Raw genomic sequence first — 57671 nt, 5'->3', positions numbered from 1 at the left:
CCCGAGAAAAGTCCTGTGACTTGGTGAGTGTTGATCAAAGTAAAGATGTTGCTTTGACAATTGTTCAAGATGACGGTTCTAAAGTTCGAATTGAAGCGGTGGGGCGTTATTATCTTTACGAGCAGCAAAATTCATGTGAAGTGGCCTTTGTAACCCGTGAAACTAATCAAGGTAAAGGTATGGCAAGTCGCTTGTTGAGAGCCATGATAGATATTGCAGAAAAACGTGGTTTAACGAGCATGTTTGCGTTAGTAAAAAATAATAATTTACCGATGATTTCTGTCTTCGAACAATTTGGCTTTGTGCGGAAGTTTGATTCAGAGCCCGGAGAGATTGAATTGGTAAAACGTTTAAATATTGATGCTGTTGAACTTGCTCCTGACATTAAAAATGGTGACGTGTTATGACTGTGACTATTATGCGTAGTCCTAAATGCAATCTGCATAATATGGGGCCAGAACACCCTGAAGAACCAGCCAGAATGCATAAAATCAATGACCAAATTATTTCATCTGGTTTGGAGCCTGTGGTGCATTTTGTATACGCCAAAGCCGCCTCTATATCTGCATTAGAGCGGGCTCATGATAAAGACTTTATTAAAAATGTATTCGATAAAGCGCCTAAAGATCCTGATGAAAGGGTTTGGTTAGACGATGACACTATCATGATGCACAGAAGTTTAGATGCTGCTTTGCATGCGGCAGGTGCAGTGGTTGACGCCGTTGATTTAGTCATGTCAGGACAAACTAAAAGTGTATTTTGTGCGGTTCGTCCACCGGGTCATCATGCGGGACGCGCTAATTCTTCAGGTTTTTGTATATTTAACAATGTCGCAATTGGCGCTATGCATGCCCTAGAAAAGTATGACTTGGATCGAGTCGCCATTATCGATTTTGACGTGCATCATGGTGATGGTACCCAAAATATAATAGAAGATGATGAGCGCGTTCTGTTCGGCTCATCTTTTCAGCATCCTTTTTTCCCTTTTTGTGGTGATGAGCCCAGTCGAGAAGGAATTATTAATGTACCTGTGCCAGCAGGTACTAGCCCAGAAGACTACAGAGAGCTGATTAAACATTGGTTTACTGCTATTGATAATTTTAGACCCCAGTTGATATTTATATCCGCCGGATTTGATTCACATGCTGAGGATGATATGGGGCATTTGCGACTAGTTGAAAGTGATTATGCGTGGATAACCGAGCACCTCAAAAAACTAGCTGAAAAACACTGCAAAGGGCGAATTGTATCAGTGCTTGAAGGAGGATATGCTTTGAGTGCTTTAGCCAGAAGTGTAGTGGCTCATGTTAAAGTCTTATCAGGTTAAGTCTTATTTATTCGTTTGCAATCTTTGCGTTTACTTCTTTTGCCCAAATTGCGTACTGGGCTTCGTTGGGGTGAAGTAAATCTGGCATAACTGATTCTAAGAGTACGCCTTTATTGGTCAGAAAGTGGTGATTAATATTGAGCCACAATACATGTTGTCTATTGCAATAGTGACGAATAAGCGCATTTGTCTCATCTACTGCTTTACGCATGCGTTTTGTTTGGTTTCGGCTTCTAGGAAAAATAGCCATTAGAATCACTTTACTCCTAGTTAATCGCGTTGTGACTTCTTTCAGTATTGATGCAATGCCGGCAGCCGTTTGGGCTGGAGTATCATGTCTGTGACCTGGGTTGTTAGTGCCAATCAAAAGTACGACCCAATCAGGCGATAATCCGGCCAACTCACCATTTTGTATGCGCCACAATAAGTGTTCTGTTCGGTCACCCGAAAATCCAAGGTTAATAGCGTGTTTTGAGGCGAAATGTTCTTGCCAAGCTTGCTCGCCTTCTACCTCCCAAGCGTGAGTGATCGAGTCTCCTAAAAATAGTATTTTAGCTTTTTTGTTGACTGTTTTAACTTCTTGGCATTTATGCTGGTGGCGTAATTGCCACCAGTCTTCTGACCGCGCTACTGGGATAACAGAAAGGTGTTCACTCATAAGCTTTGTTGTAATGCTATCCAGTCATTTATCACGTCTTCTAATACTGCCATAGGCAATGAACCTTGACCTATCACGGTATCGTGAAAGCTGCGTATATCGAATTTAGCGCCAAGCTTTGCTTCTGCTTTTGCTCTTAACTCTCGAATCTTAATCTCACCCATTTTGTAAGATAAGGCTTGTCCGGGCCATGAAATATACCGGTCAATTTGATCAGAAACCGATTTCTCTGTTAGGGCAGTGTACTTCGATAAATAGTCATTGGCTTGTTGGCGGCTCCATCCAAAGGCGTGAATTCCCGTGTCTACAACCAAACGAACTGCACGCCACATCTCGTATCCTAAACGTCCAAAGTCACTGTAGGGATCTTCATAAAACCCTGCCTCTTTTCCTAAGCGCTCTGAATACAATCCCCATCCTTCACCAAACGCAGAGTGGCTCAAGGTGCGTCTAAAATTAGGTACGTTTAGTTCCATAGCTATCGCATTTTGTAGATGATGCCCGGGCACGGCCTCATGTAAACTTAGGGCTTCTAAATTGTATAAGGGCTGTTGTGAAGGTACTGATGTTAAAAAGTAAGTACCCGGTGAGCGATTATCTGGAGGCGGCATGTAAAAAGCCCCACGTGTGGCTGAGCCTTTTATGGCAAACGTATTACGAGGAAGGTGTCCAAAAAAGCTTGGAAGTTTTCCATACATTTTTTGGGTGATAAAGGCTGTTTTTTCTAACACGTCTTGTGGGGAAGCCCCATAGAATTGAGGATCCGTTGCCAAAAAATTTAAAAACTCAGCATAGCGATTCTCTGGAGTGCTGCCTTTGAACCCTACTTGGTCAATAATGGCCTGCATTTCAAGATAAATGCGCTTTACTTCACGTAAGCCTAGTTCGTGTATCTCCTTGGGGGTGGCATCTGTGGTTGTGTAATAGTTAGCCGCATATTTATAATAATTTACACCGCCTTTAACACTGACTATTCCTGCTTTCTGACGGCAGTTTGGCATGTACTCATTGACAAAAAAATCATAAAAATCTTGATAAGCGGGGATGACCTTCTCTGCAATTAGGCTCGCGGCTTGTTGACTATATTGGGCTTTTTGTTGTGCCGTAAATTTAGCAGGGTAGCGGGTGAAAGGTTCGTATAGGGCACTGGTTTTCGCATCTTCTACAATATGCTTACTAATGGTTTGATGATAGTTTTTAAAACTCTCGCAGTAATGAACATAGCCTGCTGCAACCCCTGCTTTCATCAAGTTGATGTTTTCTTGATTAAAACGGGGATAATCATCCAAGCTAATGAGAAAGTTGTCGTAGTCGCTGTTGTTCAAAAAGGCCATGTTAGCCGGTGCTTCGGCAAAATAGGTATGCCATCCACTTAAAAAATTAATGGGAAAATATTTATCTTGGTAGCGGTAGCTTGAGGCTTCTGTTTCTCGTTCATATTTGAATAAACGGTAATTCATTAGTTGTTCAGTGCTAAGTTTATTTGGGTCAAGTTCGTTAAGTTGCGCTAATACTTTGCTGTTGTAATCTTCTCGGCGCTTTATAGCTTTGGGACTAAACTCAGCTAACTTTCCATTGGGTTTCCAGCCGTCTGGGTCCGTTCGAAAAAATACTTTTTCTTGGGTGGCGAACTGCCAGTGTTGCTCAATTATTTCTGATAGGTCTTGGTCTGCATTGGCTGCCGATTTAGCACTCAATAAAGCCAATAAGGATAAGGTTAATATTTTTTTTAGCATAAACAGCCTTTTGTATGTACTACTTAATGCACCGAAAAGGTGTCATCTGTCGAATATTATCACTCAGATTAATACACTTTTTATCAATTTAACAAGGGGGAGGTGGGAGAAGTGCTTGCTGGTAGAAAGTGTCTAACCAGCAAGGATTGGGGTATTAGACTAAACGCGCTTTTTCGAGCCTAGTAAAAATGTCAGCAACATTCCTAATAGAGCAAACATCGCTAGGTATATAAATAGCCCTCGGGTTACGCCATAAAGGTTACAAAAAAGCGAAGCTGCAACAATATTAGTGCTTATACCAAGTATTTGATTTTTCATCTTACGGGTTAATGCGCCATGATTGTTAAGTAAGTATATTCCTAGAGTTGTTAGAATAATTGCGACAGCTAACATCTTAGGCTCCCCCTTCAATTGCTGTTGTAGAGATGGGCATACTATTTAGCGCGTGGTATTTTTGAGTCATTTTGCTATACACAACGAGTAACAATGTGCCTAAAAATAACATAGTTAAGTCGACTGACACCGACACATAGTGCTGGGTATCAAATACATTGAATACATGACTGCCTGTTAGCAGTGCGTCGAGTGGCATAATGAGTACCATCAACAGGCCACTTCCCAAGACTATGGCTTTTAAAGCCAAAGCTTGGTTGATGATAAATGGCAGTATTAGGGCCCCAAACCAGATACCAAAAAACGTAATGAATATCATATCTGTATGGTCTTTGTTGGGCATCGCTTTATCGAATAGTAATTGGGCTATGAACAAGGCTACGGTTGCTAAAACCACTCCGCCACAGCTTCCAATAAGTAGCTTATTAAAGTTCTGGTAGGTACGTTTACTATGTGTGGGGTTTTGAGCGTTTAAGCCACGCTCAATCCACAGCATTAATCCAGTAATTGGCACCAAAGCAGTAGATAACCCCAGTATTGCCCAAATACTTTTTACCAATAAGCCTCCAAAGTTTCCAAAGTGCAGTGGGAACATGGCATCCAGTATCTTACCCGTGATACCTTCTAAACGGCCAAAGTTGGCTTGTGTGCGAATATATTCAGCAGTAGCACCATGGTAAACTAAGGTTTCACCTCCTAGCTGATCACTGCCATCACCAGAAATATAAACCAGTGCATTTTGATCGCCGTATCCCATAATGGACACATTATCGAAGGTTAAGTCTGGCCTTTGTTGAATGCTAATATCTATGATGTCAGCAAGCTTTGTTGGTTGGGCAACATTGGCAATGATAGGGGCTTTTATCGCGGTGAAGGTTTCAAGTAGCTTTTCTTGATCGCCGTTGAAACCTACATAAGCCGCTGCAGGGACCAAAATAACAGTGGCTAACCCTAAAAATGCGCCGGTAAATGCGATAACAGAATGAAACAAAACAGCCCAAACACTCATGACTTTATGGCCATCGTTTAACATAAGCGAAAATGTCTTGGATATTCGAAAGGTAAATAATTGCGCTAGAATCTTTCTATGGATAAATAGCCCAGTAACAATGGATACCATTAAAGTCAGTCCAAGCAACCCAGTTAGAATAAATCCTAGCGGCCTACCTAAATGTAAATCAGCATGAAAATGAGCAAGGAAAGTAGACATGTCATATTTTTCTATATTGAAAAATGTTTCCATGTCATTTTCGGTGACTAAGCTCCAGTTGAGTGGGTGAAATTCATACACTGTCCCTTTGTGCTCTTCACCGCCGTTTGGCGTGTCAAAATGACCTTCGTAAATCACTCTTGCAGTTTCTGAATTTCGTGTGCTTGGCAGGCGAATATGTACTTCTTCTAGATAGTCAGGCCCGACCTTTTGAGCGTATTGTTCAATTGTGTTTGCTATTTTGTGGGATTGAATAGGGATTTCTGCTCTAATTTCTTCGTTCGCCCATATTTTTAATTCAGGACGAGTAAACACTGCCACTGCACCGGTAAATGCGATAACAAATAATAATATCCCGGTGATTAGTCCTACCCAAGAGTGAAGTGTATAGAGCTTTTTAATTGTGATGCTTTTCATTTTTGGGTTACTCCCCGCTTAACGCAAAGTAAATGCACGCTATGTGAATGAGAATTAAAGAAGCCATCACCAACCAAACTTTGGTGATAGATTTTGCCATATAGCTATAGATGAATAGGGCGGTCCATATAAATGGGAAAAACAGAGTTGGAAGTCCAATGGCATCGTTTTTGTGCAAGGGCAGGTAAGTCGCCATGCCTGGGATCATCACAACTGATGTGACTAAAGTGAGAACAATCGCCAAAAAAGTGCGGTTTTTAAATCCATTAAAAGTAGTATTTTTACGGTCCATAGGAGAATTACAAGTATTAACTATTAATACGGCAAAATACCTTATGTTGAAGTGTAATGCAAATAGCAATCATTACTATTGTTGTTGATAATGGTTATCATTTGGTGTTAAATTGCACCAAAATTGCCAATACAAAACTATGGAAAAGTAATGAGAATAAAGAGATTAACACTAGGGATTAATGCTGCACTTTTAGCAGTTTCCTGTAATGCTTTAGCTGATGAGCCTGTGAATTTAGAAAAAATTATAGTGACTGGGCAAAAAATTGATAGAACGCTTAAAGAAACACCAAATAGTGTAGTTGTGGTCACGACTGCGCAATTAGAAAATCAGAATGCACAAAATATTACTGATGTATTTACGGGTATGGCAAACGTTACAGGAGAGATAGGTCAAGGGTTTAATATTAGAGGCATTGATGCATTTAATGTGTCTGGTGGTGGTAATAGTTATCTTATGACTATGTATTTAGATGGTGCACCATTACCTTATCGCGTTGCAAACAGTGGTGCGGTTCCTGTTTGGGATTTGAGTCAAGTAGAAGTCTTTCGAGGTCCACAATCAACCCTTCAAGGGCGTAATGCTTTAGCGGGAGCGGTACATTTAAGAACTCAAGATCCAAGCTATGACTGGCAAGGTAAAGCTAAGTTAACGCTTGGGAATCTGGGCCAAAAAGAATATGCATTTGCTGGTGGCGGTGCGTTAATTGATGACATGTTGGCGTTTAGAGTGTCAATAGAAGATAAAACTCTAGACGGCGATATAGATAATATTACCCGAAATGAAGAGTCAAACTATGAAGAGTCTTCAACTATTCGCGGCAAGTTACTTTTTCAACCAACCGATGACATAACAGCTTTACTTACCCTGACGAATACCGAAAGTGGGTTAGGGCCGCAGTGGGCTACATTTAATTACGGGGAGTCCGTTTACGACCGAGAAACTTGGTATAACTCAGATATTTGGTCAAGAACAGACACCGATATAACTACGTTAGAAGTCACCTGGGATATCTCAGATGCACTTTCTTTAGTGACAGTGTTAACTACAAACGAATCTGAATATGGATACAACTGGGATGGCGATTTAACTGCTGAGCAATTAGTTGCAGATAATGAATATACACGTTTAGATAAAACAAATAGCCAAGAGCTACGTTTGACTTATGACGGTGATAAATTAGAAGCAGTAGTGGGGCTTTACGCATCACAGTTAGCGGTATCTGATTTAGCAACGGGTGAACGCTACATTGGGCTAGAAAACGCAGTAGGTGTGGACTTCCCAACTGCGGTAGTGGGCTTTTTAATGCAAAATGGCTTTGACCTAGCTACCTCTACAGCCCTTGCAGGGCAAGTTGTTCCACTTTACCCTGATATTGATCCTATTGTTTTATCGTTAAACGCCAGCCTTGCTCAAGATGTTGATTCCATATCTCTGTTCTCAGATGTTAAATACTCACTGACCGATTCAATCGATATACTCGCTGGACTGCGTTTTGACAATGAAGAGCAGACTAATGCATCAGATACCATTTACCTCATTAACAACGCTATGCCAGACCCAAGTGTATTTGACGCGCAAACAGGACAGCTTGTCAGTGGAATTAATGCTTATTTGACCAGCTTTGCTGACGCAGCTTCGGGGATTGAGCCTCCATCTTCAGCAGACTTCGATGCGTTTTTGCCGAAGTTAGGTGTTAGTTATCATATAAATGACAACATAACCGCGAGTTTAATTTATCAGAAGGGTTACCGCTCTGGTGGTGTAGGAACCAATACTGCTGACAATTACTTGTATACTTATGATGCAGAATATACCGATAACCTTGAGCTTTCTTACCGCTCAGTATGGCTAGAAGGGAGCTTGATGTTAAATGCCAATGCCTTCTATACAAAATGGACAGACCAACAAGTTCAGAACCAATTGTCTATCCGTCAGTATGATGTAGTGACTCAAAATGCCGGTGAGTCTGAAGTTAGAGGATTTGAGCTTGAAGCATATTATTATCCTAACAATCGTTTGTCGGTTAACGCGGGGTTAGGATACGCAGAGTCAGAATTTGTAGACTTTACTTACACTATTGCGGGAACGGGTATAGAGAGAGACTTATCTGGGCGTTCTTTTGCTGACGCGCCAAAGTGGACTGCCAACCTAGCCGTAGAATATGAATTTGAATCAGGTGTGTTTACTAACATCAATGCCAGCTATCAAGATAAATCAACAGCTTATTTAGATCCGGAGCGCTCATTAGGAGTAGAGAATTTTGATCCTACAAATGATGGCAGGATGCTAATTAACGCTCAAGCAGGGTACGACTTTGGCTCGTTTTTGGTGAGAGTAGATGTGCGAAACTTGTTAGACGAAGAATACATTAGCCAGTACTTCTCTGATGCTCAAGACTCAGATGCAGTTGACGCCTACGGAGATCATCAACTAGGCCGCTCACGCCAGATAAGCCTGAGCTTGCAGGCTAAATTCTAATTGCATTGAGGGGCACAGATAGCCCCTTTATAACAACATCATTTTAGTTAAATTAACAGTAGACAAAAAATTAGATTGGTTATAAATTGATCAATCACGATTTTTCAATTCGTGAAGAATATAGAGAGTTTATAGTTCAAAATTTTCTTTTATTTTTTCACTAATAAAGTGAACGCGGTATCTAAAAGAATGGATTTTATTTAAAAGGATATGGTAATGATTAAACGTGTTCACTTCTTAAAATTAGCTTGTGTGGTTCCCTTAGGTTTTTTAGTTGCATGTGGTGGCTCATCTAATAAGGATTCCTCAAATTCGGTGGCAACCGCCGAAGGTATATTTATTGATAGCCCTGTCGAGGGCTTAAGCTATGTATCGGGGGATATTGAAGGTACAACCGATGCTAATGGTGTTTTTACCTATGAGGTGGGGGAGGAGATCACTTTTAGTATCGGGGATATCGTAATTGGAAGTGCCACAGGGGCTGCAACAATAACTCCTCTATCATTAGTTGGTGGGGCGCTAGACGAGACAGACCCTACCGTTGTTAACATTGCTACATTTTTACAAACATTAGACGATGATGGTGATCCGGAAAATGGCATTACTATTACTGAGATGCAGCTTACTGAAGCAACTGCCCTAACCATTAACTTTGAACTCAGTACTTTTGACTTTGAATATGATGCAGCTGTGCAAACAGCTGTTAGTCTTTTGACCTCTGTAAGTAATGCTGGCCCACGGGCACTTATTTCTGCCGAAGATGCGTTGACCCACCTACAAGTTAGCCTTGGAATTGAAGTCGAAGATGATGTCGTAGAAGATGACGTCGTAGAAGATGACGTCGTAGAGGATGATGTCGTAGAGGATGATGTCGTAGAAGATGACGTCGTAGAAGATGATGTCGTAGTTGATGATGTCGTAGAAGACGATGTTGTAGAAGATGATGTAGTAGAAGATGATGGTGATTACGGAAGCATTGCCATTTCTGGTAGCGACGCAGCTACCATAGGTTCTCCATTAGTTGTTGGGTCCGCTGTTTATGGGCGCGATGACCTAACCAATTTAGAGACCTCTGTGGTCATGACAAGTATGGGTATTACACTAGGTGAAAGGGGTGATAACGTTCTCTTTGATTTCGCCACGGCTACTGATGGGTTTATAATTGTGGTGGGTGATTTATCACTATTCGGTGGCGGTATCGTTATCTCGATGACTATTGTGAAAGACTCAATAGAATACGACTATGTTTGTGATGTCTGCAACACTATTATAGATTTAGAAAACCAAACTGTGACATTTAACGATGCGGTTGTAGATTACGATAGCAATCCTTCTTTAACGCTAAATGGTACTGTCAATTGGGAATATGAGTAGAGTGTTATTGCCCATTCAAGTTTGGTTGAGTGGGCAATATCCACCTGATGAATAATTAACTTAAGCAAAGTCGATCAATCAAACCAGTACGTTAACCGCTGGTTTGATTTAATCATCTACTCTTTAAGTCCTGAAAACTAACTAGGTAAGTTCACAAGCTACCTAGGTTTCCCGCTTTTTATTTTTATTAAATGCTATGTTAATGACTTGATGCAAAGGCCAGGTGTTCATAGCCTCAAATATTTGGATGGCACTACAGCTATTAACTAGTAGTTAACATTAAACTTTAAAGTCTTGAGTTTTATTTACTGTTGTATTACAAGTGGTTGATTACTCTGCCAATATTTTTGGGCGTTGCACAATAAAAATACAATAATTATCGTGTTTTTGTTTAGGCTAAGTGGTATGTTTAATTTCTATTAGTGTAGTTAAAACCAAGCTTTATTTATCAAACTTAACTCACTATGTTGGAGTGGAGATTCGCTTGAACAAGGGATATACAAGTGGCCAAAAGTAGTAATATAAAAGAAGAAGCCGCCATTAAAAAACTGATTAGTAGAATGCCAAATTCTGTTGCTAATAGTTTTACTGAAGATCAATTACTTCATCTAAAGATTGCTTTAGGCGCTCGCAAATGGGGCAAACACAAAATAGATATTCGTGGCACCTTCCCGTTTCCTTTTGTACGCAGTAAAATTTACTATGTGTTTCTCATTGGTAAAAACCATAGAGAGCTTTCTCGTAATGAAAAAGCCGTTTCAGCATTTACCTTCACTCTACTAAGCAGCATCTTCATACTTTTTTGTATCCTATTAGGTTTACTCATTTTATATCTAATTAAATCAGCGCTAGGTATTAATTTGTTTGAAAACTTTTCTTTAGGAATTTGGAGTTGGTTTAAAAGTGTGTTTCGTTAGAGGCAAATAGAAGTTTTCTGATTGAATTAAATCAGCGTTATTAATCTGCTGTCCTAAAGCCTGACCGTGAAAATACTGTTGCGTTTTGAGTTAAATCACGCAGAAATTGAACCTTACGGAATTGTTTGTTAGGAATAGAATAAAGATACAAAGCTACTTTAATTGAGATCTTATAAAGTACATATTTAAAGCATCTTTATGAGTGACGTTTTGGTATATATGAGGTAGCTTAGAGTTAAATATTATTACTTCTTTAGTTTGTAATATCTAATCGCTATCTTGTTAATTTTTAATGAATTAAGTGCGGGTAATGTATTTCTTAGGTATTTGAAATTTGGAGAAGCTAAAGCTCAAGGTAATTTAGGATGAGTTTAGAGGGATGAAGTGATGGTATTTCAAATAACCAGAATATTTAAAAAAAACAAGTTACTCCTATTCTTCGGGAGTTGTTTAATATTGCTTAATTGTTCTGTTTTCAGTCAAGAAGTAGGGTTTGATACTAATGCAAAAGTAACTTACTTACACGATAGCAATATCTTTAAAACTAATAATAGTGTTGGCGATAGCATTTTGTCCGTAGAGCCTACAGTCGGTTATGTCAACTCAGATGGCGTATCTAAGTTACAAGCTTCATATCAAGGTAGTTACAGCTATTTTAAAGAATACAGTGATTTAAGTTTCTCCGAGCACAATATCTTTTTAAAACATTCATTAGTTCATAGTTATGCTTTCAGTAGTGAAATTAACCTTAATTATTTGAGTGAAATAGAGCTACCAGAAGAAAATAATGCGTTAGCTATACAAGTAAGCGAGTTTACCCAGCGCAGTGGTTTTGATATATCGGCAAAATTATTATATGGAACAGTCAATAGTACAGGCCAGCTCATTGCGAGTTATGTGCATCAGGAACTGGAATATGATAATAACGGCCAAGAGTTTAGAAGTTATAAAAAAGATTCATTAGATGGCACGTTTTTATATCGAATTTCACCAGTAACCCGATTACTTTTAGAAACAGGGCAATCTAAACTCAAGTCTACAAATAACTTAATTATTGATAGGTCAAGTACTGACAGTATATATTTGGCTGGCGTTGAATGGAGCTTAACTGATACGACGACTAACTCATTTAAAGTAGGTTATGAAAAGGTAAATTATGACATAGAAAGCTTGGTTGATCTGTCTGCTTTGTCTTACAACTTAGATATGAATTGGAAGCCAAGTACCTATTCTTTATTAAAGCTCGGTGCTAGTCGTTCAGTTAGAGAAAGTGCCGTTCAATCCATAGGTGGGTTTATTGGAACTGATTATAACATTGGTTTGGAATATGACTTTACTAATGATATCAAGTTTAACGTTAATTACTCTTTTGCTAAAAGTGACTTTGATGACTCTTTGGCTCGAAAAGACGAAGTACAAACCTATTCTGCACAACTAAGCTACAAGCTTAATTATTGGTTACAGCTGATTGCTGAAGGCATAGTCAATAAAAGAAGTTCTAGCTTTGAAATATATAATTATGATGCCTCTATTTTAGGTTTGAGTGTGTCTGTTTCATTTGATTAGACAAAGTATTTAAATTAGTTACAAAATAACAAAATAACAAAATAACAAAATAAGGGATTTACAGTGTATAGATATTGGTTCTCGATATTATTTTTAATCTTTAGTTTTAGCCTATTTGCGCAAGAGTCCTATGTATTAGGGGCCGGCGATAAAGTGTCAATTAAAGTGTTTGGTCAAGATGATCTTGCCATTGAAACTTTACTTAGTAACAGTGGGAATATTAATTATCCATTTTTAGGAGAAGTTACCCTTGCAGGCTTAACGATTAAACAAGTTGAACAACTTATAGAGAAGGGACTAAAAGGAGATTATTTGATTAGCCCTAACGTATCTGTTCAGGTTGTTGAGCACAGGCCTTTTTATATCCATGGAGAAGTTAAAACACCAGGTGGCTACCCTTACCAACCTGATATGACAGTTAATCAAGCAGTAGCATTAGCTGGTGGGTTAACCGAGCGAGCAGATACAGATAAAATATCTTTGTTCAAAGAAGGAGATAAAGCTAACAAGCAACAAGCAACCCTAAATTACAAGGTAAATGCTGGCGATACTGTTGTCATTGAACGACGATTTTTTTAAAAGGATTTGATTATGAATACACAAGAAAAGCTAAATAATACACATCTATCCATAGACACGGCAGCTAACATCAAAAATAGCGCTGTTAATCACTTTTCTAGTGAGATTATTGATTTATCTCAATACATAGCATCCATAAATAAATTTAAATGGCGAATTTTTTTCTTTGCCTGCTTCATTGCATTAGTTGCAGCATATGTCTCTACCACTGTAACGCCCATTTACCGGGCAACCGCTACTATATTAATTGAGGCTGACCAAGCAAAAGCGGTATCTTTTGAGGAAATCTACGGTCTAGACTCTAATCGTAAAGAGTATTACGCTACTCAATTTGAGATCTTAAAATCTAGAGGCATAGCCGAAACCGTTGTTCAAAGATTAAATTTAAAAGATCACCCTGACTTTATAGGTAAGCCTTCTTTTGTAAAAGGTTTAGTAGCAGATCTAAAGAGTTTACTGCCAGTTAATACTGGTGAAACCAAATCTACCTTGTCTATTGCTGAGCAAGAAGAAATGGCTTTACAATCACTCGTCGCAGCATTTTTGGGGCGTTTAACTGTCACGCCTGTGTATACAACTCAGTTGGTGAATATTTCTTACGAAAGTAGTGATGCAAAGTTAGCGGCATTAGTGGCTAATACGGTAGGGGAAGTTTATATTGAACAAAACCTTGCAGCTAAAATGGGTATGTCTCAAAAAGCTACTGGCTGGTTAACTACAAGGCTATCTGACTTGCGCATACAACTAGATGCCTCTGAAGAAAAGCTTCAACAATACCGCGAGCGTGAAAATCTAGTTGATGTGTCAGGTGTATTAGGGCTAGTGTCTAATGAGCTTGAACAAACATCACAACAATTAGTGGTGGCCCGTTTAGAGCGTAACAAGTTGTTAAGTATCGTAAGGGTCATTAATGAGTATGGCCGTGATAATATTGAATTGCTGAGTTCAATTAATGAAATAACCTCACACAGTGCAATTCAAAACATAAAGCAAACCTTAGTAGATGTTGAGCGTAAAGTGTCTGAGTTAAGCCAAGTGTATGGGCCTAAACACCCCAAAATGATATCTGCTCAAGCAGAATATGCAACGGTACAAGAAAACCTTACTAATCAGATCCGCCGACTTGTAACGGGAGTAGAAAAAGAGCTGACCACAAGTGAGAGAAATATAGCGGCCCTAGAGCAGGAATTAGTGCAGTTAAAGTCTAAATATCAAGAAATTACCACTAAAGAATACGAGTACAAAAAGCTGTCTCGTGAAGTAGAAACAAACAGTGAAATTTACGATACCTTTTTATCGCGATCTAAAGAAACAGAAGTAACCAGTGACTTTGATGCAGCTGTTGCTAGGTTCACAGACCGAGCCTTTAGGGCTGCTAACCCCATAAAACCAAACAAACCTTTGATTGTAATGATGGCGTTTATGGCAACCTTAGTCTTTGGGGTTGTTTGCGCTTTTGTAGTTGAGTCAGCAAATAATACTTTTAAGAGCGCAATACAGGTTGAGAACAAGTTGTCACAACCAATATTAGGCTTGTTACCTTTGGTCGCCCTAAAGAAAAAAGTGGAGTTAGCCGTGCATTATTTCTTTGATGACAGTGGCAAAATGTTCTCTGAGTCGATGCGAACAATTCGGTCAAGCTTTTTGTTGAAAAATGCAGACCAAAATATTCAAACCATTGAGGTAACATCGTCTTTACCTAGTGAAGGAAAAACAACCGTTGCAATTAATTTAGCGTTTGCTCTAGCACAGGTTGAGCGAACTATTTTAATTGATGCTGATATGCGAAAACCGAGTGTAGGGAAGAAGTTTGGTCTTCCTTCTTATCACCCAGGGTTATCCAATTTAATAGCAGGCACTGCTGATTTAACTAAATGTATATTTGAAGATGAGTTATCTGGGTTAAGTGTTATCCCTTGTGGTCAGCTTTCACCTGGGCCGTTAGAGTTACTATCTTCAAATGAGTTTTCTCAAGTGTTAAATGAATTAAAACAGTCTTTCGATAGAATTATTATTGATTCTCCTCCGGTACAGGTTGTAAGCGACCCATTAATTATTGCTCAGCAGGTTGACTCGGTTGTGTTTGTAGTAAAAGCAGAAAGCACTAAAACCAATGTCGCTCAAAAAGCATTAGGGCGATTGGTGCAGGCCAATGCAAAAGTTGCAGGTGTGGTATTGAATCAAGCTAACGTTAAAAATATGAAGTCAGATGAATATCAAGGTTACTACAATGATTATATATATGGCACATCTGAGCCAGAGAATATAGGGCGAAAACCAGAAGTCTAGTTTTTATTGGTAAAGAGTAAATTAAAAGGGGGCTTTTATGTTGACACTCTTAGACCAAGCCTCGGGCATATTTAACGCCCCAACGGCCTTTACCATACAACGCATAGCAGTACCTGCTTGTTTTGCTTTTAGTGTGTAAGTACTTTTTGATGAATAGGTGAGTGGGTAGCCATCTGAGAACCAATAGTAACGAACATCCTTGATGTTCTGTAGGTTGTCTTGACAAGTTAAAGTGCTACCAACTTGTAACTCGCCTGTGATCTCAGGTCTTGCTTGAAAGGGCGGATGAAAGCTGTTGATTTGCTCTTTTTTTTGTAAGACCTCTATAAAGTCGACAATAAATGGTTGCTCTGTAGTAGGCTCTTTATTTGCTTTTTTGAGTGCGTAATCTAATTGAATGTCTAAGCGTTCAAGATAGGTTGGAGCTGTTTTGCTCCGGCCAACTTCTACCCAATGTTCTTGGCCTGCGTCATCTTTAACGGTCACGTTGATATAGGTTAACTCATTATCAACCACAAATTCCCATGTGTGAAATTGACCGTCCCAAAAATATAAGCCCCCTTTAATATTGGACTTTTCTTCTGTTAATTCGCCGCCATATACTTTGTAAGATTTATAGCTATTACTATTTTTAGCAAAAATATTATTTTTAAAGTGGCTGTAATGTACGTGACTTGCTATTCCATTCAACCACTGGCTGTTTTTGCCATCGAACTCAAACCAGTCTACTTCTATTCGGTTTGATGTTCTCCAAAACAGCCATTCGGTTCCATAAGACCAAAATGCTGGCCATAAACCAGGTGATAGCTGACTTTGTGGGATTTTAGGAAATTTTGCGCGAATTCTAAAAACTTTAGGCCCTTCCCAGCTGTACCCATGCCCCATGTCGTTCACCGAATAAAAGGCACTGGCTAGCCAGCTTCTCCCCTTTTTAGCCAAAGATAGTGTTTGCTGTTTAATTTCTGCTTCATGCTTATAAACATTGGGGAAGGTGTTAGGGAGGGCCAGTTTAGCAGATGCCCCTACAGCCGTGTTAAAGCCCGGGGCTTGCCACAAATTACCTTCGTTAGTGAAACTCCGAGTTATACGGTTATTTCTAAAGTCGTCGTAAAACACCCTTTCAAAGCTATCTGTATTTATTGGTTTTTTACCGGCATTACTTAACTTAAAGCCTGTATCTTTGAGGGATTTTCCCCAATCGCTCCAAGTTTTGTCGTCATGGGTGTAACGGTGAGGGTGATCTTCTGCATCAATTACTGGGGCTTGAGCATAGTAGGGGTGGTTTTTAGGCAGTTTAGATTGAAAACCTAATCTCTGGGCGGCCCAGCCTGTTAGTTTTTTAACCATGGTTTCTGAAGGCTCAGTTGTGCCTATCAATAAAGCATCTAGTGCCCATTTACTGTTTCTACTGCTGTTACTACCAATAAAGGTTCGGCTTTTGGGTGAGCGAGGTGATGCGTAATAGTCACCTTGCTCAATAGGAATATTAACACCGTTTAGCGAAGCGTAAACCCTGCCATATCTTGTGCCCAACACCACTACATTCCATTGAATGCCGTCAGTAAAAAGGTGTTTAGAGGTGATTAGGCGTTTGTCTAAACCATGTTTAGCTTGCCCTAAGTATTGAATATTTAAACCTGTCTTTTTATTAAACCAAATTTTAGGAGATGATTGCCCAGCTGAATTACCTTGGTTGACGTCTAGTAATACTGTGGTATTTGAGGATCCAGTATTACTATCTATGCGAAATGTCATTAGGTACCAACGGTAATTCCAACGAGCATCCTGTTGACCATTAGATGTTAAAAATTCTCCAGAGTTGGCTAAAAACTCGATGCCATCTTTGTTGCTGATTTTTTGAGGTTGTGCCTGATTCTGATTTTGAGTGAAATCAACATCGCTTACTGTGCCACGACTACCTATATGAGCGACTTTCCCTAAACTTACATCTTCTTGAAAGTACGAGGCTGATATCCACTCTGGATAGATGTAAGGCGACCAAGGTATTTTGATGTTACTCGCAACAATTTTTTCGCTGTTGGCAATTTGAGAAAGTGGGTCTCGGCCTTTTGTTTGTTCTAAAATTGTTACTTTGCCGTCATTATTAGCATCGTAGTTAGCTTTTGTCTCAGGGCTTATCTTTTGAAGTTGCATAAGTAATTTTTTACGTTCAAATTCATCATATAGCACATCTTCATTTCTACTATTAAAGCTGGTGGAGTCTGAATTTAGACTGTTTTGTAATTCTGAAGCATATGCCTCTTTGATTGGGAAAAAATTTTGGGGAACGCTGCCAATCAATATCGCTGACATTAAACTGTATACTTTCATAATGTATCTAAAGTTCAATTTTAATATGTTAGAACAGTCTATGAATATTATAAAAGCATGCATAAACTTTTTATTTAAAAAGTATCTTCGAATATTTCGTTAAAGGTACCTCGATCAATTTATAAACAATACCGCCAATTATTAATGAGGAGACAGTTAGAAATGTTAAATAGAAATAAAGGTGGAACTGGCCTAAAAAAGTTAAAAAAATCTTATTTAGTAAAACTAAACTAAATGTGTGTGAAAGATATAGGGAGTATGAGGAGTCACCTAAAAAGCCTAAAAGATTGTTAATTATTGGACTGATATACCTATCAATTATTGGGTTTAACCAAAGTCCACATTGAAATAAAAACCACATAATTAATCCATACTCTAGTACACGTCCTCCCAAAAACACGGTAATCGATAATAAAAGCAAAACCATAATGGTTGTTTGTTTCCATAAAAGTTTATTTGCTGTGTATATTTGGAAAGAAATAACTCCCATTGCAAACTCTAAGAGAAAGGTATCAAAAAGGAAATTGTTAATTAAAGTATTACCTACAATGGGTAATATACATAAAATTATAAATAACCACTTAAGTTGCAACTTAAGTAGACAAATAATAGAAAATAGAAAATAAAAGTAAAATTCATAGGATAACGTCCACCCATTTTGGACGAGGTATTTCTCGTTGGTTGGAATGAGAAAAATAGACTGTAATATCTTAGTTTCTCCGCCGCTACTGTTAACAAGTGATGGTAGAGTAATATAGGCAATAAGTGCGAAAAAAGTAAAAAACCAATATAAAGGAATAATTCGTATAATCCTGGCTTTGATGAACTTTGGGAAGTTAAATTCCTTGTTATTACATACATAACAAATAATAAAACCAGAAATTATAAAAAATAAGTCAACTCCAGATTGCCCAAAATATAGGATTTGAGCATCACTAAAGTTATTTTGAACAGCTTTAATTGTTGAGTGATAAAACACAACTAAAATTGCTGCTAGACCACGTAAATATTGAATTGATTTAATCATTATTAATAAACAAATATGGATTTAAGAAAGAAAATAAATAGATAAGAAGTACAGCTTGTCCATCAGCCATAAATGTTATGACGAACAGGCAATAGCAATTAAATAGAATCAAGTTATTGGAGAAAGCGTTGGAGAATTTGTTGCTTAAAAAGTGTACTAAAGGAATGCCGAAAAGTATTAACGACCCTATTAACCCATATTTTACTAAGTTATCTACATAAAAATTGTGAGCTCCGTTACCTAATCGTTTGTCAAAATAAAAACGTTGCATGTACTCTGTTATGTTATCTGCTCCTATTCCCAAAAAGAAATTGTCGTTGATAATATGGTAAGAATTAATTAATAAGTTTTCTCTGTGCATGTTAGATGTGTAATAGGTTAACTTTTCATCAATGAAATAATTGCTATAAATTTTTTCAGTTAAGAATTCTCCTGCTACATTCATTAAGTATGGTAAAAACACCAAACTACTTATTAAAATAATATAGGGGACTCCTTTTAATAAGGGCTTTGATTTTATTAACTTTACGCACCACAAGATAATTATAATGAGTAAAACCCCTAAGATACCCTTTCGTTCCATTGACATAAATAAAGGTATTAAACTTATAAAAAATAAAATGTAATGTTTTCTGCTTTTTAGTTGCTCGGCACCTAATAAAAGCAATACCGACAATAGCCCAAATGCATATTTACCATCACTGGCAAGTTTGTAGCGGGTAAACTGTCCTTGAGAAAAGTGTACAAGAATTGTAAATGCCGCCGAGATTGCTAAAAAGATTAATAGCCATTTAAAAAATAATTTACTGTCCCATTGTGTATAAGTTGATGCAATTACAATACAAGCGCATACCCAAAGAAGTTGGATGGTTTCTTTTATGGAGCTAGAGGTATTATTAAGCAGTAAGCCTTGCACTAAAATATATGTAACCATCATCCATAGCGGTAAATATTTTACCTGTAAAAATTTCAAATAAAATTTAGGGAAAATCAATAGTGTTAGCATTAACACAGATGCACATATTAGATCTGCAAGTCTTAAGGTTGCACCAAAAACCTTGTAACGAAACATAGATAAATAACAAGGTAAAATACTCGCGGATAAAATAATTAATAATCGCTTGTACCTAAGCATTTCAGTTGTCTCAGTGTAGATATCCTGAAAAGTAATATTCGCTCTCATTCTATAATCTCGTTGTACAAGCTACGATACATGGTTGCTGCTCTGCCAATAGAAAACATTTTTGCTTGTTCTACTGAGTATTGAGACATATTTGTGTAGAGTTGGTTTGACTCCAATATTTTAGATATCTTAGCTGCTAACTGCTCTTTGTCACCGACTTCAAATAAATATTTAGAGTCAATTACATTGTTTAATCCATCAACGTTTGTGGCAAAACAGGGGAGGCCTGCGGCCATTGCCTCTACTACTGCTAGCCCAAAACCTTCCCAATTGGATGACTGTACGTAAAGATCTAAAGAGTCTAAAAACGCAGGAATGTCGTTTACTTGTCCATAAAAGTGTACCTTGTCTTCTAGACCTATTGATTTTGCGGTATTTTGTAATTGATGTCTTAACTCGCCATCACCAGCAATATGTAGTTCACAATTAAAGGTGTTTAGTAATTTAAGACTATTGATTAATGTATCAATGTCTTTTTGGGGATGTAATCTACCAACCATCCCTATTTTAATTGAGTTGTTATGGCTAGGTGGTGCTTTGACTTTATTAGAAAAACGACTTAGGTCAATACCATTACATATAACTTGGGTTTTATCTTGAGGCCAGTTTAAATCTCTTAATAAGGCTGATTCGACTCCTTCTGATATACAGGCCGTCTTTCGGTACTTACGAAATAGAATGCTTTCTAGAGTTTTTACAAATAGTAAATCTCTACGTCGGTAGTGTGGATTATGCTCAGTCGCAACTATAGGAGTCTTAGTTAGCAAAGCGATATAAATTGATGGGAATAAATGTGCATGTACTAGATCTGCATTATTTAAACGCTTTATGACTCCAAACAGGCCTATGTCTCGCTTGTGGAAAACACTAATGCCTAATTTATCTAGTTCTTCGGTATACTCGTTTTCTCCTCTAGTTAGAATAACTTCAAATTTAAAATCGTCTTTTTGTAATGTCATTAAATCGACTAATAACCTCTGAACGCCACCTAGTCGCTGTAAGTCGTTTGTAATATGAATAATTTTTTTCATTTATTCATCTCACTTACTAACTCAATGGGGCACAGGTTTTCGCTATAGTCATTAATTTCTATTACTTTTTTAATTAATTTTGCAGGAATACCAGCCACTACCTCGTTATTGTCTACATTTTTGACTACAACGGCTCCAGCACCGATAACGGAGTTATCACCAATAGCAATATCACCCACAATATTGGAGTTTGGCCCTATATATACATTGTTACCAACATTAGCTGCCTTTCCATTATTGATGGCGCCGATAGAAGCAAACTGTAAAAGGCTACAATTATTACCAATAACAGTTTTAGCATTAACGACTATATTGCCATGGGGAATGTAAAGGCCGTAACCAATCGGCACTTTAGGGCTTAATTGAACATTAACTTTTTTACCTAATCTGGCTTTTAGAAGTTTAAACAGCGATGCAAAAAAACGATTATTAACCTTGGCCAACCTTAAATACACTTGGAATCTAAAATAACTATTTTTCAAAAACAATTTTGCAAATGAGCTAAATGAACAATCAGAACTATATCGATATAAGTCTGTTTTTATTAGGTTCTTTATAGATAAGGGTTGAATCATGACATAGCCCCGATAACGCAGGTTAGTTTTGAAAATTTAAACTTAATATAGGTTACAGAACGTTTATTAAATTGTTTAAAAATAGGGGTAAATGTGGCGTTAATTACTTTGCACTTTTGAAAAAACAAGCGCCTATCTTTTGGATCTTTTATGGTAAAGCCTTTAAGACTAACCAATACTGAGTAGCGTACTACTTGCTCGACTACGGCGCTTTTAGATGTAAATAGGCCTATATTTGACTGAACCGCATTAATCATATTCAGTAATAAATTGGAGTAATTAGAGTTTCTCCCAGAGGTGGTAGACTCAGTTCGTTTGCGGTAAAAAACCAAGCAATTGGATAGAGAAATACTAGTTTTAGCTTTTGCAAAAGCCTCAATGTTATAGAAAATATCTTCGTATATTAGTCCTTCTGGAAAAGTGATATTTTTTACTAAGTCTTTCTTATACAGGCGAGTCCACACAAAAAAACCATTATAAAAAGGGTTCATTTTGCTTGATGGTAGTTGAGATGTAGTTGTTTCTATTGTGACAGGTAAAGTGCTCGTAAACTCGTTAAATTTAAACTCTATGATGTCGGCGGTAGCCGATGCAACGTAAGGTGATAAGGTTTCCCAATAGTGAGGTGCTATTGCATCGTCTGAATCAATAAAGCCTATGTAAACGCCTTGGGCTTTTTTTAATGCCACATTACGTGCAGCTGCTTGGCCCTGATTTTTGGTTTGCCGTAAAATAATGGATGTAAACTTAACTATAGTTTGGTTGTCTTTGATAAATTTTTCGCATAGCTCGATTGATTTTTCTGGGCAGCAATCATCCACAAATATAATTTCTACATCTTCGGTATTAACCCCTTGTAACAGGCTGTTCATTAAATCAGGTATATACTTTGTTACCTTGTAAACGGGGCAAATTAGAGATACTTTCACCGACATATCAGGCTTCCTGTCTCATATTCGCTTTGAGTTGCTCATTTATAATGCCGTATTCTTTTGCATAAGAGTCTAACATAACAGGCAAGGAGTATTGATGAGTATATATTTCGTATGCTGCTAGTCCGTGTTCAACAATGTTTTGTTTGTTATCTATGTATTGGGTCATTGCATTGTACATAACATCGATATCATGGATAGGGACTAAGTACCCTGATTTTTCTTGGTCTATTAACTCATTGCAGCCACCTACATCAGACGCTATGCAGGCTTTTTTACAGGCCATAGCTTCAATTATGCTGCGAGGTAAACCTTCCCAAAAACTTGATAATACAAATACGTCTGCTTCGATTAATTTATCTGCAAAGTTGCTAACAACACCACAAAAATTGATTATGCCATCAGGGATGTTAGCAAAATAGGATCTTACTTTTTCTTCGTTTTGTCCGTCGCCATAGATACTTAAGGTGAAGGGTTTATTTTCTTTATGTAGTTTGTGGCACGCCGCAGCTAAGGTGACATAGTCTTTTTGATCTTCAAAGCGTGCTGCCGTGATGAAATTTACTGGCCCGTCTGTTAATTTCCACCCCTCGCTAGTTTTACCAAGCATGCCATTTCTAATAACTAATACTTTTTTTTCTGAGACACCAATCCGCAAGTATTCATTTTTATCAAACTCACATACCCCTATTATTTTGGATGGTAAATAAGAAAGCGCCTTTTCTATTACTTGATATCTTTCAAATCCAACGTTTTCTGGGGTATTAACAAAGGGGACTCCGTGAGGCACATAGTAAGACTTTTTAAAAGTGAGCATAGCGGCAATGCGACCTAACGCGCCTATTTTGGCTGTATGCCAAGATACCACTTGCGGCTTTTCGGAGAGTATTAACCAAATTAATTTAAATAAAGAGCAAAAATCACTTAAAAAGCTAACTTCTCTTTTTAAGTTGGGCATGGCATATACCTTAAAACCCGCCGAGCGTAACTTTGTGATAGCTTCTCCATTGCCACCTAAGACATAAACAACTTCTGCCGCCTCTTCACGAAACTTCTCGCCAATTTGACAGATATGTTTGAAAGAGCCAGAAACAATTGTGTCTGAGCGTGTCATTCCTATTAAAACTTTCATGTTGCTACTCCCTTGCTTCGATTTTTATAGTTATATTTTTAGTATTTCTTAATTGGTAAATCTCATCTAAACGTTGTGGATAACGTCTTATATAGGTTTATATATTGCTCGGCTATCACTTCGACGGTAAAGTTTTTTGCTATTAGCTTTGTTGAAAAATCTTGGGCTTCACCTGTATCAGCTAAATACATTGCAATAGCTTGTTTTGCACTTTTGTAAATATCTTCAGCATCGAAACTTGCGGCAATGAATCCATTTTTGTTTGTGAAAATTGCATCGCTAGCTCCACTGACTGGGGTCGAAACTAAAATTTTACCTGTTAAAAGTGCTTCTAGTAGAGAGTTTGAAAACCCTTCTGCTTCTGAGGCGTTCACAAAAATATCGAACTGTTGGATAAACTCTACAGGGTTTGGAACTTCACCGTAAAAGGTCACTCGACTGTTTAGCTTGTTATCACTTATATAGTTTTTAGCTGGAGCCAATGCAGTACCGCTACCAATTAAATGAAAATGAACGTTTTCATAGTCTTTGGCTAAAAGCTTAAAAGATTGTAAAAGCACATCAATTTTTTTGATGCCCTCTAACCTGCCATGGTAAAAAAGGTTAATAGTTGAGTTTGTATTTTTAGTACAATTTATAGGTTTTGTTATTGTATTTTGGGTTAACTTTATATCGATACTATTAGGTATATTAATTATGTTTTTAAAGCCGAAGTCCTTACAGTTTTGCGCAATAACATCTGATATTGCAATGACAGTAGGATTGGTTTTTAGTACAAACGAAGCCATGGGAGGACCAATGATTTTTTTGGCTTTAAGAGCCGTGAAGTCCATAAACTGATTAGAATTACCAACTTTTATTAATATAGGCTTATTAAGTAGTCGTGCTATGCAGCAGCCTACAAATGCACCAAATTTACCTTGGTGGCAGTGAATAATATCAAAGTCTCTTTTATTTAAGGCAGCCCATATAATCACTCTGAATAGCCAATAAATTGAAAATGGCAGCCAGCGGCCAAGTAGATCCGGAGGGATTGGAGAATATAACCTTTCCACTTCGACATCATTAAGTGTTTCTTGCGCTTTTCCCGATAGCTTTTGACGCGAGGTTAATATTTTAACGGTTTGACCGCTAGCCTTAATACCTTTAGAGATTCGACCGCATTGTTTCTCGGCTCCCCCAAATACGTCGGGCATGTACTGACAGGTAAGCATTAAAATCTTCATTATTTAATATATCCTTTTAAATAACGGTTTAACCTTTTTTCTATAATAGAATATGTTAAGCAACCAAATACAACAGAGGTAAATGTAATTAGTAGCCAACTTACTAGAACAGGTATTTCATTTAAGAAAGGGATAGTGAGTTTGCTGACAACCCCACTTAAAACCATAATAGGAAACATGTGAAATAAATATATAGAATAGGACGCATCCCCCAAATAAATGAATACTGGATGGACTTTACTCTCGCGAATGGGCATATAAAAAACGGCAATGGCAAATAAAGAAATGGCAATCGGAGCTCTTGCTATTAAAGAGGGTAATTTCCATAACCAATCTGACAAGAAAAATATTGATAACCAAAGAAGTGCAAATGTAACAATAATAAGCATGTGCTTTTTTGATACTGTCCAACCAAGTAGATAAACACGAGCTAGCCAACCACCAATTACAAACTCAAATAGAACTGGATTTTCTAATAATTTAAAAATAGCAAGACGGGAGTCCAAGTAAGAAGAAATCAACCATAGAAAAAATATACTCCCTGTAATTAACTCTAACCGTTTAGTTTTAGTTATTAATAAAGTGGCGCCAAACAGGGTGTAAAATAAAATCTCGTAATTGAGGGTCCAACCAATTGGCAAGAATGGCACCAATCGCCCATCATAGTAATGTGGAACAAGTAATGCAGAGTAGAGTATATGTTGTAAGTCAAATACAGCTGATGTTCCTGGGATAAGGGCTATAACAACCATAAAAAAAATAGCAACAAACCAGATAGGATATATACGTACAATGCGCTTTTTAGCATAAAGCACTAAGTTGCTAGAATTTCTAGAAGCATAAAAAATGATAAAGCCAGAAAGTACAAAGAATATATCTACTCCTACAACCCCAATTTTTACAAATGGATTTTCTGATAGCCAAAAAATGTGCTCAGCCCCAAACTCAGAAGCGCGTTTGGTTATCAATCCGTGGGCATGGTAAAGAACCACAATAACTGCAGCGTAACCTCGAAGTAATTGTATTGTTTGTATTTTCAATTAAATATACACCTTATTGATAATAGCTAGAGATACTGTAATTAATTCATACAAAAACACGTGCCTAACCCATTTAATTAAAACTTCACTTTTGTATTGGCTAATTAGTTTAGTTATTGGTAATTCTCCTAAACTTTCACTGTCTTATCGCTGATGTTGTTATTGGTTTTTTATAGTTTTCACTTTTAAAATTAATTCTTTCAATTTTTGAGGAAATACCAATTGATAGAAAAGAAAATAAAGAATGCCTCCTAAAAATCCACAACTCAGGACTTTTAAGGTTGTACTAAATTCTGGTGTAAGCAGTGTCTGATATTGATTAATGGAGAACCCCATTAAAATGGAACATATAACAGGAGGACAAAGTTTTAAGGCTATCTGACGAATTGAGAATGAAAAAACTTGTCGTAAGACAATAAACATGACGAATGTAATAGCAGTTGAAATGAGAACCGTAGAGTAAACGACATATTCAATAGAATATTGAGCGGATACACTGATTACTATAACAACAGCAATAAGCTCGAAAATACGTATTTTTAGTGGAATATGTGAGTTGTTTGTTGCGTGACAAATAGGGCCAAAGAAATAATTCAGTGTTGCGCTCATCCCTCCTAAACATAATATCGATAAAAGATGACCACTTGGTAGCCAGTTAGAACCGAAAACTAAATCGGTCAAATCTGCGCCAATAACATATCCCCCAACGAACGTTGGTATAGCAAAGGTTAAGCAAATGCTTATAAAATTTAAATAACACTCGTTAAGTTTATATAGATCATTTTTTAAGGTAGCAAAGGCTGGTAACGAAACATCCACTATGGGCTTTATAGTAAATTGAACTATAGTGTTGAGAAGTTTGTTAGCTATTTTTAAGTAGCCAAGAGCAACAACACCTAAAAAATAACCAACTATTAGCTCAACAAACCTGAGGGTTCCCTGACCAATAAGGGCGCTAGTAACAATTGGGTTTCCTTGTTTTAAAGTCTGAATGACTTCAGAATAAGTTATGCGTATATGTGGACGCCATGAAATGGTCCTCCAAACCAATATTAAATATAGTACGGTTGAAATGACTTTTTGAATAATTAAACTGTAAAATCCAAAGTTATTGTAAGCACAAAAAATAGCAATAGTACCTGCCAAGATCGAGGAAAGTAGAAGCATTAAAGCTAACGGTTTGAACTTAAAATCTCGATGTAAAATACCTTCTGGAGTTGTAGCTAGAGCTTGCATCAATGGTACAACTGACAGTATTTGCAATGAAATGGAAAGGCCCGGTGCTTCAAACAACAGTTCAATATACGGTCCGAGTACTAAGAAGAGTATTGTGGTAAATAGGCCAATTAATAATGTAGTGTTAAATACATTGTTTTCTATTTCTGAATTATCTTGTTTTGAAGAACGAACAATAACTTGAACTAATCCGTATTTCACAATTATATTCGTCAATTCGACAAAAACGATGGCTAAAGCTGCAGTTCCAAAATCTACAGGCGCTAACATTCTAGATAAAAGAATGAAAATGAGTAGGCCTGATAGTTGGTAAGTTGCATTACCAATTAAGCTCCACGCTGACCCTTTAAGTATCTTGCTTGAAAAACTCATTTACTTCGAGCTTTCTTATATTTACTTGGGTTTACTATTTTTTTAAACAATAACTCTTTCAAATACTCAGCGAATATATGCGCTTTTGTAATTTTAACCTCTTTAACATTTACCAGCTCGTAACCTAATGCGTTTAAGGCTTCTGATGCATAATATTGGAAGTCGGCAATATTTTGCTGAGTGAGCTCTTTTTTCCAAGCATCAGCTCGATTGGTATTTGGAGGCTTTCCAACAAGAGTATGTTGTTTTTTAGAAAATTCAGGAACAAACTCTTGAGATGTTGCTTCTCCGTTAGCCATTTTAGGTTTTCCTAAAAACTGTAATAACCTTCCTATTTCATTGGAATGGTTCGAAAGTAGGTCTTCATATTTAACTAAAATAGTTCTATCAGGAAACAAGCTTTGCGTTATAAAACCATATAGTATTTTATTTAGCCAAGCTTTTGATGACTGCAGATATGTGTTTTCACCCCACTCTAATGGTATTTGAGAGCGGGCGACAGCACGTCCATCTCTTACAATACGAATGAAATAACAATCATTAAATATCGAATTTAGCAATTTCGAATACACCAAGTTATTTGGAGAATGATCAATCCAGTAGTCTACTTGTTTGTTCGAGTTATAACGTTTTAATAGACATTCATAGAAATCTTTGTACGAAGAATATTTATGTGTACTAATTCCGTCTAGATCTACATTCCAGTGTTTAAATTTCGGATGAGTATTCAATTTGTCACAATATTTTTCTGAGGAAAATGGTTGAGGAAAACCAACGTCTGTCTTAAACAAAGACTCCGGAGTTACAACGCTGCCATGAATACCTCTCAACAAGCTTGCAAGCATTGTAGTGCCGCTACGATCAGCTCCACCTATAAAAATACACTTCACTTGTTTTCACCTAAATTATATAAATTGAACCAATCAACAAATTGCTGCATTCCATATTCAATACTTGTGTCAGGTTTAAACCCAACCTCTTTTTGTAAACTGTCAATATCAGCAAAGGTCGCTGGAACATCTCCTGGCTGCATTGGCATAAAGTTTTTAGTTGCTTGTTTACCCGCAGCTTTCTCAATCGCCCCAATGAACTGCATTAAAGGTATTGGCTCATTATTACCAATATTAAATACTTTATAAGGCGCTTTACTTGATGATGGTGAGGTATTTAGATCATCAATATTCCTTTTAGGAACAACATCTTGAATACGAATGATACCTTCAACAATATCGTCAATATAGGTGAAATCACGCTTCATTTTGCCGTGGTTAAATACTTTTATTTCTCTGTCATTTAAAATCGCATCAGTGAATAGGTACGGCGCCATATCTGGGCGACCCCAAGGACCATAAACAGTGAAAAAACGTAAACCTGTTGTTGGTAAATCATACAAATGGCTATAGCTGTGTGCCATTAATTCATTTGATTTTTTAGTCGCGGCATAGAGTGAAACAGGGTGATCCACTGCATCGTCGGTAGAGAAAGGCATTTTTTCATTCATGCCATATACAGAGCTTGATGAAGCATAAACTAAGTGCTCAACCTTATTGTGCCTGCATCCTTCAAGAATAGTGGCCATGCCAACTAAATTTGAATCGATATAAGCCATTGGATTTTCGATTGAATAACGTACCCCGGCTTGTGCAGCTAGGTGAATAACTCGTTGAAATTTTTCTTCAGAAAATAATTTAGCTATACCTTCGCGGTCCGCAAGGTCCATTTTGACGAAGGTAAAGTTGTCTAGGTGCTCTAATCGTTTGAGTCGTGCAAGTTTTAAGTTTGGGTCGTAATAATCATTTAGATTATCTAACCCTATTACGGTATGCCCTTTGTCGCACAATTGTTCTGCTACAAAGTTGCCGATAAACCCTGCTGCGCCTGTCACTAAATATTTCACTTATCATTATTCCTTTTATATTTTCTTTATTAATCGATATTCATTAAACAAGTGAGTTGTCGAATGTGTATTATTTAAGATAAATAGGTTTTATGAAATGTTATATTTTGCTTAAAGATACACGATCTCACAGGTAAATATGAATTAGTCATCAGAAATAAGGAGCTGAATGCCTTTAGAATGAGTGTGAGCCCTTTTTCTTTAAAAGTGGGTTTGGTATTTTTTATTATTGCTTCGCAAATCATTGTCCGAAAGCTTAACTTGCTTGATTTTTTATTCATTAATTTTGCTTCCTTGTGCATTTACTGCTCTGCTATAGAGCGTTCCTTCATTAATCTTAAATTAGCTTTATTGCGCATGTGTTACATCATGTTGCAAAGCTCAATTATGATTGTCACTCAGCATAACTTATGCCAATTATTGTTGTTTTATTGGTTTTTATCTAGTTTCTCGCTTTTAAATTGGGCATTGTTAGATACCAAATAGAGACATTGCTCTTATGTTTTTAATGCTACCTTTGTTGCAAAGGTGAGGATACATTAGCTATTGATGTTTATGATTATTTTATACTTGTATTTCACCAAACCCTTTGGGTTTTTCAGCGTGCTGTATCTATTGAGGTACACAGAAAAAATGCAGATTTTAAAGGGTTAACATTTAAATGTTTAATTTTTACACATTAATACCTTACAAAGTATTGGGGTAAATTATGGTGCAAAACTAGTTTGGTTTAAAATTTACCCGCACTTTTCTGGTGCGATGCAAGGGCCGATTTTGTGCGATTGTTTTATTTCTTAGAGTAATTTGCCACATACCACTTTAGATTTGCGCTTGTTCGATAATAGCTTGCTTTGCGTGGTGCTATTAAGCACACTCTTTTGTCGATTTATTCGTACTTACACAGGTAGGTAATTTTAACTTAACCACCTATTAATATTAGAGTTAATGATTACTTATATTTTGCTTGCTGTTGAGTGTTTAAAGCCTTTCCTATTTTATTTAGCCATAAGTTTAACTTTTTAAACTTTGTGGCTGAACTGTTATTTAGCTTGGGCTCTTTGTTTGTAGTGGTCTTAAGTCTTTTTTCTGACATGTTTATTCTCCTGTTTATGGAGTACATCTTGTATTTTTTGTGGCAATATTACGAACAATCAAAATTTACCTTTAATATAAGTTAAACTAATGGATAGGCGTTTAAGACATATTGCGTTATTACGCTGCTTTGATGCAGCTGCTCGGCATCAAAGTTACAGTTTGGCGGCTGATGAGTTGTCTATTACTCAGGCTGCTGTTAGCCAACAAATTAGAAACCTTGAGGAACATTTTCAGGTTAAACTGTTTAGTCGCCAAGGTCGCTCTATGGGTTTAACTAAGCAAGGTAACACTCTGGCTGAGTCTGTCGCTAAAGCGTTCAGTGAGCTGTCTTATGGTTTTGATCGTATTCAAACCGAGCCAGAGAATGGCTTATTAACGGTTACTGCTTCTCCTTCATTTTGCTCTCGATGGTTAGTGCCAAGGTTGTGGAAGTTTTCTGCTGTACATCCAGATATTCAAGTTCGAGCTGTCGCTTCGGCGCAATACGAAGATGTACGCCATTCAGATATCGATGTGGCTATCCGTCAAGGTGAGAAGGTGATTGATAATGTGCATCAGGAGACGTTGTTTATAGACCCTGTCTTTCCAATTTGCTCGCCTAAGGTATATGAAGACCATAAATTAACTTGCCCAGAGCGAATCAGTCAATGTTGGTTGGTAGAGGCGATAGGTGTAGGGCGAGATGGATTTAGTTGGAATGACTGGTTTAAGCTCGCCAAGGTTGATATTGATCCTACCTATTTTAAGTGGATGGAAGTGACCACTTGGGAAATGGGTATCAATGCAGTATTAAGTGGCCATGGAGTATTTTTAACCGCCGGCAGTATGGCCCAAGACTTAATTGATTCAGGTGCGTTAATTAAACCGTTTGATATTCAAATTGAACCAGGCTTAAAGTTTTCATTATTATATGACGAGGAGTCGCCACGTATTACTCGGGTTAAGGTTTTTACTGAGTGGCTGAAAGAAGAGTTGTCTGCAAAAAAAAAGCCTGATGACAAATCAGGCTTTAAAAGAACACACACATAAAAACTATATAATCAGAGAGATAAAATAAGATTTAGTTCAATCGCGGGTTAATTTATTTCTAATAAATAAATAGTTTGCGTTTACAACCTTCATCTTACTTGTGTTTCTTATGTCAATTACCTCTCAGTTTAATGGTGTAATAATTATTAACTCCCAAAAAAAACAATCGCCCTTTCAAGTGTATCAATCTCTGTTGGGGAAGACGTTAGTGTCGGACCTTTCTCAGTTTGCAGCTATTCAGGCATTAGATGAATTATTTGGACAAGTGACAAGCCCAACACCTCAAACTAGAGGAGTTGTTAGAGGTGTATACCTTTGGGGGGATGTTGGTCGAGGTAAAACGTTTCTGATGGATTTGTTTTATCAATGTCTACCGGGTGAAGGTAAACAAAGGCTGCATTTTCATCATTTTATGGCAAGGGTACATCAAGATTTGCATGAGCTCTCAGGTGAAGAAAATCCTTTAAATAGCATCGTCGAAAATTTAGCGAAAAATTGCCGAGTATTATGTTTTGATGAGTTTTTTGTGTCTGACATAGGGGATGCAATGATTTTAGCTGGCTTATTTGAGCGCTTGTTTGCATTGGGCGTCGTCTTGGTGGCAACGTCAAATATTCCAATAGAGCGTTTATATGAAAATGGTTTAGCCCGTCATAAGTTCTTGCCGTTTATTGCTTTGTTACAGCAATATACTCAAGCTATACACCTTGATGGTCAGCAAGATCATCGTTTAACTTCATTTAAAAATATGGACACTCGTAAGCCTTCTACAAATATAGGTTTGGTTGGTGAGTTAGATTTTCAGAAAACCTTTACGGATTTAACCCAAAACCTTAACGATGAGAAGGCGAGTGTTAGGCAAATAATAGTGTGTAACCGGAGTATTCCGGTGGTGCGTTGTGTAGAAACTCGAGGGATCAAACCTGTTGTGTGGTTTGATTTTAAAACGCTATGTGATGGCCACAGGTCTCAATTAGATTATATGGAAATCGCTAATCGTTTTACAACAGTCTTGCTAAGTGATGTGCCTTATCTTGGTGGTGAAGTTAGAGGGTGGATTAAAGCAAGAGGTACCGAAGATGGAGTTGGCGAGAATCAAGCCCTAAGCACTGGGGGGCGAAAGGTGGAATATGCTAGCTCTGATAATAGCGCAAGACGTTTTATTAGTTTGATTGATGAGTTATACGATCAAAATGTAACTTTATATATGAGTTCAGACGTACCACTCGCTGAGCTTTATCAAGAAGGGGCCTTGTTGTTTGAGTTTAGGCGAACCTATAGTCGTTTGATAGAATTGAGTCGCTTAAAGTAGCCCTTTAATGGAGTGATAAGTGCAAGGCTACGGTTCTTCTATGGTAAAGTTTGTTTTTGGTGATTTTACGCACCAACTCAAATTGGGCTTCCCATTTACCACGCTGCAATCTAGATAGCAGTATATGCCTTGGTCTTTCAGTGAAAAGTGTTGGTAATGTCTGTGTGCCTCTTGTTTGCTTTTCTCATATAGATACGAAAATGACAATAACTCCTGAGAATGGGCCAATGCTATGTAGTTAGGGCATAGCCATGCCATTGCCCCCACTAACCATTTATCATGGTTTATATGCTTCAGTAGCATTGGTTTTTCTGCAAGATTTGCTTTTATTTCTAAAGTACTCGTTGCGCCCATTGGCCTTATCTTGATAGTAAAGTGGCATTGGTCGCTTAAAACTATTTGGGAAATAGCTGTAGATATACGCTGCAACACCTGTTTTGTTTCTAGCAATATATAGTCGTCAACTTTCTTTAGTGCTTCTTGTTTAACTGTTTGCCAACTAGTTAATTCGGGGAGTAAATAATCTAATACAGAGGTGTTTGCTAAGACACTCGTGACCAGTCTCTGATGAGAAGGGGGAGTTAACGTATTTATGATTATAGGTGTTGAGTTTTGTACTGTCACTTAAGGCATCGCCTGAATAAAATGTACCACTACGCCTAAATAGCATACTTTGTACCATGCATTTAATTTTCTTAAATATCAACTACATACGACTTGGTTTTTTTGAATGTACTTTCATGACAACTTTTTGACGAGTAGTGACTTAACGTGTATTGGTTGGTATTATTTAATTTAACTTGAGTGCAAAAGGATTGTTATGAAGTGTACAAGTTGTAAAGATGGGAAGTTAAATCCTAGTTTTATTGATGGTCAATTTCGAGCTCATACTTGCTCAAATTGTGGTGGTAATTGGGTGTTGATTGAAGACTATGTGTCTTGGAAAGAGCGAAACCCAGATTATAAATTTTCTGAAAATATAGATGTTTCTGAGTTAGACACCTCTGACAGTAAAAATGCCTTACTTTGCCCGGTTACTCAAACTATTATGCGCAAGTTTAGGGTTTCTGCTAAAAGTGAACATAAGCTCGATTACAGTGCTCTTATTGGTGGGCTCTGGTTAGATAAAGGTGAATGGGAGCTACTTAAATCTGAGGGATTAGCTGGTTGTTTAAATGCCGTTATTACCCAGCATTGGCAAAAAAATATTCGAAAAGATAGTTCAAAGCAAAACTTTGCGGATATTTACGAAACTAAGTTTGGTAGCGATAACTACAATAAGATTAAAGAGATACGAACTTGGCTATTATCTCAAGAGCAAAAGTCTGATTTAAGAGCTTACCTTCTTGCTGAAGATCCGTATTCAGCTGAAAAATAACGTTAAAAAAAGCGGCTTGTTATGCCGCTATTATTGTAATAGTTGATGTGTCTACTTTAAGGTATTAACCGTCTGTAGTGATTTGTTGTATTAATGCTGCTTTGGTTTCGTTGACTTTAGTTTCAGGCACTTGGCAGGTTCCTGCTGCATTGTGACCACCACCTCCAAACTGAAGACATAGCCCACCCACATTAGTTTTAGAGCTTCTATCTAAAATTGATTTTCCTATTGCAAATACGATATTTTGTTTTTGAAAGCCCCATATTTGATGTATTGAGATATTACATTCTGGAAATAGTGCGTAAATCATAAAGCGATTTCCAGCATAGATAGTATCTTCATCACGGAGATCTAAAACAACGGCATTTTGGAAAACAGTTGCACAGCGTTTAACTTGCTCTGTAAATAATTCTGTGTGCTCTTTGTAAAGGGCCACACGTTCTTGAACATCAGGTAATGCAATGATTTCTTCTATAGATTGATTACGGCAACAATCTATTAATTCCATCATCAACTGATAGTTAGAAATTCTAAAGTCTTTGAAACGCCCAAGACCTGTGCGACTGTCCATTAGGTAATTTAGGAGTACCCACCCTTTGGGATTCAATATTTCGTCTTTACTAAATTGTGCAGCATCTGCTTTATCTACTGCTTCCATCATTTCGTCCCATGCTTCAGGGAAAACATCATGCCCGCCATAGTATTCATACACTACTCTCGCAGCAGAAGGGGCGTCTGGGTTGATAATGTGATTACTTTTAGCTTTACCATCTCTTCGTGAAATTTCGCTTAAATGATGATCAAAGGCGACATGGCAGCCGTCGACATAGGGTAGGTTGGTTGTAATGTCATTGGCCGTTATATCAATTGCACCATCTTGCATATCTTTGGGGTGCACAAATTTTATGTCATCAATTAAGTCTAATTCTTGCAATAAAACGGCACAAACTAAACCATCAAAATCACTGCGGGTCACTAATCTAAATTTAGTTTCTAAAGCTGTCATGGTGGACAAGGTCATTCTCCTAACTTGGTCGGTGATGCACATTGTGCATAGATACGTTAGGATTAGAGTAATACCTGTTCAGGTGTTTGTAGGTATGTCCTTGAATACCAAGGTATTGGTGGTGTTTTTACTTTTAATAACAAAATCAAATGGTTAGGTTGTATTTTGAGTTTGAGTATATATGTTTCAATACGATTTTTTCTGAAGTTGTTTTATTTTATCCTGATAGAAGATTCTTCATTATTAGTGAACATGGTCTTATTACCCATAAATTTCTGAAAGAGAGCCTGATGAGCTGTATATGAAAAACTGTCACGCCTGTTTGTATATTCAGAAATCCATTCGATTAACATATTTAAATTTGCGTCCTGGTCTTCTATTGATGCATATTTATGTGATTCCCAAGGGCGTTGTTTAGCGTTGGCAATACAGTCTTGAATAGATAGCTTCATAAAAATAATTTCTGTGGCTGAATCTAATGTTAGCTCAAGTAGGTCGCTATAACAGCCTTCAATAACCCAGCTATCATGATTATTTGTGAAATTATAAATTTCATATTCGGCGTCAGTTAGTGGTTTTCGTTGGGGTGGATTGGTAGGTAACCAAGCTATGGTATCTAAATCTAGATGTGCCAGACCTTCTTTCTTAGATAGGTGTTTTGCAAGTGTAGATTTACCTGAGCCCGAATTTCCAAATATTACAATTTTTTTCAAACTATCTTCTCACTTTTGCTGAAACTTAATGTCCATGCCAAAGGTCTTTATCTTCAATGATGGATTGGTTTTCTTCATCAAAATATGGGTTTTTGATTTCAATTATCCGTCTAGTTTCTAAATTAGCTCTATCAATGTCTTCAGCATAATATTTGTTTAAAATGGCCTGTAATTCACCGTTAGCTACCATTTTTTTTAGGCCAGCTTCTATTCGTTTTGCGATTTCAGGGTAATCTTTAGAAACATAGACAAAGGTTGCCATAGGAATGTGAAGAGCTAAGTTTGGTTCAACTATAATATTTTTTAACTGTGACTTTCGGTTATTTAACTCATCAAATACTTCATATATTGCTCGTGGAATGTAATTAAAGCGCTGTTTTTCTAGCATTAAAAATAGCCCTTCAAAGGTATGAGATACTGTCATATTAATATTGGAGTCATTAAATACTTTGGTTGTTGCCCAGTTTTTCTGTAGCCCTGCCGTCAAGTGATTTAAGTCATCTAGGGTTTTCACCTTTTCAAATTTTGGCAAATCTAATTGGTTTATCAGGAGTAACCTATAACTGAGTAATCCTTTTCTTATTGGTATTTTGATTGGGATAGTACTTCGATCCCAAAGTCGGTTTGCAGGTGCGACATAGGTGTTGATTAACTCCCCCGTTTTCATTGAAGAAAATGCTCTGCCCGGAGTCATATCCACATCAACTGTTTCAAATGTAAATGGGCCAAATTCAGGCGTAGTTGCTTCAAGTGCTCTATAAATTACTTCGTCTTTATGCTGAGTTCGTTTATCAGACTTTAATAGGGGCCTAAGAACTTTAATTTTATCAAGGCTAAATGAATCAAAAGACAGTGATAACAATATCAATGTAGTGAGCACTTGTTGTAATAACGCTGTGTGTTTCATTGTATAGGTTGCCATTGGTTGAGTTAAATAAACCACGCTGTGTCTATATATATAGCTTGTATTAATAAGCTTGTATGCCAAATTTAAGTAATTGGCGTGGTAAAACTTCGTCAAGGTTTTGTATATCTTTGTCAGTTAGCTCTATGAGTTTGAATTTGTTTTTCTTATAAATTGCGAGTTTCTTATTTTTTTTTGCTTGTAACTTTACATCTAGTTTACTTTCCCAGTGTTCAATATACACATTTTCAATTGGGATATAAAAAGCACACCATATTTCTTCTTCAATAGGTAATTTGCGATTATAAGCATGAGTAATGTCTGCCATATAAAGCCAGTTGTCTATGAGCATATCTGTTTTAGATTTTACCCAATGACCATCTACAGAGCAGTAATTTTTTGATGTTTCTTGGTTGTTATCACGAATGTTAGCTTGGCATTCTGACAGTGCATTAATTGAGCCTAACAGTACCGATGAATCAGTAAGTGTTTCGGGCCACTTCACAAATGGGATACCGGTACGTGAGTCTTCATTTTGACGCGCTCCTTGATGTAGGCCATGTTCAGTTGCAACCCAACCTTTTAAGCTTTTTTTAAGCCAGCCCAGCTCTGAAAAAATATGATTGAGCTTATTCGCAGTTATGCCTAAGTATCCCGCTAGTTTAGTGGAGGTGATTATTGCTACTGGGGTATCTGGCGTTTGATGGGCTGGCAGTTTACTTAGATCGAAACTCTCTGGCCATTCGATATAGTTGCCAAGCTTGACTGAAGTTTTGATTTTACCTCCGGCAAGTTTACCTTTAGCTGTGAGTTGCCATTTATCAGACTCCCGAATAATAAAGTTCACCTCAAGGAGTTTTGAGAATAAAACTTTAGGCTCTAAGTTTTGTCGTTTGGCCAACGCCGTAGTTGAAAAGTATTTAATACTTTGCCCCTTTGGAAAAGTGTTATGCCACTTTAAGCCAGAATTAGGTTAAAAATTATTGGGTTATTAAAACGTAAAACGCCATAGAAAAACACCCCATCAATTCTTAAAGGGCATTAGAGTGATATAAAAGTAGAATGTAAGCGTCTACCTAACATAACTTTCATAAAATAGTAAATTTACAGTTCTACTAGGCCATACAACGGTTACTTACATTTGTAAATGTAAGGTCTCCCAAATTAGAACGATTGATGTAAAGCGTTAAGCATGACATTAAAATTAAACTAGAAGGATTAGAGGGGCTATTTGAGACAATTTGCCACGACTTTTGCCGTTTATCACAAGAGTTGGTTTACATTCATAGATGTAGGCAACTAAACCGTTTGTTTTCAGAGAGTTTTCTATTTACTTGAGTGTTTTTAAGTTTGTGTTTAGTACAACCACATTTTAGAAAGTATAAGTATTAGCTTCTTTTTGAGTCGGCCTGCTAAGGATAACGATTGCTTGGCTTTAGAGTTAAATGGGTAAGCTTTTAAAGCGGATGACAAATTATTGTTAAAAGATACTATGCTTGAATAGCATTAAAGAAATGGTGGCCCTTCCCTGACTCGAACAGGGGACCTGACGATTATGAGTCGTATGCTCTAACCAACTGAGCTAAAGGGCCACATCTAACATAATGATTTTGAAAAGCTACGCTAACCAAAATCGAGCCGCAGTATAATCAGTTTTTTCGGGGTTGTCATCTTACTTGTTATATAAAAAAGTTTGGTTGCTGGATTTTTCATCAGCTAAGCCTAATGTAGTTATTTTTATTCTTTTAGATCTCCTTAAAATGGTGAGTTGATCTAACCTTCATTTAAACTCTTAAGTTACCTAGAAATGTAAGTTTAGTTAGAAATAACCTTGTAATGGTAAAGTTTTGTATAGAAAAAGAACACCAGTCAGATTTTATTGCCCTATAACTAACAGGTGCAAGGCCAAATAAACTTTGGTATCTTCTCTGTACTAGATGCATTTCACGCATTGAATTGGAGATTAAAGTGACAGAAAAACCTTTTTTAGTAAGTGGTCGTAATACCATTATCCATAAAATCAGAAAATTAGATTTATTGATTGTAAACGGAGATGACCACCCGCCAGTAATTGTAAGCCATAAAGGAATTAAAGAATACTCTGGGCCTATTCCTGAGAATAAACGAGAAGCCAAGTCTCTAGACCTCGAAAAAGTAGACATTAGTAGTATAGATGTATTTGGCGAAGAGAAGATTTTAGTCTTCGTTCAAACTATTAATGGTAAAGAGTACAAGGTTGATTATAGTAAATATGGCACTCCCTTGTTTATCAAAATCCATCAAGAGAATGCTTTTTAAAGCATTGCCAAATGAGTATTTATTAAAGCCCTGTTATCAGGGCTTTTTAGTTTCACACATACTCATTACAACCCTGACATAGCCTATTTCGATAAAGGAAGTGAAGATGTGGCCAAATGTTGCAGTTGATTTCAAGCTAGTAACTAAATATGTCTCGTTCAGTTTTTTGTGAAGTTTGTCTTACTTACTGGGTATTTCGTCACGTTTTCGTTCCTTAGTAATATAACGCTTCTACACTTAAATTGTCGGAGTAGTGACCGATGAATACATGATTTATTAGGGAAACCTAAAACATGTATTGTTCCTTGGATTTAAAAGGGCTGCTGCTGTAAGGCACAGCCCTTTTTTTATGCAGTGTATAAGCAAATAATCTTATAATGGCTACTATAGAAGAAGCTGAAAGCTGGCTTAAAGAAGTCTGTAACGCTGAAATTGATTTTCGATTTAGGTGTCGCTTCATACTTGGATGGCTTTGGGCGTGGTTTTTGTGAACAATCGTCCTTGAATTTTGCAATAATACCCTCAAGATCAAACTCATCTATGATAAGGCGAATAATAGCATTCCCTTACAGCGCCTTAAAGGAACCATGTTGACTATTAAACTCGGTATAGTGATGGACCCCATCACTTCAATTAATATAAAGAAAGATACTAGTTTTGCCATGTTGTTAGATGCACAACAACGTGGGTATGAGTTGTTTTATATGGAAATGAGCGACCTATATTTGCAAAACGGTAAACCGATGGCTCGTATGCAGGGCTTGTCAGTGCAGCAAGATGTAAGTAATTGGTTTACGTTACAGCAAGAACAGTATTTGAGCTTGGCTGATCTTGACGTGATTTTAATGCGTAAAGACCCTCCCGTTGATAACGAGTTTATCTATGCCACACACATGTTTGAGTTGGCTGAGCAAAGCGGTACTTTGATTGTGAATAAAGCACAAAGTCTACGGGATTTTAATGAAAAGTTATTTACGTCTTGGTTTCCAGATTTAGTCGCCGATACTTTAGTTACACGTGATTCAAAACTTATCCGTGAATTCCATAAAACGCACCAAGATATTATCTGTAAGCCATTAGACGGTATGGGCGGAACGTCAATCTTTAGGGTTAAAGAAGACGGCAATAACTTAGGAGTTATTATTGAGACATTAACAGAGCTGGGTTCTCGTTATGCTATGTTTCAAAAGTTTTTACCTGAAATCAAAGATGGCGATAAACGTATTCTAATTGTAGACGGACAAGTAGTGCCATATGCTTTGGCTCGATTACCCACAAAAGGTGAAAACCGTGGCAATTTAGCTGCTGGTGGAACCGGTCGTCCTCAACCTCTATCTGAATCTGATTTAAGAATTGCTGAAACTATAGCGCCGTTACTGGTAGAAAAAGGGCTTATTTTTGTTGGGCTTGACGTAATTGGCGACAGAGTGACGGAAATAAATGTGACGAGTCCTACTTGTGTTCGAGAAATTGAAGCGGCTTATGATGTCAATATTACTGGTATGTTGTTTGACGCTATCGAAAAACGAGTTGCAGCTATTCGTAACAGCTCTACTAAAGAAGGTTAAGACCTAATGCAAAGTTTGCAAAATTATCTGTTGATAGCGACTCCTTCGATGGAAGATCCTTACTTTACAAGAACAGTAACCTATATTTGTGAACACAACGAAAGTGGGGCGATGGGATTGGTGATAAATCAGCCTGTAGGTATGGAGTTAAAAGAGTTGGTTAACCAGGTAGATGAAAATGCCGAAGTAATTGATGCTAAAGCAAATGAAATTGTGCTTGCTGGTGGCCCAGTCAGTCAAGATCGAGGGTTTATTTTGCACACCTCGCAACCCGGTTGGAGCTCTAGCTTAACTATGACGCCTGAGATTATGGTCACTACGTCTAAAGATATTATTTCGTCTCTGGGGAATGCACAGGCACCTGAAAAGTCTTTAGTGATTCTAGGCTATGCAGGTTGGTCTGCGGGTCAATTAGAAGAAGAGATCCAAACTAACTCTTGGTTAATGGTAGAAGCTGATACAGAACTACTTTTTGATGTGCCAATCCATAAAAAGTGGGAGACTGCAGTGCATCGTCTTGGGGTAGATGTTTGGCAACTAGGGCCAGACGTAGGCCACGCATAAGTGGCTAAGCAAGGACAACGCACAGTACTGGCATTTGATTTTGGTACCAAGAGTATTGGTGTTGCTGTTGGTCAAGAAATTACAGGAACCGCCTCTCCATTAGACGCGTTGAAGGCCGTAGATGGTATTCCTAATTGGGACTTGGTTGCTAAAGTGTTTGATGACTGGTCGCCACAATTGGCTGTGGTGGGTTTACCGTTAAATATGGATGGCACAAATCAACAAGTCACGTTTGCTGCTAAAAAGTTCGCTAACAGACTCAATGCCAAGTATCGAGTTAAAGTAGAAACTTGTGATGAACGATTAACCACAGTGGATGCTAAAGCGAGGTTATTCGAATTAGGCGGTTATAAAAAGCTAGATAAACAAAAAGTAGATAGTGTCTCTGCTTGTTTGATTTTTGAAAGCTGGGTGGAGTCTCAGTATTAAACGCCCGATGTAAGAGAAAACTAAGCCCTCAGATTTAAGGGCTTAGTTACATCGAAATTAGTCGTTACTATGTAGGCTAGCGTTTAAACCACCCCATTTAGATGAGTCAGCCACTACCGCTTCAACCACACCTGTTTGACTATTTCGGCGGAATAACAAACCGTCCATACCTGATAATTGGCGCGCTGCCACTACTTCACCATCAGGTGTAGTGACTTTAGTTCCGGCTGTTACGTATAAGCCTGCTTCTACGATGCAGTCGTCACCTAAAGAGATACCAATACCGGCGTTTGCACCAACCATACTGCTTTTGCCGATAGAGTTAATGGTTTTACCGCCACCAGACAACGTCCCCATAGTTGATGCGCCGCCACCAATATCAGAGCCATCACCAACCACTACACCTTGTGAAATACGCCCTTCGACCATAGAGCTACCTAATGTACCAGCATTAAAGTTTACAAACCCTTCATGCATCACTGTGCTGCCAGACGCCAAATGAGCACCCATGCGCACTCTGTCGGCATCGCCAATACGCACGCCTTCAGGGATAACGTAGTCAGTCATTCTTGGGAACTTGTCGATAGAAGTCACTGCTAAGTGATGTTCTTCTTCAGCAATAAGCTCGCGTAAAATTTCAACTTTTGCAGGTAATACCGGGCCAGCTGAGGTCCAGGCTACATTTGTTAATAAACCAAACACACCTTCAAGGTTAATTTGGTTAGGTTGTACGGCACATTCTGATAAAAGGTGTAAACGTAGATATGCGTCTTCTGCTGACTCTGGTTTTGCGTCTATGTCGATAGTGATTTCAACATACTCACCTTTGATCAGTCCGACTTTACTCGCTAAACAGTTACGAGAAATATATTTATTACTACGAGGAAACCATACATCTAAGGTTTTGCCACTTTCTACATCGAGGTATCGATGACCATTACGAGTGATTGTCATACTATTGTCCTAAAAAGGGATTTAATTATTGGGCAATTATCCCTTTTATTGACCTTGTTCGCAGCCTATTTTTGTTTATAGGTTATGCCAAACCTATTATTCACCTTGCATATTCTGCAAGGTAGCCAAATAGAGGTTTTGCTTTAGGTTTAAAGGGTTAATAGTGGAGGTGTAACTTTTTTCGCTGGTGTCTTAGCTATGACCTCTGTAATTGCAAAATTATACAATTCTAGTTCAACTCCTCTGCCGTTCATATTTGCGCCACTTTTATCAAAAAAGCAAAAGCTTAATACTTGGGTGAAATTGTTATGTTGCCATAGGTAGCAGCGGTCAAAACCGGTATGCATGAGTGCATACCCTTCTTCATCTTTTACAAGCTTTGCACTTTTAGATATGTTTTTATTTTCTAAATATTCAAGAGCGAGTGGGTGTATCGATTCGCCATCTTGCAGCTCATCAATAAACTGCTCTAAGGAGACACTCTCCTTTTGTTGATTACTGATTGCATTGGCTTGCGCCATTGAAAACGGCGCACCATATTTTTGGATGACAGCTTGCAGTGTTTGCTCTTTTACTGGGGTAATATCGAAATAACTATCTTTTAATAAATAATTCATACTAACACGATTTATAAAGCCACTATCTTTGTTGAAGTAAAGAGATAGCTGCTGATTAAGGCGGGTTCCCAAGTAAGCTTGGTCAAAGCTAAATTGAATTTTATCGCTACGATAGCCCCCTCGAATCCTACCTAAGTCGCCCCCTTGGGAGTCTAGATTAATGGCTTGTGATAGTACATTATCTCCAATTTTCACCCCTTTAATATCAAACAGTGTAGACGTGTTTATAGCAGCTTTTGGCAGGGTAGCGTTTTTATCAAAACGTTTTAAACCACTTAATGTTTCGAATGGATGAGGTGTCGCTTGGGCTACTATCGTCAATAATGCGGAAACTAGTATGAGTATTCTTAACAAGGTTTTGGACCTTTAATCTGCAATTTAAGTTAGAGTAACATTAAAATTGACGAAGTTTGAATACTGGATATTGTGATTCAAGGAAACGCAGTATTCGCTAACAGACTTAAGTCTGTCTGCTAGCGGCTAGATTTAGTCTATTTCTATATTTAGCATCTTTGAAACAGTTGCAGTTCCACCTGCTGTCACCTTAGTGATTCTGTCATTTTTTAGTGTAAGCAGTACCTCAATACAACTCGGTGATGCTGGTTGCATAGCGTAACCCTGTTCTATAACGAAGGTGTTTTTGTTAATCTCCAAGTGATCATGTAGGTAACAAGCTAAAGGACCAGCAGCCATACCCGTGGCCGATTCTTCATCTATGCCATAGAATGGCGCAAACATTCGGCTTGATGCGTCTCTTTTCCCTTGATTGGTTTCGGTCGTAAAAACATAAAATCCAATTAAATTATATTTTTTTGAAAGGTTAGCTATCAGTGTTTGATTTGGTTTTATAGCGGTTAAATCACCTTTACTTTTGACCCCAACAATCAGAAAGCTGTTACCGGTGTTAGCAATCATTGGAGCGTTTAACAGCTGATTTTGAGTGATCCCAAGGGCTTCCAAAATACCGTGATGGTCTGAATCTACATTTTGATATGTTGGGGCTAGTTGTTCCATATAGGCGAAGTTGCCTTTTATTTCGATCTCTCTGTTACCTTCGATAGTCTCTTTTGATGTTTTGGGGTTAGCAATTAAATTAAGTTGAGATAAATAGCTAAACGTCGCTATGGTTGCGTGACCGCAATGGGCGATTTGTTTTTCAGGTGTAAAAAAATCAAGTTTGAAATCAGCACTGCTAGATTCCGAGACAAAAGCAGTTTCTGATAAACCAACTCGTTGTGCGATAGTGAGCTTTTGGGTCGAATTTAAGGCGTCTGCATTAAGCACTACACCCGCTGGGTTGCCCCCTGTAGTACCATCAGTAAAGGAATTCATAACCGCGACATTAATGTTCATTTTAATTTCTCCTGTGTGATTGGAATGCCATGGTAATTACCTAGACCATACTCTAGGTCAAGACTTTTTTAACCGTGCGACTTTTTCACTGGTCACATCGATGTAATGTTGCAGATCAGCTTGTTGTTGGTAAAGGTTGTTTAGATGGTCTTCTAAAATATTTAAGCTGGCGAGGTTGTTATCACTATAAAAGGCGTGAGCATAATTTTCGATTCGGCTTAATGGCATGCCAGAGTTTTTCATACAGGCAATCCAATTTAAAAGTTCCACATCTTTAGAGTTATACACTCTATGACCACTATCATCTTTTTTTGCCCGATGGATAAGGCCTTTTTTTTCATAAAATCGAATGGTGTGAATGCCTAAACCTGTGGCTTTACTAATAGCTCCAATTTTCATACTGCTGGACTCTACAAATGAACTTGAGGTTAGCTTATCAGGCAATAGTGTTCCCTGCAGCTTGGGTAACTGAGTGTTGCGAATTTTATGTCAAAAAAAGTAGTATGGTTGTTTTAAATAATCATTATCATGGTTATGGGGTTTGAATTAATCCCTTACAGTATTGTCATATACCTGTCAGTGGAATTTGGTAAATTACTGATTATTAAAATCATACACATGGAGTAGCAGAGTTAGATGTCTAAATTTACATTGCCCTTTATAGTTTTCGTCACGTTATTGTGGACGTTTGCTTGGCCGAGCCACGCCAAATATACCGAACTTTTTAAGCAACAAGTTATTCCGTTAGACTTTACAGTAACTCAGCCCGTCTTAGCCGCTGATGTATTAGTTGATGAGGGGATTGAATTAATTGTAGTGGGGGTAGATGAACAGCAACAGCGTACTTTGTTGATCTTAAAATCAAACCCTGAGACAGGGCAATATATTGCACATGAAAGCATCGCTATTGACCCTAAAGCATTCGCTTATGATGTGGGAGAGGTCGATCATACTGGTTTACAAAGCCTTTATTTTTTATCAAAAGACTTAGTCACTAGATATATTCCTACCCACATGTCACATCCAGCAAAAATGCTTGAGGAAGAGCGAGTATCTTCTTTGTATTTGGTTAATGTTGCTGACGTTTTTATTCATCAAAATTTTATTCAGGATATTAATAATGATGGGTTAAACGACTTAGTGTTACAGAGCTTTGAGTCTCTTAATTTATGGTTGTCGGATTGCTGCGGACTAAGGCACCCCCAACAATTGCCTATCGATTCAAGAATAGAAATGGAAGAAGACCGAGTTTCATTTTATGAGAACGAGCTTTTTTTTGAAGATATGAACTTCGATGGTAAAAGCGATTTAATCATTGTGGAGCAAGGCGCCCTTAAGGTTTTTCTGCAACAGTCAGATATGCAGTTTTCAATAGAGCCAACATTCATACCATTGGCACAAACTATACATGGCTTGAACTGGTGGGATATGAAAGGTCCTAATGGTAGGGGGCTAAATCAAAGCGATTTAGAACATCGTACTGTTAAAGAGATTACAGATCTCAATGGTGATGGTATTCCAGACCTAGCCGTACAGTTTACCCAGAGCTCAGGTGTATTAGACAAGAATATCGAATTTGAATTTTATTTTGGGCAGAAACAAGAACAAAAACTTAAGTACTTAGAAGAGGCTAATACTAGTGTTGAGTGGGATGAAACTTTATCTGGATTGGCATTTGTTGACTTAGAAGATGATGGTATTCAAGAGGTCTTTGTATCCTCATTTGATATTGGTATTTCTCAGATTATAGGTGCACTTTTATCTGGAGGCATCGATCAAGATGTATTGGTGTTTGCCATGGATGAAAATGGCCAATACCAGAAAAAACCTTTAGTTAGCCAAGAAGTAGAAATGACCTTTAGTTTATCTCAAGGTGCCACTGGGGAGCCCCTTATCAAAGTGGTAGATGTAAATGGTGATACATTTAAAGACATACTGTTTTCTGATGGGGACTCTGCTATTCGCGTACTCTTTGCCACCCCAGATGGTAAAAAACCGTATGCTAGGCGCTCTTTGAGACAGAAAATGACCATGCCACAAAATGCGTCATCTATAGATTCTGTAGATTTAAACAAAGACGGGAAGTCAGATTTAGTCATTCACTATGGGCAACTCGATGCTGAAGAGCTTCATAAACAAATAGTGGTGTTGTTGGCTAAATAGCAGGTTTTTGCAACAGGGTTTAGCATTCCTGTTGATTATAAACCGCCTGCTAAATCTAAAAAGTTACCCGTTGCAAAAGAAGATTTGTCTGAGGCTAGCCAATAAATAGCTTCAGCTACTTCTGCGGGTTGTCCGCCTCGTTTCATGGGAATGGCATTTTTTAAACGTTCTACTCTTTTGGGCTCACCACCATCGCCGTGCATATCAGTATAAATCAATCCTGGTCGAACACAGTTTACTCGTATGCCCTCCGCAGCAACTTCTAATGATAGCCCTTTTGTTAGCGTATCAATTGCACCTTTAGATGCCGCATAATCTATATATTCATTAGGTGAGCCAGTTCTAGCGGCTGCCGATGATACGTTTACAATAACCCCGCCATCGCCACCATAGGCAGTAGACATTCTTTTTACCGCTTCGCGGCAACATAAAAAATATCCTGTGATGTTGGTTGTGAGTACTTGGTTGATACGGACAGCTGTCATATTTTCTAGGCGAGATTGCGTTTTTAACATTGCTGCATTGTTTATTAAAACCGATACAGTCCCTAGGGTTTTATCTACTGTTGCGAACATGCTAGTCACGTCAGTTTCATTGGACACATCAGCTTGAATGGTGATACACCTTCCTCCATCAGAGGTGATAGCCTGAGCGATTGACTCAGCGGCTAGCTTATTAGATTTATAGTTGATGCATACAGCATAACCTTGCTTGGCAAACAACTTCGCCGTCGCCGAGCCTATCCCACGGCTGGCGCCGGTAATTATGGCTACTTTGTTTGTTGCCATTTATTTTCCACCACTTGCTTTTATTATTAAACTTGCCATTTCAGCTAGGCTTACCTTTTTATCCATTGCCTGTTTTTGCAATGCTCTGTGAGCCTGAGACTCATTGTAGTTTAGCTGTTGCATAAGCAATAGTTTGGCGCGGTTAATGGTTTTCTGTTCGGCAATTGCTTGTTTCGCAAGTTCTAGTTCGTTTGTCATCTTTTTAATATTTTCAGATTGCTCACGAAGTAAATCGTATAGGGAGTTATCTGCAAGATCATTTAACTGAGAGTTATAGGCTTTAGGGATATTGTCAGCGGATATGTCGAGCACCATATCCAAGGTGAGTTCAGGAGAAAGAGTTGACTTGGGCCTCAACTTTTTAACGCGTTTTTTATGTTCTAATAATTCTTTATCTGCCTGCTCAACCCGTTGTTTTGCCACCTGTAATAGCCTTGAAGTAAGCTGTTCTTCAATTGCTCGCATACCATCAATACGCTGGGTGGTAAGCTCGTACCATACTTCGCTAATTTCTGACGAAATCGCTGAGCCATCAGCCAGTTGTTGAATCATGGTACGCATTTGTTGCAACTGCTTGTTTGTATCTTTGCCTTGTAATGAGTGCCATAAGGTATTTTCTTGATTCGAAGCAAATTCTTCAAAGGTTGTAAAACTATCGGTCTGGGCTTGTTGTAGCTGAATCAAACTCTCACACAGAGACTGGTCGAACATGCTTTTTGAAAACCCTAATGCGCCGCAAGCTCGCTCTTGCCCTGCGTATTCTTTACCTTGAATGAAATTAAATAACGCCACTAATATTTTGGTAATACTTGGGTCACTGCCTACATCAGCCGCTTCAAAAACCACTGACAGCAAGCCTTTAATAAGTTGGTTGTAAGCTTGCATTGACTCTATGGCCGTCAGCTCTTGCTTTTGTACCTTGTATCTCAGGGTTGAAATATAATCTAACCCTTGTAGGGCTAAGGTAATGGTGTTCAACAAACGCATATTGTTGGATATATCATCTGAGTGCAGATATTTAGCTTTTAATTGGCTTCGCAATAACTCTTCTGCTCGAATTCCCTTATCAATTTGATCTTTATACTCTTGTTCAAACCTTCTATTTGCACTGCTTATAAAGATGTTACTGATCCCTCTTTCTTTTTGCAGTTGATGGATGAGTTCAGAAACCGTTGTCACCACTTGGCAATTAGAGGCAACTAATTGTAGAGCATTAATTTCAGCGCGTTTAGTGGCTAATAAAAATCGTTTGGTGACGTCGCTATGGGCGCTCATTACTAGTTAGGCCTACTTTTTAAGTTTTATGTGCTTACTATAAAGGATTATTATTCTTGGGTTAGTCTAACTAAATAAATTTATGGAAATAACCATAAAATATAAATAACTGAGGTATATGGTTAAGTTAATTTGCCAATTAGGCTGCTGATTTTGTTACTATGGTGAATATGGAGTGTGAGGATTTATGTCATAACCTCAACGTTTACGCAGAAATTATTGCAGCGACTGGTGTCGCTTAATTATAGGACCAGATGAAAATACCTAAAAGACTACAACCTTTGGTTGCTGATGGCTTAATTGATGAGGTTTTATATCAATTGATGAGTGGCAAAGAAGCAACTGTTTATGCAGTGCGTTGTGGTAAAGAAGTCCGATGCGCCAAGGTCTATAAAGAAGCAATGAAGCGTAGCTTCAAAAAAGCAGCCCAGTATCAAGAGGGCAGAAAAGTACGTAATACTCGCCGAGCTCGTGCTATGGAAAAAGGCTCTAAGTTTGGTCGTAAGCAACAAGAAGAAGCGTGGCAAAACACTGAAGTTGATGCGCTTTTTAAATTGGCTAAAGCTGATGTAAGAGTACCCGAGCCATATGGCTGTTATGATGGTGTACTGTTAATGGAGCTAGTCACAGACGACGAAGGTGAAGTTGCGCCTAGATTGAACGATGTCTCTATGGATGCAGAGCAAGCCAAGGAAGATCATGCACTTATGATGGTGTATGTGATGAGAATGTTATGTGCGGGTTTAGTGCATGGCGATTTATCAGAGTTTAATGTGTTAGTTGATGATTACGGCCCCGTGATTATTGACCTGCCACAAGTAGTCGATGCTGCCGCAAATAATAATGCTTTTAGTATGTTGCAACGTGATGTGCGTAATATGAACGAGTATTATGGCCAGTATGCTCCTGAATTAATTCATACCCGTTATGCCGATGAAATGTGGGCCATATTTGAAGCCGGAGAGCTGACCCATGAGACGCAACTAACTGGAAGCTTTGAAGACTCTGGTGAAGCTGCCAATGTGGACTCAGTGCTTGAAGAAATCAAAGCCGCTTTTGCTGAAGAGCAAGCTCGTCAAGAACGTATTAAAGACGCTAACGAAGCATAGCTCCAGAGCAAACCCTTACCAATTACTCTGTCAATTTAACCTGTAGCTTTGAGCCACAAGCTTCAGGTTGCGTTTAAGTTGCAACAAGATATTCGGTTTAACTCAATTGATTTACCTTATTGATAAATATAGGTTGCCCTCTATTCTGCGTTTTCATTATGCACTAGGCCTACTTAATCTGAATACTGGATAAGCCAAACCTCTCGTTAACGCTCTTTTTGTGCCTAGCGGCGTTTGATTGTCTAGTTATAACACGTTATTACGTAAGACAATCCGCCTTGCTATACACGAAAAATTTCGTCATCGATTGAAGCTTTAAAAGAAGAAACTTGAACGGATAGTAATAAGTTATTGAATTATATTGTTAAGTTAAGTTTAAACGATACTTCTTATCCAGTATTCAGGTTACTTCATTTTAGTTAGTTATTTTTCACGTTTTGTTTGCTAGCAGCGAACATGGTTGGTTATTTCTGAGTAATAGTATTACCAATATGAACGAGTAGCTGTTGTTGTAGATGTTAGATTTTTCTACAAATTGGTTATATAGGTGTGCTGTTATCCGGTCAATTTTTTGCCTAAATGAAATCGTTTGCTTAAGAGTTATTATTCCAAATAATTTATATTATCTAATTGATTTTAATGAATATTAATTCTATATCAGGATTGGTATTACCAATTTGTGTTAATTTTTTGTTTTAAATGTATGTATTTTGTGTGATTTTGGTAACATCCTTTGTTAAGGTACCACTTACTGATATCTAGATGTCGACAGCGATAAGAGAACTTGGATCTCAGAAAAGCTAGACTAAATACTGAAAACAAAGGATGAATAATGAACAAAAAATTATTAGCAATAGCAATTGTTACTGCGTTATCTGCATGCGGTGGTAGTAGTAATGATGATGACTCTCCAGCAAATAGCAGTGCCACCTTTTCTGGGGATCTGAGTGGCTCATTAACATCTGTAGACACAACTACTTCTGGTGCCTTGTCTGTCTCAGATCCTGATGATGGCGAAGATGCAGCCCTTGCTCAAGCTGATACTGTTACTTCATATGGAACCTTTACCATCAGTGCTGTAGGTCAATGGACTTACACTCTAGACGCTACTAATTCAGATGTATTAGCCCTAGTTGGCAGTACTAGCAACTTATCTGAAGCAATTACTGTGACCTCGGTTGATGGCACCACTACCACCATTGCTATTTCCATTTCTGGAGTGGATAGCACAAATACGCCTGCTGAATTTACTGGTGATAGCACCGGGAGCCTGAATGCAGATGGCACCACTACCACCGGAACGATAGTGGTTACCGACCCAGACTCAGGAGAAGATGAGGCGGTGGCCCAAAGTGCAGTGGCTACGTCGTATGGTAGCTTCACTGTAAGCGCTGGCGGACAGTGGACATACACAGTAGACAATACCAATGCTACGTTAATTGCTTTAGGTGCCAACGACAGTGTAGATGACACCATCACCGTCAGCTCTGTGGATGGTACGGCGATTACTTTGACTATTACCATAAGCGGGGTAAATGATGACCCTACTTTTGGCACAGGTAATGGCGTAGACAGCTCGTCAATCAGTAATAATGAGAGCTCTGCTATTAGTGGTGGGTTAACTATCACTGACGAAGATACAGATGAAGCTGTTTTTACCCCGCAGACTTCAGTGGCAACCAACTACGGTACATTTTCGATAGCCGCCGATGGCATGTGGACGTACACCTTAGATACCACCAATACCACAGTGTTAGGTTTGGCGTCTGATTCTGATAGTGTGGTCGATGAGATTACCGTAAGTTCAGCTGATGGTAGTAGTGCTACTATTTCAATTACCATTTCTGGTGTTAGCAGTACAACTACCGAGTTAACGAAGGGAAGTATTGGTGACAACGATAGCGTACCTGCCGTTAACTGTACTGTCACCGTAAGCTCTACAGGCGCATTAGAAGATGCGGTTAGTTATGATATGACACCGGGCGAAACCGTATGTTTAGCTTCAGGCACTTACGGCGACTTCGAGCTGAGCTTTGGTGGCGCAGGAACAGAAGCCTTGCCCATTACTGTCGCTGCAGAAGTACCAGGTGAAGTCATCATTAATGGTGAATCTTCAATTGGAATGACAGGTTCGTATGCTGTTTTTCAAGGCTTTGTATTTAAAGATGGCAACATGGATAGCAGTTTATTGCAGACCCGAGCTAACAGTAATACAGCATGTAATAACTGTCGCATCACTGAAAACACCTTTGTGAATATGGATGCTGGCCAAGACAACAGCACCAAATGGTTCCAAATTTATGGCAGTGGTAACCGCTTTGACCATAACTGGGTATCAGGCAAAGAAACCCGCGGAGCACTGTTTATTGTAGAACGAGGTGATGATCCTGGCACAGAAGACAGAACGCAAATTGACCACAACTATTTTGCAGACCGCCCACCTATTGGCGGCGTAGCTTATGCTGATAATAGCGACAACGAATATGAAGGTATTCGAATTGGCACCAGCTCTACCCATACTAGTGATTCATTTGCGGTGGTTGAACATAACTATTTTGAACGTATAGATGGCGAAGCTGAAGTTATCTCAGTGAAAGCGGGTGGTGTAACGGTTGCACATAACACTATTCGTAACAGCCGAGGCTCAATCGTCAGTCGCCACGGCGAAGGTACCACTATCGATAATAATTATATTATTGGTGACGGCAACCCATTTGCGGGTGGCGTAAGAATAGTCGATGCTAACCACAGCGTAACCAACAACTATATTCAAGGTGCCCGTAATCCTAGTTCAGGTTTTTATGGTGGTATTTTAATAAGTGCATCAGATGGCTCAACCTCAAATGGTTACCAAGATGTAGAAAATGTATTAGTTGCCAACAACACAGTGGTTGACAGCGTTAATAGTATTAATCTGTTTGCTGGCAACCAAGATGACAATCCTGATAGTGTTTATTTTGTGAATAATGTAGTTGCTGATGCTATTGGCCCAGTGTTTAGAAATGCTGACGAAATGCCTAATAACTCAATATTTGCTGGCAACTATATATACGGGCAGAGCCTTGCTGATGACGAAGACGTAGTCAGTGTTGACGGGTTTACCTTTGCTGACCCCATGTTAAGTGCAGACAGTGATGGTTTATATCGCCCCACCGAAAATAGCGCAGACTTGTCTGCTGATTTAACAGCGGATATTGGCAGCTTTGCACTACCTACAAAAGATATGGACGGGCAGACTCGTTCTGACAGTACTGTATCTGGTGCTGATGAAATACTATCAGAAGTGCTAGCTGCAACAGATATGCGGGGCTTGTTAACACCTGATTTAGTTGGGCCGCTAAGTTATACCGCACCTGTCGGTACGCCTTATATTGCTCAGGTAACCATTAGTAATGATGACTTTGACTCTCAAAACTTTACTGGTTGGACTAACACAGGCGCAGAAATAACCACAGATACTGATGAAGTATTCTCAAGGGGAAGCAGTGTCAAATTTGACAGTGCCACAGACTCAATAACACAAACCCTTACCACCGAAGAGAACACCAATTATACTTTGTCGGCTTATATTTCTGGCCCGGGTAAACTGAGTGCTGATGTGGGTGGTGTGATGTACTCAGCTGAATCAAACTCTGATAATTATAACTTCACGACAGTCAGCTTTAATTCAGGTACGGCTACCAGTGTAGAAATTTCTGCTTCAATTGATGACTCAGTGTTATTGAGCACAGATATTGAAAACCCTAACTTTGATAATGATCAAGACGATTGGGTAGTGAATGAAGGCACGGGGATTGGTCAAGTTCAAGATTCAGATAACTCTGCGTCAGGTAATAATGGCTCTATTAAATTCAAATACAATGATGATGATAGTGGTACACCTTACGACCCATACATAGCTCAAACGGTAACGGTTGAACCTAATACTGAATACACCTTAACTATGTATATTTTACTCAAAAGCAGTGATGAGCAAGATGCAACTGTGTTATTTGGTGCCCATACTGGTGATGCCGTAGTGGATGGAGACTTTGACAGCAGCAATGTTATCGCGTCAAAAGACTCTGTTTTTGGCAATCTGTCAGACGAAAATGAAGGCGATGATGACTTTAGGCCAGACACCCTAACGTTTAACTCAGGTGCTAACTCAAGCATTACCATTTTTGCAAAATATCAATCTACCTTAGGTGACGATATCCGCATAGATGACTTTAGTTTAACCTCACAAGGGACACCAGAAGACGGTTCAGAAGTTTATGTTGATAGCTTTAGATTAGTATCACATCCATCTTTGTAAAAAGGCCTCTTGAATGTAACTTAATGATTGTAGAAAGTATGTTAAGAAGGGCCGAAAGGCCCTTTTTTATGAATAAGTTTAATTTCAAATCACCATAGCCCTATTTTAGAATGCCTTGCCTTAAACATTCAACAAGCCAACTAATGGGTGGGTAATTTGTAGGTTGGGCTTGAGCCCATCAGCTTGCCTAGCAGTGACCTTTAACTGCTAAATCAACTGTGGCCTCTTTATTAAATGGTCGAACATTCAATAAGCCAACTATTGGGTGAGTAATTTGTAGGTTGGGCTTGAGGCCATCAGCTTGTCTAGCAGTGACCTTTAGCTGCTAAATCAACTGTAGCCTCTTTATTAAATGGTCGAACATTCAACAAGCCAACTAATAGGTGGGTAATTTGTAGGTTGAGCTTGAGCCCATCAGCTCGCTTAGCACTAACCTTTACCTGCTAAATCAACTGCGCTGATTTAAAACCTTAGGTTGTTAAGCAGTTAATTATCATGGGTGTCCATGTAAGCCTGTAAGCCTTTTTGCCAGCGGTGATAAATCCCGTATGGGAGGCATAACCAAACGAGGCAATCAGAGCTTACGCAAAATGTTGATTTTAGGGGCCCGTGCGGTGTTGAACTGGTGCAACAAAACCGATGATAACCTGAGACGCTGGGCACAACACATTAAAAAGCGTATGCACGGCTGTAAAGCGGTCGTCGCTTTGGCCAATAAGCTAGCAAGGATAATTTGGGTAGTCATGGCTAAAGAAGTTGAATTCGACGTTAAAAAAGCCTGCGCATAAAACGCAATATACAGATTAAACACAGCACCACAATCGGTAACGAGCATTGATGATTTAAACGGTTATGTCTTATTTGGAACCTCAGCTGGACAGCTGCCTTCGAGGCAATATGGGTGCATAGGCTTATAAGACTTCAATTGAAACTCATGAGGGCACGGCGAGCAGAAAGTCGCCATAAAAGGTGCCGGATATATGTCACAAGACCGTATTTTATCGTATGCCAACACTGTTTGTGTGAGGAAGAGACTTGATATGACAACGTAACCTTAGAACGTTTGAAAAGAAAAAATTAAAACCTGTTGATCAAACGGGAGTGACCATATATGTCCATGTAAGCATTTACTAGGCTCTGCTATGAGCGATTTGCAGACATATTAGAAATTGTCTGATAGTCTGGGTTAAGGTCAGTTTTCGACCCAAAGTGTACTAAATAACCCAACAGGTTAAACGGTATACTTGGTGACAAATGAGATGTTTCAGCGAACTTGCACCCACAGGTTTTCGTAAACAATTACGAGTTTTTTTGTTTTCGGCATAAGGAATTGAAAATCTTCATGTAATACCATTCCCCAATGAATAAAGCTAACATAGCTGTCCGTGTAACTCATTGTGAGTAAAAGTGTAGATTGCAGTGTAATATTTTTTACTCTATTTTTATTATCTTTCGCTATCTCAATCTAATGAGAATCAAAAACCAATGCAGGTGAATAATTTATTATGAATGAATCATTAGAAGAAATTTTTAACGGAATAAATGCAATAGTTAAAGATATTGCCTTGTTACGCGAGCTTTTAAGTACGATTGAGATTACAGCCGGAATTAAGGATTCGTTTGACAGGTATGACAGTATCATCCCTGTATTTGAAAAGGTTGCTGCTACAAGTCAAATTGATGAAAATGTTTTTAGAAGCGCTAAAAACCTACTAGTGCATGCAGGAAATATTGGCAGTATAGTCAGTAGGACGCAAAACATCACTGATGAGATAAAAGAACTCGCAGATCACATAAAGCAAACTACAAGAGAAATAATTAAAAGAATAAATGCACGTCCGGCTACTCTTGGCGAGTTTGATGATAATCTAAAACAGGTATTTACGCGTTCCATAAAAAATGAAGACTCTTTAAATTCCAATGGATTACCTATTGATATTCAAAATGAACTTAAACTTATTATGGATAATCAGAAACAACATGATAATCGCATAAAAAAGCTTTTAAGTGAAAATGAGTCTAGAATTTCGCTAATTGGAGAAAAAGCTAAAGAGGTCGAACAAAATGTCGAAGAGAAATTGGACGCAATTCAAAAAGCTTATGATGATTCAATAAATATCATAAGTGAAAAGCAAGAACAAATAGACAGCTTACTGAGTCATGCGTCAGGCAAAACGGTGGCTGGAGATTTCGACAAAAGTGCTGTAGATGAAAAAAGTATGGCTGACAACCTTAGATTTGCGGCTATCTTTTGCATGACATTAATTGTACTAGTTGTTGGCTATTCTTTTTGGGAAACAACAACCGACTCTTTTAATTTGTTTAATTCATTATTTAGAGTTGTTCTTGCGATATTTCTTTCTGTTCCCGCAGCGTATCTAGCAAGAGAGTCTGCAAAACATAGAGAACAGCAATATATCCACTTACAAACATCATTAGATTTAAAATCTATTACTCCATATTTGGCATCACTTCCTGAAGACAAGCAACACCTGTTAAAAATTGACATTGCTAAAAGAATTTTTGGCCCTAAAAATTTCTCTAAAGAGAATACAGACTCTTACCCAATAAACACACATGAACTGATATTGGAAATATTGAAAAAGTTTGAAATTCCAAAAGAAAAACCCCAGAGAAATGGTCGATTGAATTAATATTTATCGACTATCTCTTTATGTGTCAATGTTGAAAACCTGCAGGGACAGGTTCGCTGCAATGAACCATTTGTCATCAAGTATCCCTTTTAACATGTTAAATTATTAAGTCCGTTTTGGACGTATAGTTGAAGTAACAATCAAAAATGCGCAATGACCGCTGTTGACCAAACAATGGGATTAGAGACGTTGATTTTCTGATTTAGCCATCTCCACCGTTTTTTCTAAGCCTTAAGGTATATAAACAACCAAGAATGGTGTGTTATGCCTCAGTCTTGAAAAAGCCAAATTATTCTCAAACCCAACTGTAGACAACCACGAAAGAGCTTATTCAAACGACTTTATGCTTGTTGATTGGAAAGTAATTAATCAATGGGGTCAGAGATGTTTAATCAATGGGGTCAGAGATGTTGATTTTCTGATTTAGCCCTCTCTACTAGTTTTATTCCAATCCTTAAGACATTCAAACAACCAAGAATGGTGTGTTATGCCTCAATCGCGAAAAAGCCAAATTATTCTCAAACCCAACTGTAGACAACCACGGAAGAGCTTATTCAAACCACTTTATGCTTGTTGATTGGAAAGTATTTAAGTAATTTATTATTTTCGGTGTCTATGTAAGTTAGTGAATAAAATTAAAAAGTTTAAAGGGGTTAATCTACAGCCTCGTTATGCTTATCAAGGAGTTTGCATTGGTTTCAGGTTATAGAACTAGCTCAGATTTAAAAGATATGGATTTAGCTGTAATACATGGTTATATATCTAACTCTTATTGGGCTAAAGGTATTCCATTTATGTTAATGGAAAAAGCTATAAATAATTCTTTATGCTTTGGTGTTTTTACTGAGTGCGGTAATCAAGTAGCTTTTGCTCGTATGGTGACTGATTCGGCAACGTTTGCATACTTAGCTGACGTTTTCGTATTAGAAGAGCATAGAGGCAAA

At 38.1% G+C, this 57671-nt stretch carries 47 protein-coding genes, 1 tRNA gene and 1 pseudogene (2 of these 49 only partly in view); 21 read left to right on the top strand and 28 right to left on the bottom strand.

What is annotated here, in order from left to right; translation table 11 throughout:
- Both ABJD71_RS13590 and ABJD71_RS13585 read left to right on the top strand, forming a co-directional pair.
- Positions 1–407: the 3' end of a GNAT family N-acetyltransferase gene (locus ABJD71_RS13590; protein ID WP_348170273.1), read on the top strand. Its footprint begins 1483 nt before the window's first position; the window shows 407 of its 1890 coding nt (coding positions 1484–1890); its start codon lies beyond the left edge, outside the window; its stop codon occupies positions 405–407.
- A complete protein-coding gene (locus tag ABJD71_RS13585; RefSeq protein ID WP_348170270.1) occupies positions 404–1327 on the top strand; it encodes a histone deacetylase family protein in 924 nt (307 codons plus the stop codon). Before ABJD71_RS13590 ends, ABJD71_RS13585 begins: the two co-directional genes overlap by 4 nt.
- 7 nt (positions 1328–1334) lie before the next feature.
- On the opposite strand, the gene ABJD71_RS13580 is transcribed toward ABJD71_RS13585, so the two are convergent.
- The 5 genes from ABJD71_RS13580 to ABJD71_RS13560 form a co-directional block, all read right to left on the bottom strand.
- Positions 1335–1985 carry a GDSL-type esterase/lipase family protein gene (locus ABJD71_RS13580; RefSeq protein WP_348170267.1) on the bottom strand — a complete coding sequence of 217 codons (651 nt, stop codon included), beginning with the start codon at positions 1983–1985 and terminating at the stop codon, positions 1335–1337.
- A complete protein-coding gene (locus ABJD71_RS13575) occupies positions 1982–3721 on the bottom strand; it encodes a DUF885 domain-containing protein (protein WP_348170264.1) in 1740 nt (579 codons plus the stop codon). The genes ABJD71_RS13580 and ABJD71_RS13575 overlap by 4 nt, the downstream gene beginning before the upstream one ends.
- 159 nt (positions 3722–3880) lie before the next feature.
- Positions 3881–4114, bottom strand: a complete 234-nt coding sequence (locus ABJD71_RS13570; RefSeq protein WP_348170261.1) for a hypothetical protein — start codon at positions 4112–4114, stop codon at positions 3881–3883.
- A 1-nt stretch (position 4115) separates the two neighbouring features.
- Positions 4116–5741, bottom strand: coding sequence for a PepSY-associated TM helix domain-containing protein (locus ABJD71_RS13565; RefSeq protein WP_348170258.1), 1626 nt, complete (start codon positions 5739–5741; stop codon positions 4116–4118).
- A 7-nt stretch (positions 5742–5748) separates the two neighbouring features.
- Positions 5749–6033, bottom strand: coding sequence for a hypothetical protein (locus ABJD71_RS13560; RefSeq protein ID WP_348170256.1), 285 nt, complete (start codon positions 6031–6033; stop codon positions 5749–5751).
- Positions 6034–6183: 150 nt separating this feature from the next.
- Between ABJD71_RS13560 and ABJD71_RS13555 the strand changes: the two genes are divergently transcribed.
- From ABJD71_RS13555 to ABJD71_RS13530, 6 genes are all read left to right on the top strand, one after another.
- Positions 6184–8514 (top strand): TonB-dependent receptor, encoded by a 2331-nt coding sequence (locus ABJD71_RS13555; RefSeq protein WP_348170253.1) that lies wholly within the window; start codon positions 6184–6186, stop codon positions 8512–8514.
- A 216-nt stretch (positions 8515–8730) separates the two neighbouring features.
- The gene (locus ABJD71_RS13550; protein ID WP_348170250.1) at positions 8731–9888 is read left to right on the top strand and encodes a hypothetical protein; all 1158 of its coding nucleotides are present in this window, start codon (positions 8731–8733) and stop codon (positions 9886–9888) included.
- Positions 9889–10391: 503 nt separating this feature from the next.
- Complete coding sequence (locus tag ABJD71_RS13545) at positions 10392–10805, top strand: 3-phosphoshikimate 1-carboxyvinyltransferase (protein WP_348170247.1); 414 nt, start codon at positions 10392–10394, stop codon at positions 10803–10805.
- Between the two features lie 456 nt (positions 10806–11261).
- A complete protein-coding gene (locus ABJD71_RS13540) occupies positions 11262–12371 on the top strand; it encodes an outer membrane beta-barrel protein (RefSeq protein WP_348170244.1) in 1110 nt (369 codons plus the stop codon).
- A 63-nt stretch (positions 12372–12434) separates the two neighbouring features.
- Positions 12435–12950: a polysaccharide biosynthesis/export family protein gene (locus tag ABJD71_RS13535; protein ID WP_348170241.1), complete on the top strand. Its 516-nt coding sequence runs from the start codon at positions 12435–12437 to the stop codon at positions 12948–12950.
- A 12-nt stretch (positions 12951–12962) separates the two neighbouring features.
- Positions 12963–15239 (top strand): polysaccharide biosynthesis tyrosine autokinase, encoded by a 2277-nt coding sequence (locus ABJD71_RS13530; protein WP_348170238.1) that lies wholly within the window; start codon positions 12963–12965, stop codon positions 15237–15239.
- A 21-nt stretch (positions 15240–15260) separates the two neighbouring features.
- On the opposite strand, the gene ABJD71_RS13525 is transcribed toward ABJD71_RS13530, so the two are convergent.
- From ABJD71_RS13525 to ABJD71_RS13475, 11 genes are all read right to left on the bottom strand, one after another.
- Entirely contained in the window at positions 15261–17570 is a 2310-nt protein-coding gene (locus ABJD71_RS13525) for a hypothetical protein (protein WP_348170235.1), read from the bottom strand.
- A gap of 1019 nt (positions 17571–18589) precedes the next feature.
- Positions 18590–19603: an O-antigen ligase family protein gene (locus tag ABJD71_RS13520; protein WP_348170506.1), complete on the bottom strand. Its 1014-nt coding sequence runs from the start codon at positions 19601–19603 to the stop codon at positions 18590–18592.
- A gap of 173 nt (positions 19604–19776) precedes the next feature.
- Positions 19777–20811 (bottom strand): glycosyltransferase, encoded by a 1035-nt coding sequence (locus ABJD71_RS13515; protein WP_348170232.1) that lies wholly within the window; start codon positions 20809–20811, stop codon positions 19777–19779.
- A complete protein-coding gene (locus ABJD71_RS13510) occupies positions 20808–21386 on the bottom strand; it encodes a hypothetical protein (protein ID WP_348170229.1) in 579 nt (192 codons plus the stop codon). The genes ABJD71_RS13515 and ABJD71_RS13510 overlap by 4 nt, the downstream gene beginning before the upstream one ends.
- Positions 21383–22321 carry a glycosyltransferase gene (locus ABJD71_RS13505; RefSeq protein ID WP_348170226.1) on the bottom strand — a complete coding sequence of 313 codons (939 nt, stop codon included), beginning with the start codon at positions 22319–22321 and terminating at the stop codon, positions 21383–21385. The genes ABJD71_RS13510 and ABJD71_RS13505 overlap by 4 nt, the downstream gene beginning before the upstream one ends.
- Position 22322: 1 nt before the next feature.
- Complete coding sequence (locus ABJD71_RS13500; RefSeq protein ID WP_348170224.1) at positions 22323–23450, bottom strand: glycosyltransferase; 1128 nt, start codon at positions 23448–23450, stop codon at positions 22323–22325.
- Between the two features lie 62 nt (positions 23451–23512).
- Positions 23513–24676, bottom strand: a complete 1164-nt coding sequence (locus ABJD71_RS13495) for a glycosyltransferase family 4 protein (RefSeq protein WP_348170221.1) — start codon at positions 24674–24676, stop codon at positions 23513–23515.
- Complete coding sequence (locus ABJD71_RS13490) at positions 24676–25716, bottom strand: acyltransferase (RefSeq protein WP_348170218.1); 1041 nt, start codon at positions 25714–25716, stop codon at positions 24676–24678. Before ABJD71_RS13490 ends, ABJD71_RS13495 begins: the two co-directional genes overlap by 1 nt.
- A 159-nt stretch (positions 25717–25875) precedes the next feature.
- Positions 25876–27324 (bottom strand): oligosaccharide flippase family protein, encoded by a 1449-nt coding sequence (locus ABJD71_RS13485; RefSeq protein WP_348170215.1) that lies wholly within the window; start codon positions 27322–27324, stop codon positions 25876–25878.
- Positions 27321–28214, bottom strand: a complete 894-nt coding sequence (locus tag ABJD71_RS13480) for a sulfotransferase (RefSeq protein ID WP_348170212.1) — start codon at positions 28212–28214, stop codon at positions 27321–27323. Before ABJD71_RS13480 ends, ABJD71_RS13485 begins: the two co-directional genes overlap by 4 nt.
- Positions 28211–29221, bottom strand: a complete 1011-nt coding sequence (locus ABJD71_RS13475; protein WP_348170209.1) for an NAD-dependent epimerase — start codon at positions 29219–29221, stop codon at positions 28211–28213. The genes ABJD71_RS13480 and ABJD71_RS13475 overlap by 4 nt, the downstream gene beginning before the upstream one ends.
- A gap of 1182 nt (positions 29222–30403) precedes the next feature.
- On the opposite strand from ABJD71_RS13475, the gene ABJD71_RS13470 reads away from it, so the two are divergent.
- The gene (locus tag ABJD71_RS13470) at positions 30404–31345 is read left to right on the top strand and encodes a LysR substrate-binding domain-containing protein (protein ID WP_348170206.1); all 942 of its coding nucleotides are present in this window, start codon (positions 30404–30406) and stop codon (positions 31343–31345) included.
- A gap of 109 nt (positions 31346–31454) precedes the next feature.
- A complete protein-coding gene (gene zapE, locus ABJD71_RS13465; RefSeq protein WP_348170203.1) occupies positions 31455–32657 on the top strand; it encodes a cell division protein ZapE in 1203 nt (400 codons plus the stop codon).
- Between the two features lie 27 nt (positions 32658–32684).
- Here zapE and ABJD71_RS13460 read toward each other — a convergent pair whose 3' ends face one another.
- Positions 32685–33281: a hypothetical protein gene (locus ABJD71_RS13460; protein WP_348170200.1), complete on the bottom strand. Its 597-nt coding sequence runs from the start codon at positions 33279–33281 to the stop codon at positions 32685–32687.
- A 196-nt stretch (positions 33282–33477) separates the two neighbouring features.
- On the opposite strand from ABJD71_RS13460, the gene ABJD71_RS13455 reads away from it, so the two are divergent.
- Positions 33478–34035, top strand: coding sequence for a zf-TFIIB domain-containing protein (locus ABJD71_RS13455; RefSeq protein WP_348170197.1), 558 nt, complete (start codon positions 33478–33480; stop codon positions 34033–34035).
- Between the two features lie 64 nt (positions 34036–34099).
- Here the strand turns inward: ABJD71_RS13455 and ABJD71_RS13450 are convergent, their stop codons facing one another.
- The 5 genes from ABJD71_RS13450 to ABJD71_RS13430 all read right to left on the bottom strand — a co-directional run bounded on the left by ABJD71_RS13450 (position 34100) and on the right by ABJD71_RS13430 (position 38250).
- Positions 34100–35041 carry an exopolyphosphatase gene (locus ABJD71_RS13450; protein ID WP_348170503.1) on the bottom strand — a complete coding sequence of 314 codons (942 nt, stop codon included), beginning with the start codon at positions 35039–35041 and terminating at the stop codon, positions 34100–34102.
- A gap of 212 nt (positions 35042–35253) precedes the next feature.
- The gene (locus ABJD71_RS13445; protein ID WP_348170194.1) at positions 35254–35754 is read right to left on the bottom strand and encodes an AAA family ATPase; all 501 of its coding nucleotides are present in this window, start codon (positions 35752–35754) and stop codon (positions 35254–35256) included.
- A gap of 25 nt (positions 35755–35779) precedes the next feature.
- Positions 35780–36661, bottom strand: coding sequence for a hypothetical protein (locus ABJD71_RS13440; protein WP_348170191.1), 882 nt, complete (start codon positions 36659–36661; stop codon positions 35780–35782).
- Between the two features lie 61 nt (positions 36662–36722).
- Positions 36723–37505, bottom strand: a complete 783-nt coding sequence (locus ABJD71_RS13435; RefSeq protein ID WP_348170188.1) for a glycerol kinase — start codon at positions 37503–37505, stop codon at positions 36723–36725.
- 668 nt (positions 37506–38173) lie between these two features.
- A tRNA-Ile gene (locus ABJD71_RS13430) sits at positions 38174–38250 on the bottom strand.
- A 376-nt stretch (positions 38251–38626) separates the two neighbouring features.
- On the opposite strand from ABJD71_RS13430, the gene ABJD71_RS13425 reads away from it, so the two are divergent.
- The 4 genes from ABJD71_RS13425 (at position 38627) to ruvX (ending at position 41517) form a co-directional block, all read left to right on the top strand.
- The gene (locus ABJD71_RS13425) at positions 38627–38956 is read left to right on the top strand and encodes a hypothetical protein (RefSeq protein WP_348170185.1); all 330 of its coding nucleotides are present in this window, start codon (positions 38627–38629) and stop codon (positions 38954–38956) included.
- A gap of 590 nt (positions 38957–39546) precedes the next feature.
- On the top strand, positions 39547–40524 hold the full coding sequence (gshB, locus tag ABJD71_RS13420; RefSeq protein ID WP_348170500.1) for a glutathione synthase: 978 nt from the start codon (positions 39547–39549) through the stop codon (positions 40522–40524).
- 6 nt (positions 40525–40530) lie between these two features.
- On the top strand, positions 40531–41088 hold the full coding sequence (locus ABJD71_RS13415) for a YqgE/AlgH family protein (RefSeq protein WP_348170183.1): 558 nt from the start codon (positions 40531–40533) through the stop codon (positions 41086–41088).
- Positions 41089–41517: a Holliday junction resolvase RuvX gene (ruvX, locus tag ABJD71_RS13410; protein ID WP_348170180.1), complete on the top strand. Its 429-nt coding sequence runs from the start codon at positions 41089–41091 to the stop codon at positions 41515–41517. It begins immediately after the preceding gene.
- 57 nt (positions 41518–41574) lie between these two features.
- On the opposite strand, the gene ABJD71_RS13405 is transcribed toward ruvX, so the two are convergent.
- From ABJD71_RS13405 to ABJD71_RS13390, 4 genes are all read right to left on the bottom strand, one after another.
- On the bottom strand, positions 41575–42471 hold the full coding sequence (locus ABJD71_RS13405) for a tetrahydrodipicolinate N-succinyltransferase N-terminal domain-containing protein (RefSeq protein WP_348147083.1): 897 nt from the start codon (positions 42469–42471) through the stop codon (positions 41575–41577).
- A 149-nt stretch (positions 42472–42620) separates the two neighbouring features.
- Positions 42621–43442: a hypothetical protein gene (locus ABJD71_RS13400; protein WP_348170177.1), complete on the bottom strand. Its 822-nt coding sequence runs from the start codon at positions 43440–43442 to the stop codon at positions 42621–42623.
- 132 nt (positions 43443–43574) lie between these two features.
- Positions 43575–44441: a PhzF family phenazine biosynthesis protein gene (locus ABJD71_RS13395; protein WP_348170174.1), complete on the bottom strand. Its 867-nt coding sequence runs from the start codon at positions 44439–44441 to the stop codon at positions 43575–43577.
- Between the two features lie 57 nt (positions 44442–44498).
- A complete protein-coding gene (locus tag ABJD71_RS13390) occupies positions 44499–44885 on the bottom strand; it encodes a MerR family transcriptional regulator (RefSeq protein WP_348170171.1) in 387 nt (128 codons plus the stop codon).
- Between the two features lie 192 nt (positions 44886–45077).
- Here ABJD71_RS13390 and ABJD71_RS13385 point away from each other — a divergent pair, with 192 nt between their 5' ends.
- Positions 45078–46604: a VCBS repeat-containing protein gene (locus tag ABJD71_RS13385; RefSeq protein ID WP_348170168.1), complete on the top strand. Its 1527-nt coding sequence runs from the start codon at positions 45078–45080 to the stop codon at positions 46602–46604.
- A 35-nt stretch (positions 46605–46639) separates the two neighbouring features.
- Here ABJD71_RS13385 and ABJD71_RS13380 read toward each other — a convergent pair whose 3' ends face one another.
- Both ABJD71_RS13380 and ABJD71_RS13375 read right to left on the bottom strand, forming a co-directional pair.
- Positions 46640–47392, bottom strand: coding sequence for an SDR family oxidoreductase (locus ABJD71_RS13380; RefSeq protein ID WP_348170165.1), 753 nt, complete (start codon positions 47390–47392; stop codon positions 46640–46642).
- The gene (locus ABJD71_RS13375) at positions 47393–48667 is read right to left on the bottom strand and encodes a nitrate- and nitrite sensing domain-containing protein (RefSeq protein WP_348170162.1); all 1275 of its coding nucleotides are present in this window, start codon (positions 48665–48667) and stop codon (positions 47393–47395) included.
- 254 nt (positions 48668–48921) lie between these two features.
- Here ABJD71_RS13375 and ABJD71_RS13370 point away from each other — a divergent pair, with 254 nt between their 5' ends.
- The 5 genes and pseudogenes from ABJD71_RS13370 to ABJD71_RS13350 all read left to right on the top strand — a co-directional run.
- Complete coding sequence (locus tag ABJD71_RS13370) at positions 48922–49776, top strand: PA4780 family RIO1-like protein kinase (protein WP_348147107.1); 855 nt, start codon at positions 48922–48924, stop codon at positions 49774–49776.
- A gap of 832 nt (positions 49777–50608) precedes the next feature.
- The gene (locus ABJD71_RS13365) at positions 50609–54073 is read left to right on the top strand and encodes a chondroitinase-B domain-containing protein (protein ID WP_348170159.1); all 3465 of its coding nucleotides are present in this window, start codon (positions 50609–50611) and stop codon (positions 54071–54073) included.
- 539 nt (positions 54074–54612) lie between these two features.
- Positions 54613–54861 (top strand): annotated as a pseudogene (locus tag ABJD71_RS13360) (IS110 family transposase); the annotation flags it as partial.
- A 717-nt stretch (positions 54862–55578) separates the two neighbouring features.
- On the top strand, positions 55579–56727 hold the full coding sequence (locus ABJD71_RS13355) for a hypothetical protein (RefSeq protein WP_348170157.1): 1149 nt from the start codon (positions 55579–55581) through the stop codon (positions 56725–56727).
- 671 nt (positions 56728–57398) lie between these two features.
- Positions 57399–57671: the 5' portion of a GNAT family N-acetyltransferase gene (locus ABJD71_RS13350; RefSeq protein ID WP_348170154.1), read on the top strand. It continues 174 nt past the right edge of the window; the window shows 273 of its 447 coding nt (coding positions 1–273); the start codon lies at positions 57399–57401; its stop codon lies beyond the right edge, outside the window.

The organism is Paraglaciecola sp., assembly GCF_039943935.1.
Taxonomy (GTDB): domain Bacteria; phylum Pseudomonadota; class Gammaproteobacteria; order Enterobacterales; family Alteromonadaceae; genus Paraglaciecola.
This window is presented reverse-complemented; position numbering and strand designations above follow the sequence as displayed.

Coding starts and splice junctions, on each gene's coding strand:
- ABJD71_RS13585 (WP_348170270.1), top strand. CDS start 404: ATGACTGTGACTATTATGCGTAGTCCTAAATGCAATCTGCATAATATG.
- ABJD71_RS13580 (WP_348170267.1), bottom strand. CDS start 1,985: ATGAGTGAACACCTTTCTGTTATCCCAGTAGCGCGGTCAGAAGACTGG.
- ABJD71_RS13575 (WP_348170264.1), bottom strand. CDS start 3,721: ATGCTAAAAAAAATATTAACCTTATCCTTATTGGCTTTATTGAGTGCT.
- ABJD71_RS13570 (WP_348170261.1), bottom strand. CDS start 4,114: ATGTTAGCTGTCGCAATTATTCTAACAACTCTAGGAATATACTTACTT.
- ABJD71_RS13565 (WP_348170258.1), bottom strand. CDS start 5,741: ATGAAAAGCATCACAATTAAAAAGCTCTATACACTTCACTCTTGGGTA.
- ABJD71_RS13560 (WP_348170256.1), bottom strand. CDS start 6,033: ATGGACCGTAAAAATACTACTTTTAATGGATTTAAAAACCGCACTTTT.
- ABJD71_RS13555 (WP_348170253.1), top strand. CDS start 6,184: ATGAGAATAAAGAGATTAACACTAGGGATTAATGCTGCACTTTTAGCA.
- ABJD71_RS13550 (WP_348170250.1), top strand. CDS start 8,731: ATGATTAAACGTGTTCACTTCTTAAAATTAGCTTGTGTGGTTCCCTTA.
- ABJD71_RS13530 (WP_348170238.1), top strand. CDS start 12,963: ATGAATACACAAGAAAAGCTAAATAATACACATCTATCCATAGACACG.
- ABJD71_RS13525 (WP_348170235.1), bottom strand. CDS start 17,570: ATGAAAGTATACAGTTTAATGTCAGCGATATTGATTGGCAGCGTTCCC.
- ABJD71_RS13520 (WP_348170506.1), bottom strand. CDS start 19,603: ATGCTAACACTATTGATTTTCCCTAAATTTTATTTGAAATTTTTACAG.
- ABJD71_RS13515 (WP_348170232.1), bottom strand. CDS start 20,811: ATGAAAAAAATTATTCATATTACAAACGACTTACAGCGACTAGGTGGC.
- ABJD71_RS13510 (WP_348170229.1), bottom strand. CDS start 21,386: ATGATTCAACCCTTATCTATAAAGAACCTAATAAAAACAGACTTATAT.
- ABJD71_RS13505 (WP_348170226.1), bottom strand. CDS start 22,321: ATGTCGGTGAAAGTATCTCTAATTTGCCCCGTTTACAAGGTAACAAAG.
- ABJD71_RS13500 (WP_348170224.1), bottom strand. CDS start 23,450: ATGAAAGTTTTAATAGGAATGACACGCTCAGACACAATTGTTTCTGGC.
- ABJD71_RS13495 (WP_348170221.1), bottom strand. CDS start 24,676: ATGAAGATTTTAATGCTTACCTGTCAGTACATGCCCGACGTATTTGGG.
- ABJD71_RS13485 (WP_348170215.1), bottom strand. CDS start 27,324: ATGAGTTTTTCAAGCAAGATACTTAAAGGGTCAGCGTGGAGCTTAATT.
- ABJD71_RS13470 (WP_348170206.1), top strand. CDS start 30,404: ATGGATAGGCGTTTAAGACATATTGCGTTATTACGCTGCTTTGATGCA.
- zapE (WP_348170203.1), top strand. CDS start 31,455: ATGTCAATTACCTCTCAGTTTAATGGTGTAATAATTATTAACTCCCAA.
- ABJD71_RS13455 (WP_348170197.1), top strand. CDS start 33,478: ATGAAGTGTACAAGTTGTAAAGATGGGAAGTTAAATCCTAGTTTTATT.
- ABJD71_RS13450 (WP_348170503.1), bottom strand. CDS start 35,041: ATGACAGCTTTAGAAACTAAATTTAGATTAGTGACCCGCAGTGATTTT.
- ABJD71_RS13440 (WP_348170191.1), bottom strand. CDS start 36,661: ATGAAACACACAGCGTTATTACAACAAGTGCTCACTACATTGATATTG.
- ABJD71_RS13415 (WP_348170183.1), top strand. CDS start 40,531: ATGCAAAGTTTGCAAAATTATCTGTTGATAGCGACTCCTTCGATGGAA.
- ABJD71_RS13405 (WP_348147083.1), bottom strand. CDS start 42,471: ATGACAATCACTCGTAATGGTCATCGATACCTCGATGTAGAAAGTGGC.
- ABJD71_RS13395 (WP_348170174.1), bottom strand. CDS start 44,441: ATGAACATTAATGTCGCGGTTATGAATTCCTTTACTGATGGTACTACA.
- ABJD71_RS13385 (WP_348170168.1), top strand. CDS start 45,078: ATGTCTAAATTTACATTGCCCTTTATAGTTTTCGTCACGTTATTGTGG.
- ABJD71_RS13380 (WP_348170165.1), bottom strand. CDS start 47,392: ATGGCAACAAACAAAGTAGCCATAATTACCGGCGCCAGCCGTGGGATA.
- ABJD71_RS13375 (WP_348170162.1), bottom strand. CDS start 48,667: ATGAGCGCCCATAGCGACGTCACCAAACGATTTTTATTAGCCACTAAA.
- ABJD71_RS13370 (WP_348147107.1), top strand. CDS start 48,922: ATGAAAATACCTAAAAGACTACAACCTTTGGTTGCTGATGGCTTAATT.
- ABJD71_RS13365 (WP_348170159.1), top strand. CDS start 50,609: ATGAACAAAAAATTATTAGCAATAGCAATTGTTACTGCGTTATCTGCA.
- ABJD71_RS13355 (WP_348170157.1), top strand. CDS start 55,579: ATGAATGAATCATTAGAAGAAATTTTTAACGGAATAAATGCAATAGTT.